The sequence below is a fragment of the Ewingella americana ATCC 33852 genome, assembly GCF_000735345.1.
In the GTDB taxonomy this organism is placed as follows: Bacteria; Pseudomonadota; Gammaproteobacteria; order Enterobacterales; family Enterobacteriaceae; genus Ewingella; species Ewingella americana.
In genome coordinates this window covers 1-57671 of sequence record NZ_JMPJ01000056.1, presented here as the reverse complement: position 1 = coordinate 57671, position 57671 = coordinate 1, and the positions used below count along the sequence as shown (strand labels likewise).

The window sequence follows — 57671 nt, the reverse complement described above, 5'->3', positions numbered from 1 at the left end:
ATTCTTTGAACAGTTTTTGCATGTGCCACAGCGAATAGCCTGAGTATTCAGCCAACTCTTCAAGGTGGATAACGCGCCCAAGATGGCCTTCGATCCATTTGCTGAGTGCGCAGACGATTGTGAGATGAATGTCCTGAGCCATAACCCGTCTTTCTTAATGTTCGATAAGCTATTATACACAACTTCGCCGTGTTGGCGCAGGAGCCTAAAGTAGCAGAGATGAGTTGTTGCCAAAGAAAACCCTTATAAATTCAGGGGTAAGGCAATAAATGACCCGATGACGGAGAGGTTTCACTCCGACCCAACGGGCCATTGATTAGTGCAGTAAAATCCAGTGGATAACCCGCGCGATGATATCGTCTAGCACCACGATGCCAATCAAAATCGCAATAATCAATATGATAAATCGCTTACCTGTTGGCAAAATCACCCCTCGCTGGAAAGTGGCTGGTACCTATCACCAAGGGCCGGTGCCGTGCATATTTAAGGCAATGACGGCGGCACACACTGCGATAAAAACCACTAAAACCATAAAAAGCCGTTTCATCGTTTTACTTCTCAGAGTTTTCACTCTTCCTCTTAGCTTACCCGTACCGGGCGAGACAAGCGGGAAGTTACCCATATTAATCACAGAAATCCAGTCTGCGCGGGTAAAAAAATCATTCTGAGCTAGCGTTACGACGCACTAAGTTGGTTTTTTGACCGCCGTTAATGATAGTTTCCGGCGGCGTTTCTGGCACCAGCGCGTCAGGCGCAATGTTCATATGATTCAGCACTTGTCCCATGATTTGGCCGAAAATCGGCCCCGCCACTGAACCACCAAAGTGTTTACCCGCTTGCGGGTTGTTAACCATCACTACCAGCGCAACCCGTGGGTTACTGGCCGGAGCCACGCCCGCGGTGTAGTTGACGTAGCCACCATCATACTTGCCGCTGGTGCCCAGCTTTTCCGCCGTACCGGTTTTGATGGCCAGACGATAACCCGGCACCGCCGCGCTCAGACCCGAACCGCCGGGCAGGGCGTCACTTTCCATCATATGGATCACGGTTTGCACCACGTCAGCGGCCATCACGCGCTTGCCGATCACCGGCGGCGTCACTTTGGTTATCGACAGCGGACGGTAAATGCCTAATGCGCCGATAGTGGCGTATTCGCGGGCGATTTGCAGCGGCGTCACGCGCAGGCCGTAGCCGAAGGAGAAGGTAGCACGCTCGATGTCAGCCCAACGGTCGCGGTGCAGCGGGAAGTAGCCGCTACTCTCGCCGCCGATACCCAAGTCAGTCGGTTTACCCAAGCCAAACGAGTGGTAGAGGTCAACCAGCACCTGCGCGGGCATCGCCAGCGCCATGTGTGATACCGCGATGTCACTGGATTTCTGTAACACGCCGGTGATGGTCAGCGCAGGCCAGTGGCCGACGTCTTTGATTAAGTGGCCGTTAACGGTGTACGGGTGGGTGTCGAGTACTGAGTCCGGGCGGATCATTTTGCGCGCCAGCGACACCATCACCACCAGAGGTTTCACCGTCGAACCCGGCTCGAAGCTGTCGCTTATCGCCACGTTACGCATGTCTTTTGGCTGAACGCCGGCGTAGTTGTTCGGATTATAAGAAGGGTAGGAGGCCATCCCGAGAATTTCCCCGGTATTCACATCCACCAGCACCGCAGCGCCCGAGTCTGCTTGGTTGAGCATCACCCCCGCGCGCAGGCGTGAATACATCACGTACTGCATAAAGCTGTCGATACTCAGATTGACCGTTGGCGGCTGCTGCGGCGGCACTTCTTTCAAAATACCAATCACGTTGCCGTGGCCGTCCTGACGGTATTCGCGCATGCCCGGCTTGCCTTCAAGCAGGGTATTGAAGCCTTTCTCGATGCCCGTCAGACCTTCGTTATCCGTGCCGACAATCCCCACCAGGTTGGCGGCGGCGTCGCTCATCGGGTAGTAACGGCTGTCATCGTGCTGGCTGGTGATACCACCCAGATGCAGCTGGGCAATGTCATTGGCGATGCCTTGCTCGATTTTACGCCCAAGGTAGACAAAGCGGCGGTTCGGATCGCTGGTAATGGTTTGCTGCAACTGGGACAGCGGCATGTTCAGCGCCTGCGCCAGATATTGCCATTTCGGGCTATTGAGATCGCTGTGCAGCTGAAGAACGCGGAAAGGATCGGCAATAATGTCTTTGGAAGCCACGCTCAGCGCCAGCGGATGGCCGCTGCGGTCAGCAATGGTGCCGCGATCGGCTGGGATCACCGTGGAGCGCAAAGAGCGCTGGTCGGCCTGACGCTCAAGCATCGGGCGGTTGAGCAGTTGCAAATAGCCTACGCGGGCCAGCAAAAATGCCATACAACCCAAGATGCCGACACAAATAAGGGCAAAGCGCTTCGAGTAAAAGTGGGGTTGTGCAGCCGGCTTAGTCGGTTTTTTTGGAGGCATGTTTACTTCGCAAAGTCATGGGCGTGATAGTGCCAAAAATGACAAGCCTGCCGTCGCGAAGGGGGTTATAGACCCAAAAATGGTTAAAAAACCCAGCGGAAAAAACAGTGCTCATCATTCTGATTGATATGATTTTTAGTATCATAGACATATTATAATAAGCCGCTGCTGGGTTATGTTTAATTCAATTGCCCTTTGTAAGTAAATACGAATTGGCGGGCGGATTTCACACCTTATTTGCCTTAACGGCAAACAATCCTCTAAATCATTCAACGGATAGCCATTCATCCGCTTCTTCAAACATCTCCTCGAGCATCTGGTTGAGCTGCGAACGGTCCTGTTTGCTGGCACCCGAGGTGTTCAAGCCGTTGGCTTGCATCGGTTTGACCTTCACCGCTGCATCCGGGAACAGGCGATGGACGCGCTTGGTTAATTCGGCATGGATTTTGTCATTGGCATCAGGAATGCCGGAAACATTACGTTTGTCATACACCAGCTCTACTAACATTTAGTCTCAATCCTTTATAGGTAATTAACTGGCTAAATATACAGTATCATTTAGCCGATTCCAATGCTTTAGGCGGCGGAATAAGTGTCATTTCAGCACCTTGAACGTAAAGTCCTGTAATGGCGGATACATAATCCTTGTGAATGTTTGGCCGGGGGCTAGAATACTGGCGTAATTTCATGAGGGATTGATGGATAAAAAACGGCGTTCAGCACTGATCTTCTTCTGCCTGGCTTGTCTGGTCATACTTACTTGTATGACGCAGCGCATCGCCGGGCTGAACGCGTTGTCTGCTTCCCTGCGTCAGGACGTCGCCTCTCAGGCGGTGTCTGCCAAGTCGACCTCTGACCTGACTGAAATTCCCGCGCCTTGCGAATTGAGCAGCAAATCGCTGCTTTCCGTGCCTCCTGTCATTCTTGATTTCGCACTCTTGGTCTTTAGCTTGCTGCTGGCATTCCTCTCGCCGGGCAACGTGGCCATTCTGCGTACTCGCCTGCCTGAAGTCGTTCCGGTGCCGATATTACGGGTGCATCTGCGGCTCTGCGTCTTCCGGGAATAAAAACACGTCCGCGAATTGATTCGGATGTTGTCTTTTATTTTTGGAGAAAATTTATGCGTTATGCCTTCAGGGCGGCGATTGCCAGCCTGTTGCTGCTGTGGCTACCTGCCATTTATGCGGCGGATTCCGGCTGGATAGAGAGCCCGCAAAACAACCATGCCAAAGTGCGTTTTCAGGCCGAGCCTACCGACGGCGCGGGGGATGAAACCCATCTATTGCTGTCTGTCAGCCTCGAAAAGGGCTGGAAAACTTACTGGCGTTCACCGGGTGAGGGCGGCGTTGCGCCGGTTATCGCTTGGCAAGACCCGTCAACCCAAGCCGACTGGTTTTGGCCGACTCCCGCGCGTTTCGACGTCGCCGGAATAACCACGCAGGGCTATCACGACAATGTGACGTTGCCGATTGTTATCAAAGGCAAAGTGCCTGAAAAATTGGCGGGAACCCTGACGCTGCCGACCTGTAGCAACGTCTGTATTCTCACCGATTACGACTTCAATCTGGATCTGCACGCAAGCGGCGACCAAGGCGATTTCGCCAGCCGTTTTGCCAGCGCTATGGGGCAAATCCCGATTGCGCAGGGGCTGACCGATAAGGTGTCGGCGGGCTACCGTCAGGGCACATTGGTGATTTCTGCCGAGCGCGCTCAGGGCTGGCAGCAGCCGGAGCTGTTTATTGACTCCCTTGAAGGCAGTTCGTTTGGCAAGCCGAGTGTCAAAGTTGACGGCCCGCTGGCGCAGATAACCGTGCCGGTGACCGATGAGTGGGGCGACAAGGCCGGTGACTTGACGGGCAAGCCGGTTAGCGCGGTGCTGGCGGATCGCGGCATCGCTCAGCAGCTCGACCTCAAGATGGAGCCTCTGGCACCCGCTACCCAGAGCAGCATTGCTCTGTGGCAAGTGGCGCTGATGGCGCTGGCGGGTGGTTTTATTCTCAACCTGATGCCGTGCGTGCTGCCGGTGCTGGGCATGAAGCTGGGTTCGATTTTGCAGGTGGAGCAGCGCGACCGTAAAAGCGTTCGCGTGCAGTTCTTGGCTTCTTCAGCGGGCATTATCAGCTCCTTCCTTGCGCTGGCGCTGCTGATGACCGTGCTGCGCTACAGCAACCAGACCCTTGGCTGGGGAATTCAGTTCCAGAACCCGTGGTTTATCGGCTTTATGGTGATTGTCACCGCGCTGTTCACCGCCAACCTGCTGGGCCTGTTCGAAATCAACCTGCCTTCTGCCATGACTACCCGTTTGGCGACGCAAAAGCGCGGCGGCTTAAAAGGTAATTTCGCGGAAGGCGCTTTCGCGACGCTGCTCGCCACGCCGTGCTCGGCACCTTTCTTGGGCACCGCCGTGGCCTTCGCGCTGGCGGCACCGCTGCCGGTGCTGTGGGGATTATTCCTGATGCTGGGCATCGGCATGAGCCTGCCGTGGCTGATGATTGCAACTTGGCCGGGACTGGCGCTGCGCCTGCCGCGTCCGGGGCGCTGGATGCTGCGTCTGCGCGTAGCGCTTGGCCTGCTGATGCTCGCCGCGTCGCTGTGGCTGCTCAGCCTGATGCTCAACCACATCAGTCTGCAAAGCGTATTGATTGTCGCGGCGGTATTCCTGCTGGCGCTGGTGGTTGGTTCGCTGCGCCGCTACGGCAAGCGTAATACCGCGATTGCGGTGTGCGTCAGCCTGCTGGTGGCGGGGCTGGTGATGCTGGCGGCCGCGCTTTCCTATACCAACGGCGCTAAGCCATTGCAGGACGCCGTGAAGTGGCAGCCGCTGACCGAGCAGGCGATTGCTCAGGCGGTGGCGGACAACAAAGTGGTGTTCGTGGACGTCACGGCAGACTGGTGTGTCACCTGCAAAGCTAACAAATTTAACGTCTTACTGCGCGAAGACGTGCAGAAAGCGCTGACCGCCGACAACGTGGTGGCCCTGCGCGGTGACTGGAGCCGTCCTTCCAAACCGATTAATGACTTCCTGCAAAAGCGCGGCAGCGTTGCCGTTCCTTTCAACCAAATTTATGGTCCGGGCCTGCCATCTGGTGAAATTTTATCGCCACTGCTGACTCGCGACGCCGTTTTACAAGGGCTGCAAGACGCCCGTGGAGATAAATAATGAAAACCTTAATGCTGATTTTAATGATGGCGCTTTCCCCTATGGCGCTGGCTCAGACGCAGACTGCGCCACAAAACCCGACGCCAGAGGATATGCTGTTCCGCGACCCGGCCACGCCGCGCTTTGGTGCCAAAGACGCCAAGCTGGTGCTGGTCTCCTTCACCGACTACAACTGCCCTTACTGCAAGCAGTTCGACCCGCTGCTGGAAAGAGTGGTGAAGGAGCACCCGGACGTCGCGGTGGTGCTCAAACTGCTGCCATTCCGTGGTGCCAGTTCCATCAGTTCTGCCCGTGCTGCCATGACCGTGTGGGAGCAGCAGCCGGACAAATTTATGGCACTGCACCAGCGCCTGATGTCGAAAAAAGGCCCGCATGACGAAGAGAGCATCGACGCGGCAATCGCCAAAGTTGGCCTGCCGCCGGTAAAAGTCACGCCAGAAAGCTACACCACCTTGAAAACTAACGTGGAAATTGCCGAAGTGCTGGGCATTCAGGGCACGCCAGCGACCATTATTGGCGACCAGATCATCCCCGGCGCTATCTCTTATCAGGACTTAGAAGAGCTGGTGAATGCCCAGCTGAAGAAGGTGAAAGATGGGAAAAGCTAAGCGTTGGGCTAAAGAGATTCTGGTTGGCGCGGTATTGCTGATGGCAGTGCTGTTTGGCATGGACTTCCTGCGCGCGCCGCAGGCTCCGGTCGATTTCGGCAATCAGACCTTGCAAACCCTCGACGGCCAGACCCTGACGCTCAATGAGAAAAGCCAGCAGCAGCCGCTGCTGGTTTACTTCTGGGCTAGCTGGTGCAGCGTCTGTAAATTCACCACGCCGGACGTCGGCAAGCTGTCGGCCAACGGCGGCAATGTGTTGAGCGTGGCGCTGCGTTCAGGGGATAAAGATAAAATCGAGCGCTATTTGCAGGGCAAGAATATCAGCATGCCGGTGGTGAATGACCCGCGCGGCGATATTTCCGCCTCGTGGGACATTGGCGTCACGCCGACGTTTGTGATTATCGATAAGGGCAGGGTGGTGAGCACCACGACGGGCTGGACGTCATATTGGGGAATGAAGCTGCGCCTATGGCTGGCGCAGCTTTAAAAAGGCTATCTTATTTGCCATTTTGAACCCAGGCAGTGCTCGTTTTTTTGGATATAAATTGGCTCACGTACCTTTGTACGCTGCGGTTTCTCCGTGCTGGCCGTGTCCAAACTGACTGCAACGATAACGCCTTTTAGTGTGAAGTCGTCTGAAACTAATCCGCAATAAACCGCTTCTCATTGGTCAGAACCTGTAACAGCAGGCCGAGTTCAGGTTTCTGATCTTTAATGCGTTTTCCGTGTTCATCATAAGCGGTGAAATCACCATTGCGCTCCAGCTGTAGCGTCTGGGTTGGCGTAGTGATCACCAGCGTGCCGTTGTCACTGGTGGAGATCCAATCATGACGGCGTTTGGCCGCAAACAGGTCTTCGCCTTGCGAATAATCCGCCGGGGCCGTGGTGACGTGCAGCAGGCGCTGCATCAAAGTAGTCATCACATCTTCATGATCTGTCAGCTTATTAATCGACTGCGCTGGGGTGCCCGGCCAGTGAACCACCAGAGGTACGCGCATCTGGTCGCGGTTCATGTTGTTGCCTGAACCCCAAGTGCCGTTCTCGTTAAATTCAATGCCGTGGGAGGCGGTGATCACCACCACGGTTTTGTCCAGCTCGCCGCGTTTTTGCAGGCCTTGCAGGATCTCACTGATGCGCTGATCAACCTCTTTCGCACCTTGCTGGTAGCGCTGCATAAACACATTGCCGGTCGGCACGGCGGCATCACTGCCCTGACGCAGCGCCGTCGAGACGCCATTCAGATTCACGTAAGAGAACCAAGGGCGGCTTCCGCGCGCGGCTAGCCATTGCTGCCACTGCTGGGTAGTCAGAGTATCGCCCTGCGCCGCCGGGGTCGGCAAGGTGAAGTCGGTCAGCAGAGCCTGACGGTACAGCGGGCTATTAAAGCCGTCGGAGGAGAACAGGCCGAATTCATAGTCCTGTTTCGCCAGCGAGGACATCAGCGCCGACGGCTTACGGGCGGCAATAATGCCTTCCATATAGGTTGGAGAAATGCCGTAGAACAGGCCGAACAGGCCGCTATCCACGCGATTACCCGAGCTGTAATGCTGGTTGAAGCTGACGTTTTGCCGCGCGAAATCGGTCAGCGCTGGCATATCTTTGACCGTGGTCGAGGCGTGAATACCGTCTACCACAATCATCAATAAATTATATTTCGGCCCAGTATCGCGGAAGCTGATGTCATTGAGTGGATACTCAACTGACAGCGCCTCTGGGTTACCTTGCTCAATCAGACGCTGCTGATAAGCCTGCGCATCCAGCAAGCCGTGCTTCTCAAGGAACTTACGCGCGGTCATTGGGTAGGAGAGCGGCAGGTTCGAGCGCTGCATGGTGATTGGGCGATAGAAGTTGGCGTCGGCCCAGATATACATCAGGTGTGATGTAAAGAAGCTGACGATAAACAGCGCCACAATTGGCTTGGCGAAATTGCGGCGGTTCAGGCTACGCAGCTTCTGCCATGCCCACGTGCCAAACAGCATTTCGATCAGGAACAGCACCGGCACGGCAATAAACATCAGCTGCCAGTCACGGGCTAATTCACCTTGACCGGGGTTGACAACCAGTTCCCACACCACCGGATTGATGTGCAGGTGGAAGCGGGTAAAGACTTCGGTATCGACCAGTAATAGCGTCAGACCGGCGGTGGCCAGAATAGCGGACAAGAAACGCATCAGCCGCTGCGACATCACCACAAAGGTCAGTGGGAAGATGATCAGCAGGTAGGCGGAAAAGCCAATAAAACTGAAATGCCCAAGCCAACTCACCAACGCATAAATGCGTCCTTCAAGAGAAGAGGGCCAGTCGGAGACAAAGAGGTAGCGGCTGCCGAGTCCAAGACCGAGCAGAATGTTAAATAGGGCGAACCAGTGCCCCCAGCTGATCATCTGGGATACTTTTTCGCGATAGCGCTGACGATTTGTCACCATAAGAGGTTTTGGGCAAATAGTAGATTAATGGGCTTTATCTTCTCTTATTGACGCTTGAAGCGCGCCAGCAAAAGAGCCTGCGATAGCTTTACGCTGGGTTGGCGCAACGCTGGTATTAATTAAGTTGGTCACCATATTACCCAACACCATCAACGAGAGGTCGGTGGGCGCGCGGTGTTTTTCCAGTACGGTGGCCAGTTCCGAAAGGATCTGTTCAACGTGTTCGTCACTGTAACGAGATGATTGTGGCATGGATTAATGTGCTCAAAGCCTGACAAAGTGCAATATCTTAACGTATCGTGGCATCAGTTTCTGCATTTTTATAATGCGTTGAACGTTGGGGTATTGATGAGATGTATTTATTTGTGTTTCCAACTTCAAGGCTTTGCGGTTGCAAGCCCTCTATATTAAGTGTTTGAATACCCGCCTCGGCGAAAAAATCATTCCACCAAGCCGCCCGCTTTTCAGATATTTCTACAGCATTTATATAAAGACACTCATTTTAGGAGAAGCCATGAGTCTGGATATCGAGCAGATTGCTCTACACCAGTTGAACAAGCGTGACGAGCAAACGCTGGACGTTGTGCTGCGCGATACGCTGTTAACCCCGAATGCCGCGGTTGAAGAGATGATGGCCGAACTGCATCGTGTGTACAGCGCGAAAAGCAAAGCTTATGGGTTGTTTAATCAAGATAGCGAGCTGGCAGAGTCTTTGCGTAGCTGCCGTAAAGGCGATGAGGATTTCCTCGGTTTCAGCCGCGCTGCCACCGGCCGTTTGCGCGATGAGTTGGCCAAGTATCCTTTTGCCGAAGGCGGCGTGGTGCTGTTCTGCCACTATCGCTTCTTGGCGGTTGAGTATTTACTGATTGCCGTGCTCAACAGCCGCAGCAGTATGCGTGTAAACGAGCAGCTGGACGTCAGCAGCATTCACTATCTCGACATCAATCACGCCGACATCGTGGCGCGCATCGATTTGACCGAGTGGGAAACCAATCCAGAATCCACCCGTTACCTGACCTTCCTGAAAGGCCGAGTGGGTCGTAAAGTTTCCGACTTCTTTATGGACTTCCTTGCAGCAGCAGAAGGTTTAGACACCAAAGCGCAGAACCGCGGCCTGCTGCAGGCGGTGGATGACTTCTGTGCAGAAGCCCAGTTGGATAAGAACGAGCGCCAAAACGTGCGCCAGCAGGTTTATAGCTACTGCAACGAGCAGCTTCAGGCCGGGGAGGAGATTTCCCTCGACGCGCTGTCCGACGAGCTACCACCTTGGGACGATAAGAAATTCAAAGAGTTTTCCCAAGAGCAGGGTTATCAGCTGGAAGAGACGTTCCCGGCCGATCGCGGCACGCTGCGCCAGTTAACCAAGTTTGCCGGTAGCGGCGGCGGGGTGAGCATCAATTTTGACGCCATGCTGATGGGCGAGCGCATCTTCTGGGACCCGGCCACCGACACGTTGACTATTAAAGGCACACCACCGAATCTGCGCGACCAGCTGCAGCGTCGATCTTCGAGTAAGTAATAAGTAATACGAACGCAGGTATAGCCGAAATAATTGGAGTTGCAGCAAGGCGGCAAGGGAGTCAATCCCGATGAGCTGACGTTGGTCAGTGATTCGGGTTGGCGAGAGCGGCCAACGCAGCGGCAGCTTCAAGTATGAAGGATATAAAAAACGCCGCATTAAGCGGCGTTCTTTATTTGTTCTCGCACGGCGTCCCGATGCGTTACAACTTAGTTAGCGATTAAACGCGAACGAAGTCGATGTGAGCCAGTTTTGGCTTGAACGGGTGACGCTGTACAGCCTGAACTTTAACTTTGGTTTCTTTACCGTCGATAACCAGAGTAATAGCTTCAGAGTAGAACTCCGCTTTAACTTCCATGTTCTTAACAGAATCATGGTCCAGTTTGATAGAAACTGGAGCAGCTGAGCCACCGTAAACGATAGCTGGGAATTTGTTTTCTGTACGCAGGCGGCGGCTCGCACCTTTGCCCTGCTCTGCTTCTGAACGTACTTCTACATTGATAGTGAACATGTATGTTTCTCTATATAAGAATGTTTGCCCCGCCACCTGCGACCGAGTGACGAGTTGAGTATTACAGCTTCCACGCGAGGCGAAAGCGGGCGGCATTATACCGGATTGTCATTAGGACTAAAAGTCCTATCTGGACATTATCCGCGCAGTTCATTGGCCCGCCGATAGCGACCCTGATAATCGAAAACTTTTTCGCGAACCTGCCAGAACTGGCCTTTCATCCGGGCGACCACAAAGTCGGGATGGCGCAGCAGCACCTGTTGTGCCACCACGTCGGCGGCGGTTTGCCACTCAAGAGCAACGCCCGGAGCGCGCTGATGTGGCCGCAGGAAGTTGTGCAAAAACGCCATGCGCTGGGCCGGGGTGTTTAAGCGAAAACGCTCGGAAACGTCGGCACCGTCTTCATCGTAATAGGTGATTTTCAGCCATTCGCCTTTCTCATCGCGGCCATTTTCCAGATTCATGCCGCCGCAGCGCAGCACCAACGCGTCTTTCAGGCGCAGCGCGGCTTTCAGCATGTCATCCGGGTCGACCAAGATCTCTTGGCACTGATGACAGCGGCGGGCCGCAATGTCATTTTCTGCGCCGCAGTGCGGGCAACTTTTGAAGCGAAAACGGTAATCGCACTGCTCGCGTTCGCCTTCGTCATCTTCTAATACGCCCTGACAACGGCGGCCAAAGTGCTCGATTACCGTGCCGTCTTCTGTGGTCTTCCCCCAGAAGATATTGGCGAAACCGCAGGCGGGGCAGAAGACCTGCACCGGTTTGTTGTCGCTGCCCGGCTTATGGCTGCCGACTTCTGGAGTGAAGATGTCGTGCGGGTTTCCGGCGTAATCCAAAATCAGGCAGTCGGTTTTGCCCGGCGAAAGCCGCAGCCCGCGGCCGACAATTTGCTGGTACAGGCTGACGGATTCGGTAGGGCGCAGAATGGCAATCAGGTCCACATGCGGCGCGTCGAAGCCGGTGGTCAGCACCGAAACGTTGACCAGAAAACGCAGTTGCTGCTGCTTGAATTGGTTTATCAGGCGATCGCGCTCCACGGCGGGCGTCTGGGCGCTGATCAACGCGGCTTGCCCGGCGGGCAGCAGGCCGTAGATCTCCCCGGCGTGCTCGACGGTGGAGGCAAAAATCATCGCGCCCTTGCGCTCGGCGGCGAATTCGACGATTTGGCTGATGATATGCGGCGTGATGCGTTTCTGCTGGCGCAGCTCGTCATTGAGATCCGCCTCACTAAACAGGCCGTTACTGTTGGCCTGCAAACGGCTGAAATCATAGCTGACCACCGGCATGTCTAGCCGTTCGGGCGGCACCAGAAAGCCATTCTTAATCATGTAACGCAGCGGCAATTCATAAATGCAGTCGCGGAACAGGCTGTCGGCGTCGCCGCGCACCATGCCTTGATGGTGATACTGGTAAATCCAGCCTTTGCCCAGCCGATAAGGCGTAGCGGTCAGGCCGAGCAGGCGCAAACGCGGATTATTGCTGCGCAGATGATTAATAATTTGCTGATACTGGCTGTTTTCGTCGTCGGAAATTCGGTGGCATTCGTCGATGATCAGCAGGGAAAACTCGCCGCCGAAGGCCGCCAGATTGGGCGCTACCGACTGAACGCTGCCAAACACCACTTTGCCGCTGCTCTGTTTGATATTCAGCCCGGCGGCGAAAATGTCGGCTTCCAGCCCGTAGGAGAGATATTTCGCGTGGTTCTGCGCCACCAGCTCTTTGACGTGCGCCAGCACCAACACGCGACCACGCGCAACCCTCGCCAGCTCGGCGATCACCAGACTTTTACCCGCGCCGGTGGGTAAGACAATCACCGCCGGTTCGTCGTGTTGGCGAAAGTGACGCAGCGTGGCGTCTACGGCATCTTGTTGGTAGGGGCGAAGTGTAAAAGCAGTCACGTTAATCCACACAGGTTAATACTGTAAATAAAGCCAGTTATGGAGTATGCCAACTTTTGCCATTGATGGCGATTATCTCTGCGTGCCGTCTTTTGGTTTCTCATTGATAAGATTCTATGATGATGCGACAAGCACGGCTATACTGACACTTCACACCGGCAGCCCGGCTGCCCCCGCGTAATTCTGGTCACGCTCTGCGATGACTAACGCTTTGCAAAGATACGTACCGAATAACTCTCAACCCTGTCAGCGGCCTTTTGGTAGCGGCGGGGTGTTGTATTTTATCAGTAGAGCGGCCCGCGAGGTCGCCAAGAAAGGTTAGGCAGATTCAATGCGTCTCGATAAATTTTTAGCCCAGCAACTGGGTGTTAGCCGCGCAATCGCACTGCGTGAACTTCGTAACAAACGCGTGACCGTGGACGGCGAAATCGTCAAAACCGGCGCGCTGAAGCTGGATCCTGAGCAGCGCGTCGAGTTCGACGGCAATGTGCTCGAGCAGATCACCGGTCCTCGCTACTTCATGCTCAACAAGCCGCAGGGCTATGTGTGCTCAACCGATGACCCCGATCACCCAACGGTGCTCTACTTCCTCGAAGAGCCGGTGGCCTACAAGCTGCATGCCGCAGGGCGTCTGGATATCGATACCACAGGTCTGGTCTTAATGACCGACGACGGCCAGTGGTCGCACCGCATCACTTCTCCGAAACATCATTGCGAGAAAACCTATCTGGTGACCCTCGAACAGCCGCTGGCCGACGACACCGCCGCGCAGTTCACCGCCGGTGTGCAATTGCACAACGAAGAGTCACTGACCAAGCCAGCCGTGCTGGAGCAGTTGGAAGATTGCGTGGTGCGTCTGACCATCAGCGAAGGCCGTTACCATCAGGTAAAACGCATGTTTGCCGCCGTGGGTAACCGCGTGGTGGAGCTGCACCGCGAACGCATTGGCGACATCGTGTTAGATGAAGATCTGGAGCCGGGCGAATACCGTCCATTAACAGAAGCAGAGATTGCCAGCGTAGACGTTCCTGGCCGATAAACCCGTCATCCTTCGCGCTGCAACGGCGTTGGCTGCCCTAGCTCACCCCGGTTGCCGCCTGGTTGCAACACGAATGATTTAGGGTTTGGCTCTAGTGATTAATGATTTTTATGTCGTGAAAAGGAGCAGGTGAACGTGGAAGAGAAACGGGTATCCCATGTGGGTTTGATCTTCATTTTGGGACTGCTGTCGATGTTGATGCCGTTGGCTATCGACATGTACTTGCCGAGTATGCCGGTGATTGCCAAAGAGTTTGGCGTGCCAGCGGGCAATGTGCAAATGACCCTCAGCGCTTACACGCTGGGCTTTGCCGTTGGGCAGCTCTTCTACGGTCCGATGGCAGACAGCCTTGGCCGTAAGCCGGTTATCTTCTGGGGCGTACTGGTCTTCGCTTTAGCGGCGGCGGCCTGTGCCATGGCGCAGTCGATTGAGCAGCTGGTCCACATGCGTTTCCTGCACGGCCTGTCTGCGGCGGCAGCCAGCGTGGTGATCAACGCCCTGATGCGCGACATGTTCACCAAAGACGAATTCTCCCGAATGATGTCTTTTGTGGTGCTGGTCATGACCGTCGCTCCGCTGCTGGCCCCAATGCTCGGCGGATTGCTGATGGTGGTGTTTAGCTGGCATGCGATTTTTTGGGCGATGGCGATTGCCGCGCTGATCGCCGCCACGCTGGTGGGGGTCTTTATTAAAGAGACGCTGCCGGTTGAGCGTCGGCAGAAATTCCGTCTACGCACCAGCCTTGGCAACTTCGCCACGCTGTTCCGCCATAAGCGCGTGCTGAGCTACATGCTGGCGAGCGGCTTCTCCTTCGCTGGGATGTTCTCCTTCCTCAGCGCCGGGCCTTTTGTCTATATCGAGCTGAACGGCGTTTCTCCGCAGAACTTTGGTTTCTACTTTGCTCTGAACGTGGTGGCGCTGGTTATCTTGACGGTGATTAACGGCCGCTATGTGCGCCGCAAAGGGGCTGAGTGGATGTTCCGTTTCGGGCTGATTGTGCAGTTCGTGATGGGGCTGTGGATGGTGATTGTGTGCATCTTCAACCTGCCATTCTGGATGCTGGTTATCGGCGTGGCAGGCTATGTCGGGGTGATTGCCATGGTGACGTCGAATGCGATGGCGGTCATTATGGATGATTTCCCACACATGGCGGGCACGGCGGCGTCTCTGGCGGGAACCCTGCGTTTCGGCACCGGGGCGTTGATCACCGCGCTGTTGGCGATGGTGCCTGCACACAGCGCTTGGCCGATGACCATCAGTATGGCGTTCTGCGTGGCTATCGCCATGATGCTGTACTTATATGCAAGTCGGCCGCTAAAAGCGGCCGTGGCGAAAGAGTCTTAAGTCACTTCTTCTGGCTCCCTCCCGTTCTAGGGCAGGGAGCCAACGTCCGTTTTTATCCTGCAATCTGCGCATTCACGCTCTGGCTTTTCCGCGAGGCTTTAGCTCGCGCGTAGTCATCCGCCATCGCCTTGGCACGAGCGCCGGGAACCAGCGCCATATCGCACTCTTTCGGCAAGGTCATGGTAACCAGTGCGGCAATCAGCAGGGAGGCAACCAGCGCGTAAATCGCCGTGCTTTGACCATACAGGCCGACCAGCACGCCCACCAGATAAGGGCCGCAGAAGCCGCCGAGGTTACCCAGACCGTTGATCACGCCGCGCGCGCTGCCTGCCACTTCAGGCGTAGTGACTTTGCTCGGGATGGTCCAGAAGGCGCTGGTGGCGGCCTGCAAGAAGAACCCGCTGCCGACCAAGAACCCGTAGGAAACCCAGATATTGCCGCTCGCCATCACCGACGCGGCGAGACAGGCGGCAAAACCACACAGCGGCAACACGATAAACAGGCGGCGTTTGCCGGTTTTATCGGAGAACACCGACATGGTCAAAATACCCAGCATGGTGCAGACGTAAGGGATGATGGCCAGCATGCCCACCGAACTCATGTCGCCGCCGGTCAGGTTTTTCAAGATGGTTGGCAGCCACAGGGTGTAGCCGTATATCCCGCTCTGGTAGAAGAAGTTAATGATGATCAGTTTGCGAATCGAACCGTTGAGGAACACCTCTTTCAGCGGCGCGCGCTGCACCGGAGCCAAGGCGCGCAGGGCTTCACGCTCGCGGTTCAGCTCTGTTACCAAGTAGTCGCGTTCGCGCTCGGACAGCCATTTTGCTTCTTCCGGACGGTCGCTGATGGTGAACCACCAGAACATCATCACTGCCAGCGACAGGCCGCCTTCGATGATAAACAACCAGCGCCAGTCGAGTGCGTCAATAATCAGGCCGGAGAGCGGGGCGGTGATCATGCCGCCGAGCGGGGCGAACATCAGCACATAAGCGTTAGCGCGGCCGCGCTCTTTATCCGGGAACCAGTTGCTGACCATGGTCAGTACCACCGGCAGCATCCCGCCTTCGGAGACACCCAGTGCGAAGCGCAGGAACAGCAGTTGATATTGGTTGGTGACCATGCCGGTCAGCACGGAAATTACCGCCCACGCCACCAGTGACCACGCAATAAATTTGCGGCCGCTGCCGTGAACGGCAATGCTGCCGCCGGGCACCTGTAAGAACAGATAACCAATGAAGAAAATACCTGCCGCAAGACCGGCCATCGAGGCGGTAATACCTAATTCAGCATCCATGCCGCCGGGCATCGCAAAACTAATATTCACCCGGTCCATAAAGGAGATAATACAGGCGATTAATATTGGTGTGATGACGCGTAACCAACGGGCTTTAGGGATTTTATTATCCATCGTTAACACCTCGGTTATACAGGGAATCTCTACCGGTGATTTGCATCACCGGCAAAGGGTCCATCAGTTCTTATATAAAGCGCTTTTAATAACGCCTTTTTTAAGGTCTTGGGGAGTGACGGAAGTACTTGGTTTAATTTTAATCCAAACGTTTATGTAAGTTGCTCAGGACTTTCTCACTCATTGCCTGACGCGTTTCGTGGGTTGCGCTGCCCAAGTGTGGCTGTAATACCACATTGGTCATGGCAATTAATTCCTGCGGTACATTAGGTTCTTCGGCAAATACGTCGAGGCCCGCACCGGCAATTTGCTTATCGGTTAATGCCTGAATTAAATCGCCTTGGTTAATCACGCTGCCGCGGGAAATATTGATCACCAGCGCGCTGTTTGGCAGGGCATTAAATACCGATTTGTCGATAATTCCGGCTGATTTTGGCCCACCAGAAACGGCGATAATTAACACATCGCTTTCGGCTGCCAGCTGCTTAACGTCAGGGTAGAAGGTGTAAGGTAGCTCGGGCTTCTTGTGGTTGCTGGCGTATGCCACGGTCATGTCGAAGCCCAGCGCGCGGCGGGCAATGGCTTGACCAATCTGACCCATGCCGAAAATGCCCACGCGTTTGCCACTGACTTTGCTGGATAATGGGAAACCGCCGTTTTGCCATTTACCCTCACGAACAAATTGGTCGGCCTGACAAATATTGCGCGAGGTGGCGAGTAATAGCGCCAAAGCCATATCGGCGACGTCGTCGGTTAATACCCCTTCGGTAATTTCGACGTGGATATTTTTATCGGCGGTATAGTCTAAATCAATGGCATCGGTGCCGACGCCAAATACCGAAATAACCTTTAAGTCCGGCAGTAATTCCAGCACGCTATTTTTCGCGCCGAAATCTCCACGGGTGACTAAGCCGACAATGCCTTTCCCTTTATTGGCCAGAAATGAGTGCGGATCATCCTGCTCAAAATATTTCTCAACTGAAAACTGTTGTTCCAGTTTTTCAGTCAGACTGTCCATTACCGGAGCCAGAATTAATACCCGCGCTTTATTCAGTGAAGTCATGTCAGTTACCTGCTGCTATTCGGATTATCTTTAAAGTGACACTGCACTTCTCAGTCGATGTCCTAATAAAAGCATTTTCAGGAAACTATTTTGTGACTGAAGTCACGTTGGATCATGTTAAAAAAGGATGTTACTGGTAACGTGATCTGGGTTCCTCCCCGGAGAGGGGAGGAGAAAGGCGTGTTAAATCGTGCCGCCGAGGGAGATGCGGTAATGCAGGTCGACGCGTTCAATGGTCGGCAGGTTTTTGATTTTTTTCAGTAATATCTCAGCAGCCACTTTACCCATTTCAAAACGTGGGGTGATCACACTGGCCAGCACCGGGGTGGTGGCGAGGCCAATATCCAAGCCGTGGAAGCCGGAAATCGCCATCTGCTCGGGGATTTTGATCCCTTGCTTCAGGCACTCTTGTAACACGCCCACCGCGATATCATCGTTGGTACATAACACCGCGTTAACCTCAGGGTAGAGCTGCTGCGCCAGCGCTAACATGCCCGCGCCAATCGACACCGACGACACGCGGTTCGGCGTGATGTGCATTGGCTCCAGCCCGTGTTCTTGCATCGCCAAGCTGTAACCCTGATAGCGCTTTTTATCACGCGCGTCGGACATCGAGCCGAAATAGACCACCTGTTGCTTGCCGCTGGCCAGCAGGGTGTTCGCCATGTCATACCCGGCCTTAAAGTTGTCGAAGCCCACCGCGATGCGGCCATGCGTGTCATCAAGGTCCATCACCTGTGCGATAGGAATGGCGGCGGCATTCAGGTATTTGTCGGCTTTCAGGGTGTGAACCGAGTCAGTCAGAATAAGACCCGCCAGTTGGTAGGTCAGCAGGTTGATAATATGCTCTTCTTCCCGCTCTTTGCTGTACTCGTAGTTGACCACCAGCGTCTGATAGCCCTGTTGCGAGGTGACAGATTCAATACCCGCCAGCAAATCTGAGAAGATCTGATTATTGAAGGAGGGGACCAGAATGCCGATGCGCGGCGTCTTTTGCGGCCGTTCGACATCTTCCAGCGGGTAGCCCACTTCTTCCATGACTTTAGCTATGCGATCGCGCGTCTCGGGCGACACCTTTTCAGGGGTACGCAAAAAACGGCTGACGGTCATTTTGGTCACATCGGCGAGTAACGCGATATCTTGCAAGGTGACGCGCTGGTTTCTCATCCGTGCAGGGTCCTGTAAGAAGAAAGAAGCATGATCATGCAGGAAACATGTTAGCAAAATGATAGCGATCACGCTTGTGGTAACAGAGTTTGTTAACACGGAGCACAGTGATCTGCGTCACAGTTTGCCCGCCGATAAACCGTTTAAGTGTGACATAACGAATTCATCACTTTTACAGCTTATTTTTAGACGGACGCCATCATGACAAACCTGTTCTCCCTCGATAATAAAAGAATTCTGGTCACCGGCTCAACGCGCGGTATTGGCTTCCTGCTGGCGAAAGGGCTGGCGCAGCACGGCGCAGAAATTATCGTCAACGGCACCTCGCAAGACACCACCGAAAAGGCGGCCGAGGCGCTGCGCGGCGAAGGTTTTATTGCTCACGCCGTCTCCTTTGACGTCACCGACAGCAAAGCGGTGAACGCCGCCATTGACCAAATTGAAAGTAAAATCGGTCCGATTGACGTCTTGGTCAACAACGCCGGTATCCAGCGCCGCCACAAATTCACCGAATTCCCAGAGAAAGATTGGGATGACATCGTGGCCGTTAACCAAAAATCCGTCTTCCTGGTGTCGCAGGCCGTGGCTCGCTACATGGTGAAACGCGAACGCGGCAAAATCATCAACATTGGCTCAATGCAGAGTGAGCTGGGTCGCGACACCATCACGCCTTACGCCGCGTCGAAAGGGGCGGTGAAGATGTTAACGCGCGGCATGTGCGTCGAGCTGGCGCGCTACAATATTCAGGTCAACGGCATCGCGCCGGGCTACTTCAAAACGGATATGACGCAGGCGCTGGTGGATAACAAAGAGTTCTCCGACTGGTTGTGCAAACGCACACCGGCCGCGCGCTGGGGCAACCCGGAAGAGCTGATTGGCGGCGCGGTATATCTGTCCTCCAAGGCCTCTGATTTCGTCAATGGTCATCTACTCTTTATTGACGGTGGCATGCTGGCCGCCGTGTAAACGGGCATTGAATTAAAAGGATTGATCATGACCAAAATAGCCTTAGTGACCGGCGGTGGCAGTGGTATTGGGTTGAACGCGGCGAAAGCGCTGACCGAGATTGGCTTTACGGTGATCATCACCGGGCGCAATCCGCAGAAGCTGGAGCAGGCGCTGGTGGAACTGCCTTCCGGGCGGGCGATTGCTCGCCAACTGGATGTCACCAGCCCTGAATCGGTGGAGGCGCTGTTCGCCGATATTCAAGCCACCTTTGGCCGACTGGACCTGCTGTTTAACAACGCGGGCACCAATGCCAAAGACCTGCCCATCGAGCAGTTGCCGGTGCAAGAGTGGCTATCCGTGATCAACACCAACCTGACCGGCGCGTTCTTATGCACCCGCGCCGCCGTGGGGTTGATGAAACAGCAAAACCCGATGGGGGGCAGAATCATCAACAATGGCTCGATTTCGGCCCAGTCGCCGCGACCAAACTCAGCCCCTTATACCGCCAGCAAGCACGCCATCACCGGCTTGACCAAATCGACGGCGCTGGATGGCCGCGCCTTCAACATCACCTGTGGGCAAATCGACATTGGCAATGCTTCGACGGACATGGGCAATTTGGCGCTGGCAGGCAGAATGCAGGCTAACGGTGAGATTGCCGAAGAGCCGGTGATCCCAGTAGACAGAGTGGGCGAGGCCGTAGCCTTTATGGCTGGACTGCCGCTGGATACCAATGTGTTATCCATGACCATTATGGCGTCAGCAATGCCATTGGTCGGGCGCGGTTAATCACTATTAAGATTGTTTGTTTTAATTCTTCATTTAAATAAAGCGCCCGAGAGATTATCGGGCGCTTTCAATTAGATAACAAAAAGCTTATTGCGCAGACTACGCATGACTTTTCTTCTCAAGCAAACAGCGATAAATCAGCCCACCGACAATACCACCCAGAATAGGCACCAGCCAGAATACCCACAGTTGCTGAATAGCCCAGGTTCCCTGGAATAAAGCAACGGCCGTGCTTCGCGCCGGGTTTACCGAAGTATTGGTCACCGGAATACTGATTAAATGAATTAAGGTCAATGCCAGACCAATTGCCAGAGGCGCAAAACCCGCCGCGGCAAATTTGTCTGTCGCGCCATGAATAACAATCAGGAATACGGCTGATAATACAAACTCAATCACAATCGCCGAGGTTAATGAAAAGCCGCCCGGAGAATGCTCGCCATAACCATTAGACGCAAAGCCGCTGGCCGTGGCGTCAAACCCGGCTTTGCCGCTAGCAATCAGATACAGCACTGCCGCGGCGGCAATACCACCCAGTACCTGAGCCACAATATAAGGAACCACTTCTTTCGCCGGGAAACGACCGCCAGCTAATAAGCCGATGGTAATAGCGGGATTAAAATGGCCGCCGGATATATGACCCACGGCATAAGCCATGGTTAAAACCGTTAAACCAAATGCCAGTGCCACACCTGCAAAACCAATACCTAACTCGGGAAAAGCCGCAGCCAAAACCGCACTACCACAGCCACCAAAAACTAAAACGAAGGTTCCTAGGAACTCCGCCGACAATTTATTTAACATAGGATTATCCGCCTTCAAGAATACTTTTTTCTACTTCACCTATAATTACCCGAAACAAAATAGTCACGCAGGGTAACTACTCAATAAGTATAGATTTAAAAAGTTAATATTTTGATCTTTGAAAGGCGGTGAAAATGAAAAAAGTAGGCTCTGAAGCCTACTTTCTGTATTTCCTACACTCTTATGGTCTGGCTCTTACTTGACTATTTTACGCCGTCTTCCCAGCCAGAAAATCAGCACTAATAAGATAACCACGCCAGCCACCATCGCCGGAGCCATATAAGGCTGCAACTTGGCAAGAAGGGTGATTGGCCCACCGGCGCGTAACACCGCGACGTCATGGGCATTCACCTGAATCGCCGCGTTGCCGTAGTGGGTCAGCACATAGTTGGAGATATCCGCGATTTGCTGGTCGTTAAGTTGGCCGACATAAGAGCCTTCGCCAAATTTCGGCATCAGCACGTGGTGATCGCCGACCTTGCGATCAACGCCGTACAGAATCGCCGAAATCAGGTTAGACGCATTGCCCAGCCCGGTCGCGGTATTGTTATACAGCGATGGATAAGCCTGATTTTTACTGCCCGAGCCGTCCGGCTGGTGGCAACTGGCGCAATAGCCGCTGAACAGCGCCGCGCCGCTATCAATGGTGCCGTTGGCGTTGGCCGGATGCGCGCCGCGCAAGCCTTCCTCGACGTTAAAGGCTTTGCCAAAGGTATCGGCAGACTGCTTATCCTCAGGGTCTCGCACTGGCGTGCTGTTCTTGAGGTAGAAGGCAATGGCGTTCAGATCAGAGTCCGGCAGGTATTGCAGGCTGTTTTCGACGGCTTCTGCCATCGGGCCAGCGGCCTGATTCTTACCATTCGCGCGGCCGGTTTTCATGTATTCGACCAACTCGGCCTGCGTCCAGTTACCAATCCCGCTGACCGGATCTGAGCTGATATTCGGCGCATACCAAGGCCCGACCATGCCGCCAGCCAATGGCTTATCCGTCACCGAACCCATCATCAGGTTACGCGGAGTGTGGCAGGTGTCGCAGTGCCCGGCACCGTTGACCAGATAAGCCCCGCGATTCCACTCGGCGCTTTTGCTGGCATCTGGCTTAAACGGCGCGCTGTCGAGGTACATCAGGTTCCAGCCCGCCATGGCAATCCGCATATTGAAGGGGAAGGGCAGCGCCGTTTCGGGCGTCGGGCTGTCTACCGCTTTAACCTGAGTCTGGAAGTAGACATACATGGCTTTGATGTCTTCATCGCTCATGTGGCTATAAGAGGTGTAAGGCATCGCCGGATAGAGGTTTTTGCCGTCCGGACGCACCCCGTGGCGCACCGCGCGAGCAAACTGCTCCTCGGTGTAATTGCCGATACCGAACTGCTTGGATGGCGTGATGTTGGTGGTAAAAATGGTGCCCATCGGCGAGTGGATTGAGTATCCCCCGGCGAAAGGCTGGCCGCCCGGATTGGTGTGACAAGCCTGACAGTCAGCCGCGCTGGCGACCATCTTACCCTGCTGCGCCCATTCGGCCTGAGACAGTTCGGCCTGCGCCGCGCCGTTCAAAGCGATGCCGAACAGCGCGAGGCTGATGCCCTTCAGAAGCGTTATTTTCATGCCGCACCTGCCAGTTTCTTCGCCATATCATCCGCCGCTTTCAGGCCCAGTGCCGCCATGGTCAGGGTACTGTTGACCACGCTGGAAGAGGGGATCGCGCCGCCGCCCGGTAACCACAGGTTGGCGTGGTCGTGGGTGCGGCAGTTGCCGTCAACCACGGAATCTTTCGGGTCGCTGCCCATAATGGTGCCGCCCATGATGTGGTTGTTGGCATTGAGGCTGGTGGTGATGTTGAACTCGTCAGCCATAAACAGCTGACCAATGTGCTCCAACTGCTTGTGCGCCGCTTCCGCGCCTTTACGCACATAATCGCCGACGTCGTAATGAATATCCGGGCACGGCAGGCCGTGGGGATCTTTACGGGTTTTGCTCAGCGTCAGGCGGTTATTCGGGTCTGGCAGTGGCTCAAGGCTGATAGACAGGTCCACGCCATAGATGGCGCGGCGGCGGATCTCTTCGTCCAGCTCTTTACCCACCAGACCCATTTGCAGGGCTTTGGAGGTCGCTGGGATCACCCGGTTGATGTTGTTGAGGATCATCTTGTTGGCGGAGTATTCCTTGCGGAACTCACCGTCGCGCGGACCAACCAGACAGCTGCTCTGCGCCGGGCCGCGACCAATCCACAGTGGCTCTTGGGCGATGAAGGTACAGTGGAAGCCCGAGTGGTCCATCATGTTACGACCCACGTGGTCGGAAGAGTTGGCGATACCGTTCGGGTTCTTCTCGTTAGCCGCCATCAGCAGCAGGCGCGGGGTTTCAATGCCGTTACAGGCCAGTGCGAACACTTTGCCAGTGGCCTTGTGCGACTGCTTTTTGTTGTCCAGCCAGTGAACGGCGGTGACATTGTTGTCTTCGTCGGTGTCGATTTTGTAAACCACCGCCTCGGCCAGCACCACGGCACCTTTATTTTCAGCGCGTTCGACGTGGGCGATGCCGTTATACATGGCACCAATTGGGCAGATTGGCTGGCAGTTGTTGTTGCCACAGCAGGTTGGGCGGCCGTTCCACGGGCGGGTGCTGCGTCCCTGTGGGATTGGCACTGAGCGATAGCCGTGCGGGTTTACCACTTCGGCGAAACGGGTGTCACCATAGCCGTAAGGCACTTGCTCCATCGGGTAAGGCTTACTGCGCTCGGAAGGGGATTGCAGCTCGGGGTCGTTTGGCCCGGCAACGCCAATCTCTTCTTCGGCGCGGCAGTAGTAAGGCTCCAGCTCGTCATAGGAGATTGGCCAGTCGCGGCCAACGCCGTACAGCGTTTTCATTTTGAAATCGTTCGGGACGTGTCTCCAGCAGGATGCCGCCCAGTGCCAGGTGGTGCCGCCGACGGTGCGCAGATAGCCCTGTTTAAAGCTGCTGGCGCTCGGCCCGGTCAGATGAACATAGTTGTTTTCCGGGAAGTAGAGCGGGGCCGGGGCGTTTTCCGACTGCGGGTAAAGCCCCTGATAGTCAGAGCCAGCGCGGTTTTCAAACGGCATGTTGCGCCAGTTTTCTACCGCCTGAGCGCGCTCAATGCGCAAACCAGCTTCCAGTACCAGCACCGAGTAACCCTGACTAACCAACTGATCGGCAATCATGCCGCCAACCACGCCAGAACCGACCACAATGACATCAGCGGACGCATCACCGTTCGCCATAAATTCAGGTTTTTTCATCAGGATTTACTCACTTGGTTTGCATCTGTAGCCGGGCCGAAACGGTCGGCACTCATCGCCTCAGGCATGGCGGCGGCTGGCGGCGCGGCGGTGAACCACAGCGGGCCGTTGCCGCAGTAGGTTGGCACAATCAGGCCATCACTCACCGGGCGGTACATCAGCGCGTCTTTATAAGAGATTAAAATGGAATCGGTACCATGCCCGACCGAACCTGTGTACCACGCGGTGACGATGTTAGTCACCAGATCGCCCAGCCCTTGCTGTTTGGCTAACGCTTGCAGCTCTTTTGCTGTCTGATTGCTGTTAACCAGAGCATGTAGCTTACTGACCTGCAAAGGGAAGTCGGGCTGTCCACGGAACAGCGCGTTGAAAATTTGGGCAGAAGCGCCTTCGCTGAGATTCTTATGCTCAGTGACGGCTTGAGAGACAAGGTAGAACTGACCAAAAATTACCGGGGAGGCTTCTGCCGTGGCTTTTTCCGCCTGAGTCAGGAACGGAAAACCGAGAAGGGTGGTTGCCACCATCGCAGAGGTCAGCCCTTTAATCAGGTCACGGCGACTGAAACCGGTACCATTTTCGGGTGCATTGCTATCAATCATTGACGGATCATTATCCATTTCAACTCTCGCTGGTATTGGAATATGAGCCAAGCCGGCTCAGGAAAGGGAAGTCATTCAAAACAAAAATCAGTAAAAACGGTGCGGATAATAAGCCTAAAACTAAAAAGGGTGAAAACAAATCGTGCGATATTCTTTAACAAAAGATGTTTTTAAATTGTAAAAAAATAGAGTCAAGAAAGTAACGCCGATGAATTAAATTGGTTGAGATATGGGGTGAAAAAGGTTACAAAGAGGTCAAAACGAGATCTGGCTCGCAGAACAACCACGAGCTGGACATAAAATCATCAATTAGCCAACATTTTGTGCTTGTGACGTTACAATAATGTTAATTCTTTTGTTGAATTGGCGAGCGCACTTTGAGTTCAAAGGCTATAACTTGCTATACACGCCGCGTTGGCGTGACTGATGTCTTGAGTGAATCATCTGGGGATCCTCGTGAATAATATCCAACTTTCGGTAGTACATCGTTTGCCGCAAAGTTACCGCTGGTTAACGGGTTTTGACGGCATCAAGGTTGAACCGATTCCGCTACCGGGTAGCGAAGAGGGTAGCAACCTGATTGGACTGAAACTACTGAGCCACGAAGGCGAGGTGGCGTGGCAGGTTATGCACCATCTGACAGAGTGCCTGCAAGAGATTCAAGTGGAAAGCTCGGTGGTTGAGTGCGACGGCCAGCCCTGCCTGTTTGTAAAACGCGACGATGAGAGCGCCACCCTGTGCCGCCTGAAAAACACCGGCGCGGCTATCGCTGAAACCGTCTCCGCGCTTTACCCTTTCTGAGTTTCCGCGTTTTAATCATCCAGATCCGACAGTGACAGCAACTCCTGCGTGTAGGGGTGTGCTGGCGCACGGAAAATCGCCTCGCAGTTCCCTTGCTCCACCACTTCTCCCTCGCGCAGCACGATCAGTTGATGGCACAGCGTGCGCACCACGCGTAGGTCATGGCTGATAAACAGATACGACAGGCCGAGGCGCAGTTGCAGCTCGCTGAGAATAGCCAGAATTTGCGCCTGCACTGATTTGTCCAGCGACGACGTCGGCTCATCAAGGATCAAGATTTCTGGCTCGAGCACCAGCGCGCGGGCAATTGCAATACGCTGGCGCTGCCCGCCGGAGAACTCTCCCGGATAGCGATGGCGCGATTCGGCGTCCAGCCCCACTTCTTCCATCACCTTAATCACCCGCTGTTCGCGCTGGCTGGCGTCGAGCTTGCCGTGGACCAACAGCCCTTCGGCGATAATCTGCTCCACGGTAAAGCGCGGGTTTAGCGCCGAGAAGGGGTCCTGAAACACCACTTGCATCCGGCTTCTAAAAGGCAACATCTGGCGGCGAGTGAACTGGTGCAGCGGCTCGCCGCCGAGCAGGATCTCACCTTGCGAGCTGATGAGGCGCAGCAGGGCCAGCCCGGTGGTGCTCTTGCCCGAGCCGGATTCCCCCACCACGCCAATACTTTCCCCACGGCGCAGGCTAAAACTCAGCTTATTCACCGCCTGCTTGCTGCTGACCGTGCGGCGCAGTAAGCCGCGTTTGCGGGAAAAGGTCACGCTCAGGTCTTTGACTTCCAACAGAACCGGCTGGGCGCTATCCAGCGGCTGCGGGCGGCCCTGCGGCTCGGCTTGCAGCAGGCGCTGGGTATAAGGGTGCTGCGGCTGACTGAAGAGCAGGGCGCGCGGCTGGGTTTCCACCACCTTGCCATGCTGCATCACTGCCACGTTATCCGCCATCTGGCGCACAATGTTCAGGTTATGGGTGATAAACAGCATCCCCATGTTCAGCTCTTGCTTCAGCTCGTTGAGCAGTTTGAGGATTTGCGCCTGCACCGAGACATCCAGCGCGGTGGTTGGCTCATCGGCGATCAGCAGCTTCGGCTGGGTCAGCACCGCCATGGCAATCATCACCCTCTGGCGCTCGCCGCCGGAAAGCTGGTGGGGGAAATCACCCAGACGAGATTTCGCCTGTCGAATTCCCACGCGGTCGAGACAGCTGATTATCTCACCGCGCGCGGCTTCCCGGCCCATTCCCCGGTGTAAAGAGAGCACTTCCGCCAGCTGCTTTTCAATATTGTGCAGCGGGTTGAGAGAAACCATCGGCTCCTGAAAAATCATCGCAATCTGGTTGCCGCGCACCTTGCGCAGAGTGCTCTCAGGAGCATTGAGCAGTGACTGGCCGGCAAACAGAATGTCTCCCTCGGGATAGGTCACGTTGGGCAGTAGACGCAGCACGGAGAGCGCGGTGACGCTCTTGCCCGAGCCGGACTCGCCGACCAGCGCCAGCGTTTCGCCTTGGTCAACTTTGAGCGAAACTTGGCTTATCACCTGACGCGAGGTGTCGCCCAGCTCAAAGGCCGCGCTGAGGTTTTGAATATCTAATAAAGCAGAGTGGCTCATATCAGCGGCCCTTGGTGGAGACTGGCTGCGGCTTTGACGATGGGTCAAAAGCATCGCGCACCGCTTCGCCGATGAAAATCAGCAGTGAAAGCAGCAGGGCCAGCGCGACAAAGGAGCTGATGCCGAGCCACGGGGCCTGCAAATTGTTCTTCCCGGCCAGCAGCAGGTTGCCCAGCGACGGCGAACCTGGCGGCAGGCCAAAGCCGAGGAAATCCAGCGAGGTGAGGGTGGTTATCGAGCCGCAGAGGATAAAGGGCATGTAAGTCAGCGTCGCCACCATGGCGTTCGGCAGCATGTGGCGCAGCATAATCATCCGGTCACTGACCCCCATCGCCTGCGCGGCGCGGATATAGTCGAAGTTGCGGGTGCGCAAAAACTCGGCGCGCACCACGCCGACCAGAATCATCCAGCCGGAAAGCACGCTAATCAGCAGCAGCCACCAGAAGTTCGGCTGCACCACGCTCGACAGCATGATGATTAAAAACAGGGTTGGCATGCCCGACCAGACTTCAATCAGCCGCTGGCCCAGCAGGTCAATGCGCCCGCCGTAGTAGCCCTGAGTCGCGCCCACTAACACGCCAATCAGCGAAGATAACACCGTCAGCGAGATGCCGAAAAACAGTGAAATGCGCAGGCCGTATAGCAGCTGCGCCAATACGTCGTGGCCGTCGCCGTCGGTGCCCAGCCAGTTGTCGGCCGAAGGTGGCGAAGGGAAAGACTGGTCGGTGGCGAAATTAATGGAGTTAAAGCTGTGGCGAATAGGCGCCCAGATTGCCCAGCCGTGTTTCTCGATTTGCCCAACCACAAAGGGGTCTTGGTAGTCGGTCGGGGTTTGCAGCTCGCCGCCAAAAGTGGTTTCGCTGTAATCAAACAGAAACGGCACTGTCAGCTGGCCCTGATAGCTCGCCAGCAGGGGTTTATCATTGGCAAGAATGTTAGAAAGCAGCGAAAGGATAAACAGGGTGAGGAAAATCCACAGCGACCAGTAGCCGCGTTTATTAGCGCGAAAACGCGCCCATCTCGCCTGATTCAGAGGGCTTAGCGTCATTATTGGCGGGCCTCAAAGTCGATGCGGGGGTCAACCAGCGTGTAAGTGATATCACTAATAATGTTCAGCAACAGACCGATGAGCGTGAAGATGTACAGCGTGCCGAACATCACCGGGAAGTCGCGCGAGACAATGGCGTCATAGCCCAGCAGGCCCAGCCCTTGCAACGAGAACATCACTTCAATTAGCAGTGAGCCGGTAAAGAACATGCTGATAAAGGTGGCCGGGAACCCGGCGATCACCAGCAGCATGGCGTTGCGGAACACGTGGCGGTAAAGGATCTTCTTCTCACTCAGGCCTTTGGCCCGCGCCGTCACCACGTACTGCTTGCGGATCTCATCCATAAAGGAGTTTTTGGTCAGCATGGTGAGGGTGGCAAAGCCGCCAATCACCGTCGCCAGCACCGGCAGGGTGATGTGCCACAAATAGTCGGTCACTTTGCCATACCACGGAAGCTGGTCGAAATTGGGCGAGGTGAGGCCGCGCAGCGGGAACCAGTCGAGGTAGCTGCCTCCGGTAAACAGCACGATCAGCAGAATGGCAAACAGGAATGAAGGCACGGCGTAGCCAATGATGATCAGCGAACTGCTCCAGTTATCAAAAGCCGTGCCGTTTTTTACTGCTTTGCGAATACCCAGCGGGATCGACACCAGATAGATGATCAGCGTGCTCCACAGGCCAAGGCTGACCGACACCGGCAGGCTGTCCCTGACCAACTGCATGACGCTGGAACCACGGAACAGACTGTCGCCGAAGTCAAAGCGCACGTAGCTCCACAGCATGTCGAAATAGCGTTCATGCAGCGGTTTGTCGAAGCCAAAACGGTGGGTGATTTCTGCAATGACTTCCGGGTCCAGACCGCGCGCGCCGCGATACTGGCTGTCACCCACTTGCCCCACGCCGGGAGAGGCTTTACCAAGGTCGCTGCCGCCACTGCTGCCGGGAATGCCGCTGCTTTTGCCCATTTGAATGGCGGCGATGGCTTGGTCAACCGGGCCGCCGGGGGCGATTTGCACAATAAAAAAGTTAATGGTGATGATTGCCCACAGGGTGGGAATGATCAGCAACAGGCGGCGCAGGATGTAGGACGTCACAGGGCCTCCTTAGCGCCGCTCGGCCGGTAAACGGTTTGCGCGGTTAATGTCATACCACCAGGTGTCCAGCTCCAGCCCATTCATCGGCTGAATGGATGGCATGGAGAATTTATCCCAGTAGGCGTAGCGCTGGTGGTTGTTGTACCACATCGGGATCATATACATGTTCCACGTCAGCACTCTGTCCAGCGCGTGGCCCAGCGCCAGCAGGGCGTCTGGCTTGCCTTGGTTGGCGGCTATCTCGTCTGTCAGCTTATCCACCGCCGGGTCTTTGACGCCGGGCCGGTTATAGCTGGAATCAATGTATTTGCTGTTCCAGATAATTTGCAGGTCAGGGCTAGGGTAGGGCATGGCGCTGTAGACGCTCGGCACCATGTCGAAGTCCCGCTGGCGGAAACGGCGAACGAACTGCGAGTTGTCCACTTCGCGCAGCGTCATCTTAATGCCCAATCGCGCCAAATTATGTTGGAAAGGCAGGGCGTACTGAGTGTTCGCGCCGCCCGGCAGCAGCAATTCAAAGGTAAAAGGCTTGCCAGTTTTGGCATTCACCAACTGCTGGTTTCTGACTTCCCAGCCCGCCTGTTTTAGCAGTTCGGTGGCTTTCAGCAGGTTGGCGCGGTCATTGCCGCTGCCGTCTGAAACCGGGGGTTGGTAAAGCTTGCTGAAGACTTCATCCGGAACCTGCCCCTTCAGCGGAGCCAGCCACGCCAGCTCGGCAGAGTTAGGGTAGTTACTGGCGCTGTACTCGGTATTTTGGAAATAGCTGTTGGCCCGCTGCCATGAGCCGAAATAAAGCGCCTTATTCATCCATTCGAAATCAAAGGCCAGCGTCAGCGCCTCGCGCACCCGACGATCGCTAAACAACGGGCGCTGGATATTAAACGCCAGCCATCGAGTGTCCTGCGCGGCCTGATTCTGGTCATCCTGCTTGACGATGTACTCTTTGCTGAAGTTGGTGCCTTTATACTGCGTCGCCCAGTTCTTCGGCGAGGCTTCCATGCGGAAGTCAAAAGCCCCGGATTTAAAGGCTTCCAGCGCAATGCTGTCGTCGAGATAGTAGTCGTAGCGGATAGTGTCGAAATTATAGCGGCCACGGTTAACCGGCAAATTGGCCGCCCAGTAGTCCGGCACGCGGGAGTAGGTGACGTACTGCCCGAGCTTGTAATCACTGATGCGATAAGGGCCGCTGCTCAGCGGCGGGGTGGAAAGCGGCTCGTTAAACTTATGCTTTTCCCAGAATTTTTGCGGCAGGATAGGCAAACCGAGCAGGCCGAGCATCATGTCTTTGTCCGGGCGCGGCAGGACAATGCGCACCGTCAGGCGTGAGATGGCTTTCACCTCCGCGCCTTTGTACACCACGCGGAACTGCGGCACGCCTTCGGTCATAAATTTGCTAAAGGTGAAAGCCACGTCGTTGGCGGTGATCGCGCTGCCGTCGTGGAAGCGGGCGCGCGGGTTGATATCGACTTCCACCCAGCGGAAGTTGCTGTCATAGCGCGCGGAGTCGGCAACCAGCGGATAGTAGCTGCCGATTTCATCGCTTGAGGTGGTAAACAGGCTGTCGTAGAGGGTGTCGCTGCGCACCGCCGGGTTGCCGCGTGAGGCGTAGCGGTTGAAGTTGTCATAGGTGCCAATCGCCGCCAGACGGATAGTGCCGCCTTTAGGGGCCGCCGGATTGACGTAATCGAAGTTGCTGAAGTTGGAGAAGTACTTAGGTTCACCCAGCACCGAGAAGGCGTAGCTGTCCTGAATGACTTCGGCCTGAGCGCACAGGCTCAGCGCGGAAAATAAAGCTGCTGTAATGAGTCGCGAAAACATCCTACACGTCGCTCCTACTAAAAGGGGGGCGCTCCCGGCACCTTGGGTGCGCGAGATGTCTGGCGCTAAATTTGCCGCTGGCAAACTGGTTGAAAATACTACCAATAGCGTCTTTTTGTCTTATTCCTGCTGTTTTACCACAGTATTAAACAGAGTCTAAGACAAAAAGCAGCATTGAGGGAAATCCTCAACCTTAAGAACCCTTTATTTCTCAGGCGTTAGCAAACCGCCGTTGACCTGACGCGTGTAATTGATGATTTCATCCACCGGCAGCGGTTTGCTGTAAAGAAAGCCCTGTAGCAGGCTGACGCCGTGTTTACGCAGATATTTGGCCTGTTGGACCGTTTCTACCCCTTCGGCGATGGTTTTCAGGTTTAACTCTTCGGTCAGCTTCAGCACGGTGTCCAGCACCGGGGCGATCAGCGTGTTTTGGTCGATAGACATCACAAAGCCGCGATCGATTTTCAGGTAATCCAGCGTGAACTTCTCGAGATAGATCAATGCGCTGTGGCCGGTGCCGAAGTCATCAATGGCGATTTCAATCCCTTGCTGACGCAACCAGTTAAATTCCCGCATGGCGCTTTCGTTATCCACCATGCCGCGCTCGGTGATTTCAAATACCACCTGAAAATAGTCTTTCGGCATGGCGAACAGGAAGTCCATCACGTCATCGCGGAAGCTGCTTTTCTTCATGTGGTGCGGCGAGATATTAATGCTGAACTTGGCCTTTGGCGGCAGGACCTGCATCAGGCGATGGGCATCTGCGGCCGCCAGCTGCATCACGCGGCGGGTCAACACTTCGATTAACCCCTGCGACTCGGCAAAGTTAATAAAGATGTCAGGCGGAATGCGCCCCTCGACCGGATGCTGCCAGCGCATCAGGGCTTCGATCCCCGCCACTTTCAAGCTTTGGGTTTCCATCACCGGCTGATATTCCACAAAGAACTGATTGTGCTTTAGGCCAAGCAGCACTTCGCGCTCCGGGCTATGGCGGTTGACCAATGTGAAGTAGATAAGCGCGCCGACCATCAGGCTCAGCAGCAGGCTAGCAAGCAGGGTAAAGCGAATGTTTTCACCCGTCAGCTGCGGCGCGTACAGGCGCAGGGTGAAAGGGTAGTCGTCTATTTTGATTTCCGAATAGTGGCTCTGAGGTAAATCCTTCACCGCCAGTAGCGAGCTGCCCATAGAGGTTAGCGCCCGGTCGCCGACAATCAGCGCAAAGCCGTGGTAGCCCTCGTCGGTTTGGGCAAACAGCATATAAGGAGAAAGCGTCAGTTCAATGGTGGCCAAAATGCCGCTGTCGCTCACTTCAGGATTGCGATACCAGACGGCAATCACTGGCCGATTTGGGATGAAACTGGTGCCTTGCTCAAGCTGAATATCCAGCGGCTTATGCCAGTCGAGGCCGGAGAAAAAATCTTGCACCGACAGAGACATTTCGCCCGTCGCCGACGAGCAATAGACCCGGCCCTCGCGCACCAAGAGGAAATCTCGGACGCCAAGGGTTAGGGCCGCGTCGCGACTCAGCTGATCGGTTGCCATCTCGCAGTTTTTCTCTGGCAACTGGCTGAGGCGTTTCATGGTTGCGGTGAGGTTTTGCAGATACGCTTTGCTGTACTCTACGGTGCGATCACTGACTTGCTGTTGTTGCTGTTTATTCTTTATCGCAATGGTGTAGAGCGTTGCGGCAGTGAAAATGAAAAAGAGCAGGGTGGCGGCAATCAGGCTTCGAATAAGATAGGTACGTCTGGGTAAAACACTATGGGTGAGAGCCGAATTCAACCCCATTTTTTCAACCTTCACTCAGTATGTTGCGGAATTTTAAGTATAACGTAGAGAAATGATTATCTGTCATTAAATAAATTTCAAATATTTTTATAACGAAGCCTAAGAAAATAAACAAAAAAAAACGCCATCCTGAGATGACGTTTTTTTTAGTTCGCTTGGCTTGGGACAACAAGAGTTTATTTATGCGTTAGCTATGTTCACCGCTAACTAAAACTCGTCTTGCTTCACGGAAACGTTTATTCCAGTAAGTTTCGTTCAAGTTTGAAATCATCACACCGTTGCTGGTGGAAGCGTGAACAAACTGATCGTTACCTAAATAAATGCCTACATGGCGACCCGTAGAGCCTGCACGGAACAGAACCAGATCACCGGCACGTAATTTCGTGCGCTGGATTTTCTTGCCCTTTTCCTCTTGTTCATATGTTGAACGAGGTAAGTCCATGCCGAATTGTTCGCGGAATGTTACCTGAACGAAGGCTGAGCAATCGATACCACGCTTGCTGTCACCACCTAACCGATAACGAACGCCTTTCCAGTCAGCGTACTGATCCATGATTTTGGATTTTACGTTGACGCTGCGAACCATTGCTTCGAATTCATCCTGAGAGGCTTGCAGTAGAAGACCGTCTTTGTCATTTACTGCACGCATATCAGTTTGCGCGTTTTCTGTATTCGAAGAATGTGTGCCACTACACGCGGAGAGAAGAATTGCCGCGCCAATTGCGGGTATCAGCCGCAGAACATATCTCATAAACGGTTGAGACTTGACCATTGTTGTTGTTATCCCTTGAAGTCCTTAACGATTTAATCGTTATAAATTGCCAAACGAAGCGAGACTACCTGCCGCAAACAGGAGCAGCAAACGCCTGACGAGGGAAATGTGCGTTACGACACACTTTTTCTTGGATCAAGCCATTTATGCCACATTTCTGTGCAAGCGTTTTGGAGAGTACCGTAATGAATAAGGGATTGCGAGAGGTTTTACGGGATTTTTTATATGAAATTGTGATGTAAAGTGATGTTAGCGTTAATGTAAAAAGAGATGAGCGTTATTTGTACGGCTTTGGCTCAAAACCACAGCACAAGCGGGCTGTGTAATAAAAATTCAATAAAGCTATGCAAGATAATGTCTAAACAGAAAGTTCGGCAGTCTGAAATACGACTGCCGAACCATAATATTTATCAATAGATGTTAAAAAATAGTGTTTGCCTTAAAAACGCTTATTTAGAACGTAACTTAGGCAACATTCTATCCAACCAACCGATCAATTTGTCACTCGCTGGCGTCATTAACCACCAGCTTGCTCCAACCAACACCACGGAGAGGGAACCCACGGCGATATCGGTGAACCAGTGCGCGCCAATCATCAGGCGCGGCAGGGAGAAGATCACCGTGATCAGCAGCGCCACGCCAAAGGCCGCTTTACCCAAGTAGCGCAGCATGAAGCAGGTGAACACCAGCAGCATCATGCCGTGGTCGCCGGGGAAGCTGTCGCCCGAGGAGTCTTTGGTTGGAATGCCGGTCAATTCGCTCACGCGGTTCACGCCAGGGAAACTCAGCGACGGGCTTTTATGGCTGACAGGCAGCAGATGGCCCAGTTGGTTGAGCACCACGGCGGTCAGCAGCATCACGAAGCCAATCAAAATCATCTGGCGGCGCCCGGCGGTATCCCTCTTTATATAGTAAGAAAGGTACAACAGGCCCATGGCCAGCAGCGAAATACCGTCGAAAGCCCGGTTGTTGGTGACTGCCACCACGTGCAGGAAGGTCTGGTTAGTCGCCAAGTGCTGGTTGAAATAGAAGAAGATCGACGAGTCGATAGGGAACCAGAAGCCGTGGTTCGCGGGCAGGTAATAAGATAAAAACAAAGCAATACCCAATACATTCAGTATCAGGATTGAGGGGATATTGCGACGCCACATAAGTAGGGACCCGTTAATTAGCGAATGTTAAGTAATATTGTGGGCGATACGGTAAGCCGCCTAACTTAAACGAACCTTCAACAAAGAAGATTGTAGTTCATTCCACTGCGTTTCATCGCGAGTAATTAGCTCAATCCTGCTGTCTAAAGGCGCCATCGGCCGCGTCTCAATGCGCAAGTCTTCACCTTGGCGATTAACCACTAAAGTTCCCTCCTTTATACGCATCACTCCTTTCACTCTGTCGACCGGCGCGAGGCGCACCCAGTCGAGCAAACCTGCTGTGTCGAAAACCGTCTCTTGGTCGAAAATCCAGCCGCAGCTTGAATAGCCGTCAGCCTGATTTAACGCCCGCCGCCAGCGCTGGTGACCCGGCAGGCTGAGCGCTGCCAACCCTTTTTGCGCAGGGTGGGAGTGGTGGTGCGCGCCGTCTGGCAACTGAGCTTCATTTAAGCGCGGCTTATCCAGCAGGCTGACATCAATCTCTCCCTGCGCGGCAATCACCACTTCACGCCCGGCGGCCCACTGGCTTTGCCATGCGCTGAGAAGCTGACTATCTTGCTCGCTATAAACGTCGGATTTGTTAGCGACGATGATGTCCGCCGCCGCCAGCTGATCGCGGAAGTTCTCGTTTTCCACCGTGCGTTGATCGCTGAGGTTGCGGGCATCAAGCAGGCAGATTGACGCATTAAGAGTCAGCCAGCTTTTGTACACGTCAGAACCCAGCAACGACAAAATCTGTTTTGGATGGCCCAGCCCGGTAGGTTCGATCAGCAATCTGTCCGGTTTGGCCTGTTGAAGCAACATGTTCAGACCTACTTGCATCGGCAGTCCGTTGACGCAGCACATGCAGCCGCCGGGGATCTCTTTCAGCACCGCGCCGCTGTCCGCTAGCAGGCCACCATCAATGCCTATTTCACCAAATTCGTTAACCAATACCGCCCACTTTTCACCCTCAGGTTTCTGAGCCAGCAAATGGCGAATAGTAGTGGTCTTTCCGCTACCCAAAAAGCCTGTGATCAGATTGGTTTTGGTCATCAACAATCCCTTCTAAAAGGTGACGGATTAACTCCATGAAAGTTAAAGACTTTATGGCTAATTGGTTTCATGGGGCATGATTTGGAGTAATAAGATGCCGCCAGCTATCAAGAAAATCCAGTATTGCGCCGATGAAACATAGGTTTAGAGCACGTTGTGCATAAGAAAATCTTGTAGGCAAAACCCTACTCATTCATCGGATAAGTCTGTATTTTTATATTGGTTAAATTAATGTTTCACACAAGTAAACTAACTGTAATTGAGGCACCCATGAACAAAATCATTGCGATCTTGTTTTTTGGATGTTGTACCTCAGGGATGACGCAGGCGGCAGTAACCTCTTCAGGTGGCACCATTCATTTTTATGGCGCAATTGTTGAAGATGGATGCATTTTCAATACCTCTTCAAATAAGTTGACCAGTCAATGCTATAGGAGTGGTAAAACCCTCCAACAGACCCGCACTATTGATACTAAAAACCTTCCAAATTTTTCACTGCCGCAGTCAATTGGGCAGGTTTCTACACGCAATGTGAATAATAATCCCCATCTGGCAATTATGACCGTTAGCTACAATTAAGGGTCATGACGGAGGCAAGCGACCTGCTTGCCTCTTTTCCGGCCTGACCTATCCCCCTATTGGTCAGCCCAATTTTGACCTCGGCAGCACTTCCCACCCTTGATCCTCGTGGCACCAATAACCCGGTGATATACTTTTTCCCAATCTATGACGCGAAACGAATGATGCTGGTTTAATCTGCCAGACCAATTTCCCTTGGAGTAAATCAATGCGGCTTTATCAAGACATCGGCGGCAAACTGCGCAGCGCGATTGCGGCAGGGGAGTTTATGGCGGGCGACAGGCTGCCTCCGGAAAGAGAAATTGCCGAAAGTTTTGCAGTCAGCAGGAGCGTGGTGCGCGAAGCGTTGATCATGCTTGAGCTGGAAGGCGTGGTCGAAGTGCGTAAAGGTTCGGGCGTCTATGTGCTGACCCAGCAGCCGGAGCCGTCAGGCAAGTGGAGTGCTTTTCAGGGTGATAGCGGATTTGGGCCTTTTGAGCTGCTTCAGGCGCGGCAATTGGTAGAAAGTGAAGTTGCCGCCTTTGCCGCCACACAGGCCACCAAGGCTGACATCTTGAAAATGCGTGATGCTATTGAGATGGAACGGCAATTCATTGAGCAGGGCGTGGTGGATGAAAGCGCCGACGAGCTATTTCACAACCTGCTGGCACAATCTTCGCAAAACAGCGTGTTAGCCAATATGGTGGCGGAGCTGTGGCAGGTGCGCCATCGCAGCCCTATGTGGCAGGGCATTCAGCAGCACGTTGGGAAAAACGACCATCACCAGTGGCTACAAGATCACCAGACCATTCTTCAGGCGGTGCTGCGGCGTGATGCTAAAGCGGCAAAACAAGCCATGTGGCAGCATCTGGAAAATGTCAAAACGCTGCTGTTGGCGGTGTCGGACGCTGAAGACCCGGCTTTTGATGGTTATCTGTTTGAATCCACGCCTTCTTTACTCAATGATTAACGGCTGCCCTAGAGCAGCCGTGTCAGCATTAACAATCCATCTTAACCCACGTAATTGGCGACACTCTGCTTAGCGCCGTGCTGTTGCAAGCTGGCATAAGCTTGCTGAATTGCCTCAACCGCCTGAGCGTTTTTCGCCAGCGCATCGCCAAATACGCTATGCAGCGCCAGCAGGGCGTTGACCCGCGCTTCGCCGTCTTCACTGTTACTGACGATTTGCGCCAGCTTCTCCGCCATTGGGTCTTTGATTTCAATTACCGCACCGGCGTCATCAACCCCGCCGACATAACGCATCCAACCCGCAACGCCCAAGGCCAGCAGGCTGAAGTCGCCGCCGTTTTGCAGATGCCAACGCACTGAGTCGAGCATGCGCTGCGGCAGCTTCATGGTGCCATCCATCGCAATCTGCCATGTCCGGTGCTTCAGTGAAGGGTTGATGTAACGGGCAATCAGGCTGTCAGCGTAATCTTGCAGATTAATGCCTTTCACGCTGAGGGTCGGCGCTTGCTCTTTCAGCATCAAATTGTGTGCCGCGCGCTTATAGTTTGGGTCTTCCATGCATTCATTGATGTATTGATAACCCGCCAGATAGCCAAGGTAGGCGAGGAATGAGTGGCTGCCGTTCAGCATGCGTAGTTTCATCTGCTCGAAGGGCAACACGTCGCTGACCAGCTGTGCGCCAACCTCTTCCCACGCGGGGCGACCGGCGACAAAGTTATCTTCAACTACCCACTGGATGAATGGCTCACAGGCGATACCGCAAGGGTCAGCCACGCCGCCTAGCGCCTCGGTGATTTCGTCGAGGGCGTTTTCCGTGGCGGCAGGGACAATGCGGTCCACCATGGTGCTTGGGAAGGTGACGTGGCTTTCAATCCACGCGGCTAGCTCGGCGGAGCGCGCCTGAGCCAGACCCAGCACGGCATTTTTTACCACGTGACCATTTTCCGGGATGTTGTCACAAGAGAGCACGCTAAAGCCCGGCAAACCGCGCTGGTGGCGCAGGCGCAGGGCTTCGACCAAAATACCCGGCGCGGTTGATGGCGTCTGCTCGCCCGTCAGGTCTTGCTGGATCTGCGGGTTGTCGAGGTCCAGCTTGCCGCTGCCCGGCTCAATGCAATAGCCCTTTTCAGTGATAGTCAGTGAGACAATCGCCACCTGAGGCTCGGCCAGTTTTTCCACCACCGCATTGATGCCTTCGATCCGGCCATGCAGGGTTTCGCACACGGCACCAATCACAATGGCCTGATCGCCTTCTGCGCCTTTTTCCAGCACGGTAAAGAGGTTGTCCTGCTGGCGCAGCGCTTTAATCAGATTGTCGCGACCAAACAGGCTAACTTCGCAAATCCCCCAGTCGCCACCTTGCTTATTCAGCACGCGGTCAGTCATTAGCGCCTGATGGGCGCGATGGAAAGCGCCAAAGCCAATATGCACAATGCGGCTTTTAAGCTGGCCGCGGTCATAGTTAGGTAGCTGGACTTGGGCGGGAAGTTGTTCCGTGGCGATCGTTTTCATGCATCACTCCAATGATAAGAATTAGATTAATTGGTCAGGCCAAAATAGGTCTTTTTCTTTAATGGCCTGCCAGGAGCGGTGATGCAGATGACAATTGGGCCATAAATCAGGACTTCGAGTGTAAAGTCATACGACAGAAATGAAAATTGGTTAGTCCAGATTCAGATGGGATCTGTGAAGTAGATCGAAAGAGCAGTGAGCGTGGAATGTAACTCAAGCTTTTCAGGCATAAAAAAAGAGCGCCGGAGCGCTCTTGATGTGCAGTCATTATTCGCCGCTGATTAATCAGCGCGGCCCATGTAACGACGTTCAGCGATATGAATGCGGATTTTGTCGCCTTGGCTCAGGTACTCAGGCACCTGAATGCTTAAACCGGTGCTCATGACCGCCGGTTTGTTGCGTGCGCTGGCCGACGCGCCTTTGATGCCCGGCGCAGTTTCGATGATTTCCAGATCCACGGTTTGTGGCAATTCCAGCGCCAGCAGTTGGCTGTCCAGCGTCAGAACCTGCATACCCTGCAAACCTTCTTCAGGAATAAACAGCAGTTCGTCTTCAATCTGCGCTTTGTTGAAGGTGTAAGGCGTGAAATCTTCATCATCCATAAAGATATATTCGTCGCCATCGACGTAAGAGAAGTTCACTTTACGGCGGGTCAGGGTGACGGTATCCAGAATGTCGTCGCCTTTAAAACGCTCTTCAACCTTGCCGCCGGTGCGCACGTCGGAGAAGCGCATTTTGTACAGGGTGCTGGCACCGCGCGCGCTTGGGCTTTGAACATCGATGTCTTTTACCAGCAGCAATTTACCGTCGTAGTTAACAACGAAGCCGCGTTTAATTTCATTAGCACGTGCCATATAAATAACCTGTCATGAGGGGAGTAGAAAATATTTGGCGACACGTTACTCGCGCCGCCGATTTCAGGCAAGCAGATTACTCGTTATCCCGCACTTTGCCGCCGTTTCAGCCGTATTTCCCGCATCATTAAGCGTAGCCAGAAAGTGGTCGGGGGAGAAAGATTTCGCTGGAGACTGATAGTAGCGACTGTTATTGTCGCGCCTCACTTAACGAGCCAAACGGAGGCGCTAATGGATTGCCGTACCAATTGTGGCGCTTGCTGTATTGCGCCCTCGATTTCCAGCCCTATTCCGGGGATGCCGAATGGCAAACCGGCCAACACGCGCTGCATCCATCTGGCGGACAATTTCCTGTGCGGCATTTTCACTTCGCCGCTGCGCCCCAAAGTCTGTGCCAGTCTGCAAGCCAGCCGCGAAATGTGTCATACCCATCGCGACGACGCCTTGATCTACCTCACGCGTTTGGAAGCAGAAACCGCGCCGTGATTGACGGCAATTAATCCAAGGTGATTATCGCTTCGGCCGGTTCTTCGTCGACATTCTTCACTCGCCAGATACAGAACACCGAGCCGACCACCATCGCGAAAGCGGCATAAAACACGGCGTGATAGCTCCAGAACTGGGCAATAACGCCAGCCAGTGACCCGGCCAAAATCCAGCCCGCACGGGTTGAATTGGTGAACAGCGTGGTGGCCGCGCCCGCCTGACCCGGCATCAAATCCTGGAAGTAGAGCATGCCAATCCCGGCCAAAATCCCGATGAAAATGGCGTTCAGCAGCTGTGAAACAATCAGCGCAATAGGGCTTGTGCTGAACAGCACGCTGGCGTAAAACACCACGCCAGCAATCACCGCGCAGCGCATCAGGAACTGTTTACCCAACTGGCGCGCCAGATATCCGGCGATCAACATGGTTGGAATTTCCAAACAGGCCGCGGTTCCCATCAAAATCCCCGCCAATTTTTCTGGCAGATGCAGTTCATTCACCACGTACAGCGGCATGTTAATCAGGTAAATACTGTTGGCAGCCCACATCAAAGTACAGGCGATAAACAACAGCAGGGTGTCGCGACGGTTGCGGCGCGGTGCTTCAATGGTGGCGGTAGTTTTGACCCGTGCTTTCGGCATGGACGGCAAGAACATCCAGACCATCAGGCCGCAAATAAGGAAGGCTAGCATCGCCGCGCTGTACATAAAGGTGAAGCCGAAGCCCATGGCGAGCGCGAATGCCAGCGGCGGGCCGACCACCCACGCCAGTGAAACCTGTGCGCGCAAAATCGAGCTAAACATCATGGCTTCGCGGCCGGTCTTCTCGGCGTGTTCGCGCGCCAGCGCAAATAATTGCGGGTTGGCGGTGGAGCCAAAGCTCGACAACAGCACGCCGACCAGCAGCAACATAAAGTAGCTGCGGTTGAAGGCAAAGAGCACGCAACCCAGCGCGCCCAAAATGCAGCAATAGAGGATCAGTGTTTTGCGATCCCCGCGTTTATCTGACCAACTGGCCAAAAGCTGACTGACGAAAATGCCAATCACCGCGCTGCCGGTAAAGAAGATCCCCACCATGAAGGGGCTGACATGCACTTCTGAGGTCAGAAACAGGCTGAGCGTCGGGGTTTGCAGTGCGCCCGCAATCCCGGTTAAGAAAGCCACGATCAGAAAGGCGGTTGACGTGATGTCAGGCAGGCGGCGAGCAGTGGCAGTTGATGTCGACATTTTTAGGCTTAAACCAGCTTAGGAGAGGAATAAATTCGCGCGAATGTTACGCCTGTTTAAAAAAAACAAAAACCGGTTTTAATCAGTAAAAAGGTAAACAGCAGTGTATTTGCCATACTGAATAATAAAACCGCACTTTGTGGTAAAAAACGCCGCGCCTTGGGACCGGTTTTCGCCTTTCTCTTTGGCCGTTACCTTGGCCGTTAAGTTCTGCTTACAGCCACTTCGGGATCACTTCAGCACAGCTTCAGCTTTTAGCTTTTCGTGGGACGAAAATGGGCCTCTGACGGGCAAAATGTGCGTGGCATCAAAAAAATGTTACGCCAATTCAGGGAATGCTTGCTTTAAAAATCGCCCAGAATGAGACTGCCTGAAACGTTTCAGCGTTGTCCGATTACCTGTTTCATCTGGCAGCGCTCCTTTTTTCTCAATGAAGCTGAAACGATTCAAATTCAGCAGGAGAGGAGAATTATGTTCCAGTTGTCACAGCAAGATATTCATCTCGGCGCGGCGGCCAGCGATAAGCAAGAGGCGATCCGCCAAGTTGCCGCTGCGCTGACCCAAGCCGGGCGCGTCAGCGAAGGCTACGTCGATGGCATGTTGCAGCGCGAGCTGCAGACCTCTACCTATCTGGGTAACGGCATTGCTATCCCGCATGGCACCACCGACACCCGCGATTTGGTGCTCAACACCGGCGTTCAGGTTTACCAGTTCCCGCAGGGGATTGCTTGGGGAGAAGGGCAGACCGCCTACGTGGTGATCGGCATCGCGGCCCGCTCTGACGAGCACCTCAGCCTGTTGCGCCAGCTGACTCACGTATTGAGTGATGACAGCGTGGCTGAACGCATGGCGAAAACTGACTCAGCTGAAGAGCTGCGTAGCCTGCTGATGGGCGAGAAAAACGCGGCTGAATTCCTCTTCGACACCCAACTTATCGCGCTCGACGTCGCCGCCGACAACCTGATGACCCTTCAGGCATTGAATGCCGGGCGTTTGCAGCAGATTGGCGCGGCGGACACCGCGTTCGTCAGCGACGTTATCAGCCGTAAGCCGCTCAACCTCGGCCAAGGCATCTGGCTGAGTGACAGCACCGAGGGCAACCTGAAAAGCGCCGCCACCTTTAGTCGCGCCGCCAAGGCTTTCGAGCACGACGGCGAAACCGTTGCCGCGCTGCTGACCATCGCCGTGGCCGACGACCAGCCGTTAAACGTGCTCAACTACCTCAGCGACCTGTTGATCAGCCAAAAAGCTGAACGCTTGCTGACGGCGGATGCCGTAGGCGTGCTGGCCTTGCTGACCAGCGAAGTGGAAGAGCAAACCAGCCTGCTGACGGCAGAGTTTGTGATCCGCAACGAACACGGCTTACATGCTCGTCCGGGTACCGCGCTGGTTAACGTTATCAAACAGTTCAACAGTGAAATCACTGTGACCAATCTCGATGGCAGCGGTAAACCTGCCAACGGCCGTAGCCTGATGAAAGTCGTGGCGCTGGGCGTGAAAAAAGGACATCACCTGCGCTTCACCGCCAATGGCGAAGACGCAGAACTGGCACTGAAAACCATCGGCGACGCTATCGCCGCGGGTCTTGGGGAGGGAGCATGAGTCGCAGAGTTGCCACAATTACCTTAAATCCGGCTTACGATTTAGTCGGCTACTGCCCTGAAATTGAACGGGGCGAAGTGAATCTGGTGCAAACCGCCGGGCTGCACGCCGCCGGTAAAGGCATCAATGTTGCCAAGGTTCTGAAAGACTTAGGCATTGATGTCACCGTCGGCGGTTTCCTCGGCAAAGACAATCAGGACGGCTTTCAGCACCTGTTCAGCGACCTTGGCATTGCCAACCGTTTTCAGGTGGTTTCCGGCCGTACCCGTATCAACGTCAAACTGACCGAGAAAGATGGCGAAGTCAGCGACTTCAACTTCTCCGGTTTTAACGTCACGCCGCAGGACTGGGAGCGTTTCGTCACTGATTCTCTCTCTTGGCTCGGCCAGTTCGACATGGTCGCCGTGTGTGGCAGCCTGCCGACCGGCGTTGACCCAGAAGCCTTTACCGACTGGATGACGCGCCTGCGCAGCCAGTGCCCGTGCATCATCTTTGATAGCAGCCGTGAAGCGCTGGTTGCCGGTTTGAAAGCTGCACCTTGGCTGGTGAAACCAAACCGCCGCGAATTAGAAATTTGGGCCGGACGCAAGTTGCCTGAATTGAGCGACGTCGTAGAAGCCGCACACGCCTTGCGCGACCAAGGGATCGCCCACGTGGTTATCTCGCTGGGGGCCGAAGGGGCGCTGTGGGTTAACGCGTCTGGCGCATGGATTGCCAAACCGCCAGCTTGTGAAGTGGTCAGCACCGTGGGTGCCGGCGACTCCATGGTGGGCGGCCTGATTTACGGCCTGCTGATGCGTGAATCAAGCGAACATACCTTACGACTGGCCACCGCCGTGGCTGCTTTGGCCGTCAGCCAGAGTAACGTCGGCGTCACCGATCGCCCGCAGTTGGCCGCAATGATGGCCCGCGTCGACCTGAAACCTTTTAATTGACCGCAGGAGGCAGAATGAAAACGCTGCTGATGATAGACAGTTCGCTGGGACAGGCTCGCAGCCAACTGGCGAAAAAAATGCTCGCTGCTGCTGCGGCGAAAACCGGCCACGCTCTGGTAGAAAGCGTTGCTGACGCCGAACTGGTGGTGGTGGCGGGTGATAACGCACCATCCGATGCCCAGCTTGCTGGCAAAAATGTGTTTGTTGGCGATGTCGCGCTGGCTATTCGCGAGCCGGAAATCTTCCTGCAACGCGCCTCGGCGGAAGCTAAAGCTTATGTTGCACCGGCCGTAGCTCCGGCTCAAGCGGCGGCAGGCAACGGCCCGAAACGCATTGTGGCCATTACGGCTTGCCCAACCGGCGTAGCTCACACCTTTATGGCGGCTGAAGCCATTGAAACCGAAGCCAAAAAACGCGGCTGGTGGGTGAAAGTCGAAACCCGCGGTTCCGTTGGCGCGGGTAATGCCATCACGCCAGAAGAAGTGGCTGAAGCCGATTTGGTTATCGTGGCGGCGGACATTGAAGTGGATCTGGAGAAGTTTGCCGGTAAGCCGATGTATCGCACTTCCACCGGCTTGGCCTTGAAAAAGACTAAGCAGGAGCTGGATAAAGCTTTGGTGGAAGCGGAAGTCTTCGAGCCGAAAAAGCAGGGTTCTCAGGCAGCTGCCGGTAAGAAGAAAGAGACGGGCAACGGCCCATATCGCCACCTGTTGACTGGCGTGTCTTACATGCTGCCAATGGTGGTGGCGGGCGGCCTGTGTATCGCGCTCTCCTTCGCCTTCGGGATTAAAGCTTTTGAAGTGAAAGGCACGCTGGCTGCGGCCTTGATGCAAATTGGCGGCGCATCTGCCTTTGCGCTGATGGTGCCGGTACTGGCTGGCTTTATTGCTTTCTCCATCGCTGACCGTCCGGGCCTGACGCCGGGTCTGATTGGCGGCATGTTGGCGGTGAGCACCGGCGCTGGCTTCCTCGGCGGTATTATCGCCGGTTTCCTTGCGGGTTATGTCGCCAGATTTATTGGTAGCAAACTGCGTCTGCCGCAAAGTATGGAAGCGCTGAAACCTATCCTGATCATCCCTTTGTTGGCGAGCTTGGTTACTGGCTTAGTGATGATTTACGTGGTGGGTACGCCGGTTTCTAAAATTCTGGTTGGCCTGACTAACTGGCTGCAATCCATGGGGACGGCGAACGCGGTTCTTCTCGGTGCAATCCTTGGTGCGATGATGTGTACCGACATGGGTGGCCCGGTGAACAAAGCGTCTTATGCCTTCGGCGTGACGCTGCTCAGTTCCTCGGTTTATGCTCCGATGGCGGCGATTATGGCGGCAGGCATGGTGCCACCGCTGGCAATGGGTCTGGCGACCATTCTGGCGCGTAAGAAATTTGAGCAGGGTGAGCGCGAAGGCGGCAAAGCGGCGATGGTGCTGGGGCTGTGCTTCATCACTGAAGGTGCGATCCCGTTTGCAGCGCGTGACCCAATGCGCGTCCTGCCTTGCTGTATCGCGGGTGGTGCTTTAACTGGTGCGCTTTCAATGGCATTCGGCGCTAAATTGATGGCACCGCACGGTGGTCTGTTCGTGCTGCTTATCCCAGGCGCAATCACGCCAATCCTCGGCTATCTGGTGGCGATTATCGCCGGTACGCTGCTGGCGGGTGTCTCTTACGCCTTGCTGCGCCGCTCCGATGCTGCGCAGGCCGCGAAAGTGGTTGCTCAGTAAGAAAGAATGACGAGTAAAAGAAAAGGGCGCCTCGGCGCCCTTTTTTAATGCAGATTTTGCAGATTAGCTCTGAGCTTTTTGCTCCGACTTCAGCCACGCAATTTCATCTTTCCAGATATCTGGATTGACGGTTTCCAGAATCATCGGGATGCCGTCGAAGCGCGGGTCGCGCATCATCCAGCTAAACACGGTTTTACCGATATTTCCTTCGCCAAGGCTGTGGTGGCGGTCAACGCGGCTGTTGAATTCGCTCTTGGCGTCATTCAGATGCATGCCGCGCAGATATTTAAAGCCAACCACGTCTTCGAAGTGTTTGAAGGTTGTGATGCACTCTTCTTCGGTACGCAAATCGTAGCCTGCGGCAAAAGCGTGGCAGGTATCGATACAGACGCCGACGCGGCTTTTGTCTTCCACGCCATCAATGATTTTCGCCAAATGCTCAAAGCGGAAACCTAAGTTGCTGCCCTGACCAGCGGTGTTTTCGATCACCGCAGTTACGCCCTCGGTTTTGCTCAGCGCAATGTTCAGCGACTCAGAAATCTTCTCCAGACACTTATCTTCGTCGATTTGCATCAGGTGGCTGCCCGGATGGAAATTCAGCAGCGACAGGCCGAGCTGCTCGCAGCGCTGCATCTCATCAAGGAAGGCTTCACGGGATTTTTCTAGGGCTTCGTCCACCGGGTGGCCGAGGTTAATCAGGTAGCTGTCGTGGGGCAGGATTTGATTGCTGCTGTAGCCATATTTTTCGCAAGCGACCTTAAACTTCTCAATCACATCCTCTGGCAGAGGTGCGGCTTTCCACTGGCGCTGATTCTTGGTAAACAGCGCGAACGCCGTGGCTTCCAGCTCGTGTGCGCGGATGACCGCCTGATCGACGCCACCCGCGGCACTGACATGTGCACCAATAAACTTCATGTTCACTCCTCTGCGATTCATGCTTGTTATGCTCGGATCATAGCGCCTTGGCGGTTTGCATGCAGCAGAGAAGTGTTAAAACTCTTCGAGATTGGGTTATCAGCCGAAGAAATGCTGCACCAAACCGTTGATCCCCGCGCCGCCAACAATCAGCCAGACGAACAGCAGGGCGGCCAGCAGAATCGGTTTCAGGCCTGCCTGACGCAGGGCGCTGACGTGAGTGGTCAGTCCCAGCGCCGCCATCGCCATGGCCAACAGCACGGTGTCGAGGGTGATCAGCGGCGCAATCCAGCTGTGCGGCAGAATATCCAGCGAGTTAAAGGCGGCGACCACAATAAAGAGCAGGGCAAACCATGGAATAGTGATGTTGCTCATGCGGCCAGTGTTAGGCGCGGTCTTCACGTTGCCACGGCTTTTCCAGCCTGAAAGCAGCAGCAGGAAGGGGGCGAGCATCATCACGCGGATCATTTTGGCGATCACCGCCGCGTTTTCGGCATCCGGGCTGACACCCTGACCTGCCGCCACGACTTGCGCCACTTCATGCACGCTCGAGCCGGTATAAATCCCAAACTGCGCCGCGCTGAAATCAACCCAGTGGTGTTGCAGATTGAGCTGCCACAGCCACGGATAGATAAAGATGGCGGCGGTGCCGAAGATAACCACCGTGGCGACGGCTACCGTGACTTTTTCACTTTTGGCGTTGAGCACCGGCTCGGTGGCCATCACCGCCGCCGCCCCGCAGATACTGCTACCTGCACCAATCAGCATTGAGGTTTCGCTATCCAGCCCGAAGACCTTTTTGCCCAGCCAGCAGGCGAGGGCGAAGGTGGAGCAGAGCATCAGGGCGTCAATCAGAATGCCGGTCGCGCCGACGTCTGCGATTTGCGCGAAGGTCAGGCGCAGGCCGTAAAGAATGATGCCAAGGCGCAGCAGGCGCTGCTTGGCGAGGTTCACGCCGTCGTGGCAAATCGGGCGAATGGACGGATAGAGCGTGTTGCCGATAACCATACCAATCAAAATCGCCAGCGTCAGGGCGCTCAGCCCCAAATGGTTCAGCTGCGGGAAGTTGCTCAACCACACGGAAACCAGAGTCACTGCGCCGGTGAGAACTAAACCGGGTAAAACGCGTCCAAACCACAAGGGCTGCGGAAAGAGGCGATGAGTCTGTTTTTCGTTGAATGGGTGGGTTGCATGATTCATGGTGTTGGCCTTCTCAGTGATTCCTGAGATAAGACTAACTGCGGCTTATATAAAAAAGAAATTGATTATAACTTTATAACCTATCGCTAAAAGCGGTATAGAATGCGGCAACTGTTGCTCAGCATGATTGACAGGTGCATTGCGGCTATACTTAAACGAAACCAAAGGAATGAGGCCGGATTTTAATGGTTCATTCTGCGATTCGCACTTTTGAAACTAAGAAAACCTCTGATGAGCAACACAAAACGCGGGCGAAGTGGCTCGCGTGACGGATAACCATTTATGCACATTACATTGCGACAACTTGAAGTATTTGCCGAAGTGTTGAAAAGCGGATCGACGACGCAGGCATCAATTGTTCTGTCGCTATCGCAATCTGCGGTTAGTGCAGCACTGGCGGATATCGAAGGGCAGCTCGGCGTCCAGTTGTTTGACCGTGTGGGGAAACGACTGGTGATTAACGAGCATGGGCGTCTGCTTTATCCTAAAGCCTTGGCTTTGCTGGAGCAGGCGGCAGAAATAGAGCGATTGTTCAGTAAAGACAATGGTTCGCTGCGCATCGGTGCCAGTAGCACCATCGGCAACTATATGCTGCCGGGGATGATTGCCAACTACCGGCTGGATTTTCCCGCGACGCCGCTGGAATTGAATGTCGGCAATACCAATGACGTGATTAACGCGGTGGCGGAATTTCGCGTTGACCTCGGCCTGATTGAAGGGCCATGCACCATGCCAGAGCTGCTGACCCAGCCTTGGCTGGATGACCAACTGGTGGTGTTCTGCGCCCCTGCCAATCCGCTGGCGGGGAAAAACGTCACCATGGAGATGCTGGCTCAGGAGCCTTGGATCCTGCGCGAGCGCGGCTCCGGCACGCGGGAGGTGCTCGACCACCTGCTGCTGCCGCAAATGCCAGACTTCAATCTGGTGATGGAGCTGGGTAACTCCGAGGCAATCAAACACGCGGTTCGCCATGGAATCGGTATCAGTTGTTTATCTCGCCGGGTGGTCGCGGAGCAATTGACCAGTGGTACTTTGGTGGAAATTCACCTGCCAATTCCGCCCTTGGTGCGCAAGCTGTACCTGATTCATCACCGCCAGAAACATATCTCCAACGCCTTATCGCGTTTCCTCGATTACTGTAAAGACCCTTTATAAAGAGTGAGATACTTCGAGTTGCAGGGGGAATAACCCTGCAACTTGACGTATTACCCCCAAGGTTTTGCTAATGATCCATAAGCTATTATGAAGGTGTCTTATAACAGGTCGTTCCTGCTATTCAGACAGTCACGTTTTGCTACAATCCGCGCGTAAAATTTCAAATAACAGCTTAAACAGGGCAAAAATGGCTCAACCATCGACTAAAAATTCGCAGCCAGCACCGTCTGGACTGCGTCGCGAGCTAAAAGCCCGCCACTTAACTATGATCGCCATTGGCGGTTCAATCGGTACTGGTTTATTTGTTGCTTCTGGGGCGACGGTTTCACAGGCAGGGCCGGGCGGAGCGCTGCTCTCCTACGCGTTAATCGGCATCATGGTCTACTTCCTGATGACCAGCCTTGGCGAACTGGCGGCCTTTATGCCGGTTTCCGGCTCCTTCTCAACCTACGGTTCGAAATATGTCGAAGAGGGCTTTGGTTTCGCCCTTGGCTGGAACTACTGGTACAACTGGGCGGTGACCATCGCCGTTGACCTCGTGGCTTCTCAACTGGTGATGAACTACTGGTTCCCCGACACGCCGGGCTGGATTTGGAGCGCCTTGTTCCTCGGCCTGATCTTCTTGCTGAACTACATCTCCGTGCGCGGTTTTGGTGAAGCAGAATACTGGTTCTCGCTGATCAAAGTGGTCACGGTGATCATCTTCATCATCGTCGGCGTGCTGATGATCACCGGCATTATGCGCGGTGGCGAAAGCGCGGGTTGGCACAACTGGGCGATTGGCGACGCGCCGTTTGCCGGGGGCTTTGCTTCGATGATTGGCGTGGCGATGATAGTCGGCTTCTCCTTCCAAGGGACCGAGCTGATTGGCGTTGCTGCCGGAGAGTCTGAAAATCCGGGCAAAAACATCCCACGCGCCGTGCGTCAGGTGTTCTGGCGTATCCTGCTGTTCTATATTCTGGCGATTCTGGTGATCAGCCTGATCATCCCTTACACCGACCCGAACCTGCTGCGCAATGAAGTCGGCGATATTAGCGTCAGCCCGTTCACGCTGGTGTTCCGCAATGCTGGCCTGCTGTCAGCGGCTGCGGTAATGAATGCCGTGATCCTGACTGCCGTACTGTCGGCGGGTAACTCGGGCATGTACGCCTCAACGCGCATGCTGTTTACCTTGGCCTCGGAAGGCAAAGCGCCGCGTATTTTTGCCAAGCTGTCCAAAGGCGGCGTACCGCGCAACGCGCTCTATGCCACTACGGTGGTGGCGGCTCTGTGCTTCTTAAGCTCCATGTTTGGTAACCAAACGGTTTACCTGTGGCTGCTGAACACCTCGGGCATGACCGGCTTCATCGCGTGGTTGGGGATTGCTATCAGTCACTATCGCTTCCGTCGCGGCTATGTGTCGCAGGGGCGTGACCTGAAGGACTTGCCTTATCTGTCCGGCTTCTTCCCGTTCGGCCCGATTTTCGCCTTCGTGCTGTGCCTGATTATTACTTTGGGCCAGAACTATCAGGCGTTCCTGAAAGACACCATTGACTGGTACGGCGTGGCGGCGACTTATATCGGCCTGCCGCTGTTCCTGATCATCTGGTTCGGTTACAAGTGGACTCGCGGAACCAAAGTCGTCAAGTACAGCGAAATGGAATTCCCTGAGCACCAAGATAAATAATCGATAAAACAGCAATATATGAACAAGGCAGGGCTTAGGCTCTGCCTTTTTTTATCGAGAAGCCTTTAGTAGTACAGGTTAACGCTTTGTTACCTGCGATTGATTTTTTCCGGCCAGAACATCCTGTAGTCTTAATAGCTTCTGCATATCGCATTGATAATTATTATCGTTTCCATTATTGTTATGCCCTCTTCAGGGAAACGTAAAGGAATTGCAAGAAGATGATTATGCAGGATAAATGTCGTTTTACAGGAGTGAAGGGCGCTGTGGTAAGCCTGATTTTAGGGCTTTGCAGCACACAGGCATTAGCGGTTACCGTAACAGATATTGCGGGTCGAACCGTGACCGTGCCGGATAACGTACAGCGCATTGTTTTGGGCGAAGGCCGTCTGTTTTACGCGGTCTCTTTGTTGGAAGGGCAGAAGCCCTTTGACCGCATCGTCGGCTGGCAGGGGGATTTCCGTAAACTGGATCCTCAAACCTATGCGGTGTATCGCGAGAAGTTTCCGCAAATTGATAAAATACCGCTGATTGGCACCACGACGGCTGACAGTATCAGCCCGGAGAAGGTGCTGACGCTGCGTCCTGATATCGCCATCTTTGGCCTTGCTGGACACGGCCCCGGCCGCAGCAGCGAGTTAGTTGGCCAGCTTGAGAAAGCGGGCGTGCCGGTGGTGTTTATTGATTTCCGCACCTCGCCGCTGAAAAATACTCTGCCAAGTATGGAATTACTGGGTAAAGTGCTCAACCGAGAGAAGCAGGCGCAGGATTACATCCAGTTTTATCGCAACAATATCAAGCGTGTAACGGATGTCACCAGCAAGGTGAGTGAAGAAAATAAGCCGAAAGTGTTTATTGAACTGCGAGCCTCGACCACCGATGAATGCTGCCGCTCCGCCGGAAATGGCAATATGGGCGACTTTATCGATTTAGCCGGTGGCGTTAACATTTCCAAACCGTTGCTGCCCGGCCCGCTGGGGCAGGTCAATCTGGAAAAAGTGATCGCTTCCCAGCCTGACATCTATATTGCCAGCGGTGGCCGTGCGCCGGCGAAAGACGGAGACACCTCGGTGCCAACCAGTCTAGTTCTGGGCGCGCAGGTGACGCCACAGCAGGCGCAGGCGAGCTTCACGCCGCTGCTGCAACGCAAGGGGATTTCCACCTTGAAGGCGGTTGAAGAGGGCCATAGCTTCGGGATTTGGCACAATTATTACAACTCACCGTACAACATGTTGGCGGTGCAGGCGTTTGCTAAGTGGTTCTATCCGCAGAAGTTTGCTGATTTAGACCCTGAGCAGACCATGAAACAGATGTACCAACAGTTTTTGGCGGTAGAGCCTTCTGGCACCTACTGGACTGAAGCCAAAAAACAGGAAAGCGGGCAGTAAGCTGCTGCACGTTTGAGATTTATAAATCACTGAGATGTCTAGAAACATGAGCGCAACTACCGATCCCTTGCTGAATACCAGCCCGCAGGCTGATGGCAGCGTGATGGGACGCTATCAAAATATTGTCCGTCGCCGTCTATTAATCATGTTGGTGCTGGTGCTGGCGATTGTCGCCTCGCTGCTTATCGACTTCGTTATGGGGCCATCGGGGTTGTCGCTCGGTACACTTTGGCAGACGCTGTTTGATTCGGCGTCTGCTGATGCCGGTACTCGCGTTATTGTTTGGGATATCCGCCTGCCTTATGCCTTGATGGCTATCGCGGTGGGCATGTCGCTCGGCCTCGCCGGGGCAGAGATGCAGACTATCCTTAATAACCCGCTGGCGTCGCCATTTACCCTCGGCGTCTCCTCGGCGGCGGCCTTCGGTGCCGCGCTGGCGATTGTGCTGGGTATTGGTATTCCGGGAGTGCCGGATCAGTGGTTTATCTCGGCTAACGCCTTCATCTTCGCCTTACTCGCCGCATTAATGCTCGACGGCATCACGCGCTGGACGCGAGTTGCCAGCTCCGGCGTGGTGCTGTTCGGTATCGCACTGGTCTTTACTTTCAACGCCTTAGTCTCATTGATGCAGTTCATTGCCACCGAAGATACGCTGCAAGGTCTGGTGTTCTGGACCATGGGCAGTCTGGCGCGCGCCTCGTGGGTCAAGCTCGGAGTGATGCTGCTGGCCTTCTTTGTACTGCTGCCTTGGTCGATGATGAGCGCGTGGAAGCTGACCGCGCTGCGTCTCGGCGAAGACCGCGCTATCAGCTTTGGTATCGACGTGCGCCGTCTGCGCCTCGGTACGCTGCTCCGTATTAGTATTCTTTCCGCGCTGGCGGTGGCTTTCGTCGGCCCAATCGGCTTTATCGGTCTGGTTGCGCCACACATCGCCCGCCTGATGTTCGGTGAGGATCATCGCTTCTACCTGCCAGCCAGTGCGCTGATTGGTGCTCTGGTGCTGTCGATGGCTTCCGTTGCCTCGAAAAATCTGGTACCGGGCGTCATTATTCCGGTAGGTATTGTGACTTCTCTGGTTGGCGTGCCGTTCTTCCTGAGTATTATTCTGCGTCATCGGGGGAACGTCTGATGTCTGACACCACTTTAGAATTTGCTGCAAAAACTGACTTGAATTCAGCCACCCAAGGGCTGCAAATCCGTGGTTTTAAAGCGGGCTACCCGAAACGTCTGGTGATCAGTGACCTGAACGTGCCCATGCTGCCACGGGGAAAAATCACCGTGCTGCTGGGGCCAAACGGCAGTGGCAAATCCACGCTATTGCGCTCGCTGGCTGGGTTGAATCGCGCCGAAGGGCAGTTGATCCTCGACGGACACGACCTGATGCCAATGCCTTTCGCCCGTCGCGCCGAGCAGGTGGTCTATCTGCCTCAGTCGCTGCCTGCGGGTGTGCATCTGCACGTGCTGGAGTCGATCATTGTGGCTCAACGCGCCTCGGGCAGTAATAGCAAACAGGCGGAAACCACCGAGCAGGTAATGACACTGTTGCAGCAACTGGGCATTGAACATCTGGCCCTGAGCTACCTCGACCAGCTCTCAGGTGGCCAGAAACAGCTGGTGGGTCTGGCGCAGTCGCTGATTCGCCAACCGTCGCTGCTGCTGCTCGATGAGCCTTTGTCAGCACTGGACTTGAACTACCAATTCCACGTGATGGACTTAGTGCGCAAAGAGACGCAAAAACGCAACATCGTCACCGTCGTGGTGGTGCATGACATTAACATCGCGCTGCGCCACGGCGATCGCGTATTGATGCTGAAAGACGGCAATCTGATTGCCGATGGCGAGCCTGAAGAGGTGATCACGCCAGACAGTCTGGCGCGCGTCTATGGCGTGCGCGGGCGCATCGAGCGCTGCTCGCAGGGAACGCCGCAAATCTTGATTGATGGGTTAGTCAGCGCTCCCTCCATCTAAATATGCTCGTCTTGTTTCGAGCTGCAGGTGTGTTGGCTGCATTCATTCGCCCGAATCACTTACTTGAGTAAGCTCATCGGGACTCTTTCGCTTGCCGCCTTCCCGCAACTCGAAACATTTAGGGCATATGTGCAGTTTTTTTATAAATAATCAGGCCGCCAAAGTAGTGGCCTGATGTTTCAACCTTCAATTTGTGAGCCTAACCAAATAACAATCCTCTATCCCGGGCGGCACACCCGCGCCTGTCATCCGGCGATATTGGCTTTTTAACAAGTTCGCTTGTTATTTTATCTCATGGAGAGAATGCAACATGGTCAAGGTTACATGGACACCGGCAATGAAGGCCGGATTATTCGCACAGCTGTTCACCGCCGCGTTTCCGGTGTTTGCCGAAGACGCCAAAGAGGCAAAGGATAACGAGGATCAGATAGTCGTTACCGCCTCTTCGGTGCAACAAAACCTCAAAGATGCTCCCGCCAGTATCAGCGTCATCACCCACGATGAGTTGAATAAAAAGCCGGTACAAAACCTGAAAGATGTCTTGAAAGACGTGCCGGGCGTGCAGCTCACCAGCGAAGGCGACAACCGTCAGGGCGTCAGTATTCGCGGCTTGAGCAGCAGCTACACGCTGATTTTGGTCGACGGCAAACGCGTTAACTCACGCAACGCCGTATTCCGCCATAACGATTTTGATCTCAGCTGGATCCCCGCCGAGTCTATCGAACGCATCGAAGTGGTGCGCGGACCGATGTCTTCACTTTACGGCTCCGACGCGCTGGGCGGAGTAGTCAACATCATCACCCGTAAAGTCGGCAAAGCCTGGCACGGCACCTTAAGCGCAGACACCACCGTGCAGGAGCACCGCGATCGCGGCGATAGCTACAACGGCAACTTCTTCACCAGCGGCCCGATAATCGACGACCTGCTTGGAGTGAAAGTCTACGGCGCGTTGGGAAAACGTGAGAAAGACCAGAAGGATTCCGCCAGTGGTTCAGGTGATTTGCCGCGTATTGAGGGTTACACCATGCGCAATGCCAATGCTGAATTCACGCTGACGCCGAAAGACAATCAGGACCTGACCTTTGGTTACGGTTTCAACCGTCAGGATCGCGATTCCGACACGCTGGATAAAAACCGTATGGAGCGCGAGAACTACTCGCTGGGACATAATGGCCGCTGGGGCTGGGCTAATACCGAATTGCGTTTCTACGGCGAAAATATCGAGAATAAAAACAGCGACACCATTACTTCGAAAAACAACTCGCTGGACGGCAAAGTTGTCGTGCCACTGGGCGAAATCAATCAGCTATTCACCCTCGGCGGCGAGTACCGCAACGACAAGCTGGAAGATAACGTTAATCTCTCCGGCAGCGGCAGTACTCAGGCCAACCAGTACGCAATATTTATTGAAGATGAATGGCGGATGTTTGAGAATCTGGCCTTCACCGGCGGCGTGCGCATGGACGACCACGAAAACTACGGCGTGAACTGGTCACCGCGTGCTTATCTGGTCTATAACGCCACCGACACCGTCACAGTGAAAGGCGGCTGGGCCACGGCGTTCAAAGCTCCGTCACTGCTGCAACTCAGCTCCGACTGGACCAGCGCTTCTTGTCGCGGCGCCTGTGAAATCATCGGTAACCCGGACCTCAAGCCTGAAACCAGCGAAAGCGTCGAGCTTGGCCTGTACTACGCGGGCGAAGAGGGCATCTTGGAAGATGTCACCGCCAGCGCCACGGTGTTCCAAAACGACGTTGACGACATGATTGGCATCAACCGCACACGCGACCGCGCGCAGGCCCCAAGCTACAGTAACTTTGTCGGTTTTGATAAATCAGGCAACCCGATTTTCAAATATTACAACGTTAACAAAGCACGTATCCGCGGCCTGGAAACGGAGTTGAAGCTGCCGCTAAGCGAAGCCTTTGGCCTGAAGCTTAACTACACCTACAACGACGGGCGCGACTTGAGCAATGGCGGCAACAAGCCACTCAACACGCTGCCGTTCCATACCGCCAACGCCACCCTCGACTGGGATCCGCAGGAGGACTGGAACCTCTATCTGACTGCCAACATGAAAGGCCAGACCCGCACCGTGAGCGACAACGGCGCGACGCCGGGCGGTTATACCATGTGGGATACCGGTGGCTCATACAAAGTGAACAAAGCCGTGAAGATCCGCGCCGGGGTGCTGAACCTGCTGGATAAAGACTTGAATCGCGATGCTTACAGTTATAACGAGGATGGACGTCGCTACTTTGTGGCGGTTGATTATAAGTTTTGATGGGCGGCTGCCCAGACCTGCAGTGAAGTTTTAACTTCAACATCAAAACCGTGGGCGTCGGCCCACACCGACCAGGGGGCGGCTTATCGCCACCGCCCCCTGGACCCCCGGACTCTTTCACTGCGCGCTCCGCTGGTTGGGCGGACGTGTTTCAGAAACTTCGGTGTTCACCGCAAAATGCCGCCGCTTAGGCGGTGCCCTCAGTTCGGGTTCGGACCCACTCGCATACCCCCGCTCGTCGTTTCTCACCTCTCCCTCGGCGTCATTTTTGACTGCGGTCTATTGGCTTTTCCGTCGTGCCGTTTCAGTCAGCCCGTGCTTAGGTTGATTTTCTTCTCTTCTATATTTCAAAGTAGAAAGCTGGCAATGGGTTGCTTATAATGCCGCCCCTTTTTGCTTGGTGGTTGCTCATTGAGGTACTCATGAAACTGTCTGATCTTGGTCATCGAATATGTATTTTGGGTCCTTCTAATAGTGGTAAATCAACGCTTGCTGACGCCATCGGCAAGAAGTTGGATTTGAAGATTGTTCATCTCGACCGGTTGTATCATCTTCCCAACACTCATTGGCAACCTCGGCCAACGGAGGAATTCGTTGCGCTTCACGATGAAGAGATCCTTGGCGAAAGATGGGTTATCGACGGTAATTACTCGAAGTTGCAGCCACAGCGCCTCGCCAGAGCAACAGGTATTATTGTGCTAGATGTCTCCACGGCATTAAGCGTCGTGCGCTACCTCAAACGGACATTGTTCGAAAAGCATCGCTACGGCGCGCTGGAAGGGGGCAAAGACAGCCTGAACTGGGACATGTTCCATCACATCATTTTCGTCACACCGAAAAATCGTAAACGTTATACGAAGCAGTTTGCACAATGGACGCTGCCGAAAATCAGGCTTGCCTCGGCAAGAGAAATCGCAAAACAGATGCGCGAGTGGGAGTTACTGTAATTTTTTCATCAGTTTGAAGGTCAGAACAGCACTTCCCTGAAACGGCACGGTCGAAATGCCTCAAAACCGCAGTCAAAAATGACGCTGAGCGAATGGTTCGAGACCTATGGCTCGAAGCCTGAAGCGAAGGAACCGCCTAAGCGGCGACATTTTGCGGTGGAGAACGGAAGCCCCTGAAACACGGCCATTCAGCCAGCGAC

50 protein-coding genes (1 of these 50 running past the window's edge) are annotated in these 57671 nt (G+C 54.5%); 23 read left to right on the top strand and 27 right to left on the bottom strand.

Annotation, left to right across the window (positions count from 1 at the left end; all coding sequences use genetic code 11):
* From GEAM_RS11780 to GEAM_RS11770, 3 genes are all read right to left on the bottom strand, one after another.
* Nucleotides 1-142: the start of a helix-turn-helix domain-containing protein gene (locus GEAM_RS11780; RefSeq protein ID WP_034791678.1), read on the bottom strand. 245 nt of this gene lie to the left of the window's left edge; only the first 142 of its 387 coding nucleotides appear in the window; it begins with the start codon at nucleotides 140-142; its stop codon lies off the left edge, out of view.
* Nucleotides 143-659: 517 nt separating this feature from the next.
* Complete coding sequence (locus GEAM_RS11775) at nucleotides 660-2435, bottom strand: penicillin-binding transpeptidase domain-containing protein (protein ID WP_034791676.1); 1776 nt, start codon at nucleotides 2433-2435, stop codon at nucleotides 660-662.
* A gap of 265 nt (nucleotides 2436-2700) precedes the next feature.
* Complete coding sequence (locus GEAM_RS11770) at nucleotides 2701-2943, bottom strand: DinI family protein (protein WP_034791675.1); 243 nt, start codon at nucleotides 2941-2943, stop codon at nucleotides 2701-2703.
* Nucleotides 2944-3133: 190 nt separating this feature from the next.
* Between GEAM_RS11770 and GEAM_RS11765 the strand changes: the two genes are divergently transcribed.
* From GEAM_RS11765 to GEAM_RS11750, 4 genes are read left to right on the top strand one after another with little or no spacing between them, the layout of a single operon-like run.
* Entirely contained in the window at nucleotides 3134-3502 is a 369-nt protein-coding gene (locus tag GEAM_RS11765; RefSeq protein ID WP_034791674.1) for a hypothetical protein, read from the top strand.
* A 53-nt stretch (nucleotides 3503-3555) separates the two neighbouring features.
* Entirely contained in the window at nucleotides 3556-5595 is a 2040-nt protein-coding gene (locus GEAM_RS11760; protein WP_034791673.1) for a protein-disulfide reductase DsbD family protein, read from the top strand.
* Nucleotides 5595-6203, top strand: a complete 609-nt coding sequence (locus GEAM_RS11755; RefSeq protein ID WP_034791672.1) for a DsbA family protein — start codon at nucleotides 5595-5597, stop codon at nucleotides 6201-6203. The genes GEAM_RS11760 and GEAM_RS11755 overlap by 1 nt, the downstream gene beginning before the upstream one ends.
* Nucleotides 6190-6690 carry a protein disulfide oxidoreductase gene (locus tag GEAM_RS11750; protein ID WP_034791671.1) on the top strand — a complete coding sequence of 167 codons (501 nt, stop codon included), beginning with the start codon at nucleotides 6190-6192 and terminating at the stop codon, nucleotides 6688-6690. Before GEAM_RS11755 ends, GEAM_RS11750 begins: the two co-directional genes overlap by 14 nt.
* Nucleotides 6691-6844: 154 nt before the next feature.
* Here the strand turns inward: GEAM_RS11750 and yejM are convergent, their stop codons facing one another.
* Together yejM and GEAM_RS11740 are read right to left on the bottom strand one after the other, a co-directional pair.
* Nucleotides 6845-8629 (bottom strand): LPS biosynthesis-modulating metalloenzyme YejM, encoded by a 1785-nt coding sequence (gene yejM, locus GEAM_RS11745; protein ID WP_034791670.1) that lies wholly within the window; start codon nucleotides 8627-8629, stop codon nucleotides 6845-6847.
* Between the two features lie 24 nt (nucleotides 8630-8653).
* Nucleotides 8654-8881 (bottom strand): YejL family protein, encoded by a 228-nt coding sequence (locus tag GEAM_RS11740; RefSeq protein ID WP_034791669.1) that lies wholly within the window; start codon nucleotides 8879-8881, stop codon nucleotides 8654-8656.
* Nucleotides 8882-9143: 262 nt separating this feature from the next.
* Between GEAM_RS11740 and yejK the strand changes: the two genes are divergently transcribed.
* Nucleotides 9144-10148: a nucleoid-associated protein YejK gene (gene yejK, locus GEAM_RS11735; protein ID WP_034791667.1), complete on the top strand. Its 1005-nt coding sequence runs from the start codon at nucleotides 9144-9146 to the stop codon at nucleotides 10146-10148.
* A 220-nt stretch (nucleotides 10149-10368) separates the two neighbouring features.
* Here the strand turns inward: yejK and rplY are convergent, their stop codons facing one another.
* Both rplY and radD read right to left on the bottom strand, forming a co-directional pair.
* The gene (rplY, locus tag GEAM_RS11730) at nucleotides 10369-10659 is read right to left on the bottom strand and encodes a 50S ribosomal protein L25 (protein WP_034791666.1); all 291 of its coding nucleotides are present in this window, start codon (nucleotides 10657-10659) and stop codon (nucleotides 10369-10371) included.
* Between the two features lie 137 nt (nucleotides 10660-10796).
* Nucleotides 10797-12560 carry a DNA repair helicase RadD gene (gene radD / locus GEAM_RS11725; RefSeq protein WP_034791664.1) on the bottom strand — a complete coding sequence of 588 codons (1764 nt, stop codon included), beginning with the start codon at nucleotides 12558-12560 and terminating at the stop codon, nucleotides 10797-10799.
* A 331-nt stretch (nucleotides 12561-12891) separates the two neighbouring features.
* Between radD and rsuA the strand changes: the two genes are divergently transcribed.
* Together rsuA and GEAM_RS11715 are read left to right on the top strand one after the other, a co-directional pair.
* Nucleotides 12892-13599, top strand: a complete 708-nt coding sequence (gene rsuA / locus GEAM_RS11720; RefSeq protein ID WP_034791662.1) for a 16S rRNA pseudouridine(516) synthase RsuA — start codon at nucleotides 12892-12894, stop codon at nucleotides 13597-13599.
* 135 nt (nucleotides 13600-13734) lie between these two features.
* Nucleotides 13735-14943: a Bcr/CflA family multidrug efflux MFS transporter gene (locus GEAM_RS11715; protein ID WP_034791660.1), complete on the top strand. Its 1209-nt coding sequence runs from the start codon at nucleotides 13735-13737 to the stop codon at nucleotides 14941-14943.
* 52 nt (nucleotides 14944-14995) lie between these two features.
* Here GEAM_RS11715 and GEAM_RS11710 read toward each other — a convergent pair whose 3' ends face one another.
* From GEAM_RS11710 to GEAM_RS11700, 3 genes are all read right to left on the bottom strand, one after another.
* Nucleotides 14996-16351 carry an MFS transporter gene (locus tag GEAM_RS11710; RefSeq protein ID WP_034791658.1) on the bottom strand — a complete coding sequence of 452 codons (1356 nt, stop codon included), beginning with the start codon at nucleotides 16349-16351 and terminating at the stop codon, nucleotides 14996-14998.
* Nucleotides 16352-16490: 139 nt separating this feature from the next.
* Nucleotides 16491-17414: a 2-hydroxyacid dehydrogenase gene (locus tag GEAM_RS11705; protein ID WP_034791656.1), complete on the bottom strand. Its 924-nt coding sequence runs from the start codon at nucleotides 17412-17414 to the stop codon at nucleotides 16491-16493.
* A gap of 183 nt (nucleotides 17415-17597) precedes the next feature.
* A complete protein-coding gene (locus GEAM_RS11700; RefSeq protein WP_034791653.1) occupies nucleotides 17598-18581 on the bottom strand; it encodes a LacI family DNA-binding transcriptional regulator in 984 nt (327 codons plus the stop codon).
* Nucleotides 18582-18782: 201 nt separating this feature from the next.
* Here GEAM_RS11700 and idnO point away from each other — a divergent pair, with 201 nt between their 5' ends.
* Both idnO and GEAM_RS11690 read left to right on the top strand, forming a co-directional pair.
* Nucleotides 18783-19547 (top strand): gluconate 5-dehydrogenase, encoded by a 765-nt coding sequence (gene idnO / locus GEAM_RS11695; protein WP_034791652.1) that lies wholly within the window; start codon nucleotides 18783-18785, stop codon nucleotides 19545-19547.
* 27 nt (nucleotides 19548-19574) lie between these two features.
* Nucleotides 19575-20318 carry an SDR family oxidoreductase gene (locus GEAM_RS11690; protein WP_034791651.1) on the top strand — a complete coding sequence of 248 codons (744 nt, stop codon included), beginning with the start codon at nucleotides 19575-19577 and terminating at the stop codon, nucleotides 20316-20318.
* 99 nt (nucleotides 20319-20417) lie between these two features.
* On the opposite strand, the gene aqpZ is transcribed toward GEAM_RS11690, so the two are convergent.
* From aqpZ to GEAM_RS11670, 4 genes are all read right to left on the bottom strand, one after another.
* A complete protein-coding gene (gene aqpZ / locus GEAM_RS11685) occupies nucleotides 20418-21119 on the bottom strand; it encodes an aquaporin Z (RefSeq protein ID WP_034791649.1) in 702 nt (233 codons plus the stop codon).
* A 195-nt stretch (nucleotides 21120-21314) separates the two neighbouring features.
* Nucleotides 21315-22724 (bottom strand): cytochrome c, encoded by a 1410-nt coding sequence (locus GEAM_RS11680; RefSeq protein ID WP_034791648.1) that lies wholly within the window; start codon nucleotides 22722-22724, stop codon nucleotides 21315-21317.
* A complete protein-coding gene (locus GEAM_RS11675) occupies nucleotides 22721-24376 on the bottom strand; it encodes a GMC family oxidoreductase (RefSeq protein WP_034791646.1) in 1656 nt (551 codons plus the stop codon). Before GEAM_RS11675 ends, GEAM_RS11680 begins: the two co-directional genes overlap by 4 nt.
* Nucleotides 24376-24993 (bottom strand): sorbitol dehydrogenase family protein, encoded by a 618-nt coding sequence (locus tag GEAM_RS11670; RefSeq protein ID WP_034791644.1) that lies wholly within the window; start codon nucleotides 24991-24993, stop codon nucleotides 24376-24378. Before GEAM_RS11670 ends, GEAM_RS11675 begins: the two co-directional genes overlap by 1 nt.
* A 438-nt stretch (nucleotides 24994-25431) precedes the next feature.
* Between GEAM_RS11670 and GEAM_RS11665 the strand changes: the two genes are divergently transcribed.
* On the top strand, nucleotides 25432-25776 hold the full coding sequence (locus tag GEAM_RS11665; RefSeq protein WP_034791642.1) for a YejG family protein: 345 nt from the start codon (nucleotides 25432-25434) through the stop codon (nucleotides 25774-25776).
* A gap of 11 nt (nucleotides 25777-25787) precedes the next feature.
* Here GEAM_RS11665 and yejF read toward each other — a convergent pair whose 3' ends face one another.
* The 8 genes from yejF to GEAM_RS11625 all read right to left on the bottom strand — a co-directional run bounded on the left by yejF (nucleotide 25788) and on the right by GEAM_RS11625 (nucleotide 36089).
* Complete coding sequence (yejF, locus tag GEAM_RS11660; RefSeq protein ID WP_034791640.1) at nucleotides 25788-27383, bottom strand: microcin C ABC transporter ATP-binding protein YejF; 1596 nt, start codon at nucleotides 27381-27383, stop codon at nucleotides 25788-25790.
* A gap of 1 nt (nucleotide 27384) precedes the next feature.
* On the bottom strand, nucleotides 27385-28431 hold the full coding sequence (locus tag GEAM_RS11655; protein ID WP_034791639.1) for an ABC transporter permease: 1047 nt from the start codon (nucleotides 28429-28431) through the stop codon (nucleotides 27385-27387).
* Nucleotides 28431-29525, bottom strand: coding sequence for a microcin C ABC transporter permease YejB (locus GEAM_RS11650; RefSeq protein WP_034791638.1), 1095 nt, complete (start codon nucleotides 29523-29525; stop codon nucleotides 28431-28433). The genes GEAM_RS11655 and GEAM_RS11650 overlap by 1 nt, the downstream gene beginning before the upstream one ends.
* A gap of 9 nt (nucleotides 29526-29534) precedes the next feature.
* Nucleotides 29535-31343 carry an extracellular solute-binding protein gene (locus tag GEAM_RS11645; protein ID WP_034791637.1) on the bottom strand — a complete coding sequence of 603 codons (1809 nt, stop codon included), beginning with the start codon at nucleotides 31341-31343 and terminating at the stop codon, nucleotides 29535-29537.
* A 204-nt stretch (nucleotides 31344-31547) separates the two neighbouring features.
* Complete coding sequence (locus GEAM_RS11640; protein ID WP_051899490.1) at nucleotides 31548-33131, bottom strand: cyclic di-GMP phosphodiesterase; 1584 nt, start codon at nucleotides 33129-33131, stop codon at nucleotides 31548-31550.
* A 187-nt stretch (nucleotides 33132-33318) separates the two neighbouring features.
* On the bottom strand, nucleotides 33319-33903 hold the full coding sequence (mepS, locus tag GEAM_RS11635) for a bifunctional murein DD-endopeptidase/murein LD-carboxypeptidase (RefSeq protein ID WP_034791636.1): 585 nt from the start codon (nucleotides 33901-33903) through the stop codon (nucleotides 33319-33321).
* Between the two features lie 449 nt (nucleotides 33904-34352).
* Nucleotides 34353-35054: a phosphatase PAP2 family protein gene (locus GEAM_RS11630; protein WP_034791635.1), complete on the bottom strand. Its 702-nt coding sequence runs from the start codon at nucleotides 35052-35054 to the stop codon at nucleotides 34353-34355.
* Between the two features lie 60 nt (nucleotides 35055-35114).
* Nucleotides 35115-36089, bottom strand: coding sequence for a CobW family GTP-binding protein (locus GEAM_RS11625; protein WP_034791634.1), 975 nt, complete (start codon nucleotides 36087-36089; stop codon nucleotides 35115-35117).
* Between the two features lie 270 nt (nucleotides 36090-36359).
* On the opposite strand from GEAM_RS11625, the gene GEAM_RS23125 reads away from it, so the two are divergent.
* Nucleotides 36360-36668: a hypothetical protein gene (locus tag GEAM_RS23125; protein ID WP_072009894.1), complete on the top strand. Its 309-nt coding sequence runs from the start codon at nucleotides 36360-36362 to the stop codon at nucleotides 36666-36668.
* Between the two features lie 208 nt (nucleotides 36669-36876).
* Nucleotides 36877-37617, top strand: coding sequence for an FCD domain-containing protein (locus GEAM_RS11620; protein ID WP_034791633.1), 741 nt, complete (start codon nucleotides 36877-36879; stop codon nucleotides 37615-37617).
* A 41-nt stretch (nucleotides 37618-37658) separates the two neighbouring features.
* Here the strand turns inward: GEAM_RS11620 and GEAM_RS11615 are convergent, their stop codons facing one another.
* Nucleotides 37659-39128, bottom strand: a complete 1470-nt coding sequence (locus tag GEAM_RS11615) for a mannitol dehydrogenase family protein (protein ID WP_034791631.1) — start codon at nucleotides 39126-39128, stop codon at nucleotides 37659-37661.
* A 281-nt stretch (nucleotides 39129-39409) separates the two neighbouring features.
* The gene (gene yeiP / locus GEAM_RS11610) at nucleotides 39410-39982 is read right to left on the bottom strand and encodes an elongation factor P-like protein YeiP (protein ID WP_034791630.1); all 573 of its coding nucleotides are present in this window, start codon (nucleotides 39980-39982) and stop codon (nucleotides 39410-39412) included.
* 231 nt (nucleotides 39983-40213) lie between these two features.
* Between yeiP and GEAM_RS11605 the strand changes: the two genes are divergently transcribed.
* A complete protein-coding gene (locus GEAM_RS11605; protein ID WP_034791629.1) occupies nucleotides 40214-40468 on the top strand; it encodes a YkgJ family cysteine cluster protein in 255 nt (84 codons plus the stop codon).
* Between the two features lie 10 nt (nucleotides 40469-40478).
* On the opposite strand, the gene GEAM_RS11600 is transcribed toward GEAM_RS11605, so the two are convergent.
* Nucleotides 40479-41693 (bottom strand): sugar efflux transporter, encoded by a 1215-nt coding sequence (locus GEAM_RS11600; RefSeq protein WP_034791628.1) that lies wholly within the window; start codon nucleotides 41691-41693, stop codon nucleotides 40479-40481.
* A gap of 471 nt (nucleotides 41694-42164) precedes the next feature.
* Between GEAM_RS11600 and fruB the strand changes: the two genes are divergently transcribed.
* The 3 genes from fruB to fruA are packed head-to-tail and all read left to right on the top strand — an operon-like array spanning nucleotide 42165 to nucleotide 45948.
* Complete coding sequence (gene fruB / locus GEAM_RS11595) at nucleotides 42165-43295, top strand: fused PTS fructose transporter subunit IIA/HPr protein (protein ID WP_034791627.1); 1131 nt, start codon at nucleotides 42165-42167, stop codon at nucleotides 43293-43295.
* Nucleotides 43292-44230: a 1-phosphofructokinase gene (gene fruK / locus GEAM_RS11590; RefSeq protein WP_034791626.1), complete on the top strand. Its 939-nt coding sequence runs from the start codon at nucleotides 43292-43294 to the stop codon at nucleotides 44228-44230. The genes fruB and fruK overlap by 4 nt, the downstream gene beginning before the upstream one ends.
* Before the next feature lie 14 nt (nucleotides 44231-44244).
* Nucleotides 44245-45948 carry a PTS fructose transporter subunit IIBC gene (gene fruA, locus GEAM_RS11585; RefSeq protein ID WP_034791625.1) on the top strand — a complete coding sequence of 568 codons (1704 nt, stop codon included), beginning with the start codon at nucleotides 44245-44247 and terminating at the stop codon, nucleotides 45946-45948.
* A gap of 63 nt (nucleotides 45949-46011) precedes the next feature.
* Here the strand turns inward: fruA and nfo are convergent, their stop codons facing one another.
* Nucleotides 46012-46863: a deoxyribonuclease IV gene (nfo, locus tag GEAM_RS11580; RefSeq protein WP_034791624.1), complete on the bottom strand. Its 852-nt coding sequence runs from the start codon at nucleotides 46861-46863 to the stop codon at nucleotides 46012-46014.
* A 99-nt stretch (nucleotides 46864-46962) separates the two neighbouring features.
* Nucleotides 46963-48063: a YeiH family protein gene (locus GEAM_RS11575; RefSeq protein WP_034791623.1), complete on the bottom strand. Its 1101-nt coding sequence runs from the start codon at nucleotides 48061-48063 to the stop codon at nucleotides 46963-46965.
* Nucleotides 48064-48345: 282 nt separating this feature from the next.
* Between GEAM_RS11575 and yieE the strand changes: the two genes are divergently transcribed.
* The 7 genes from yieE (at nucleotide 48346) to GEAM_RS11540 (ending at nucleotide 57471) form a co-directional block, all read left to right on the top strand.
* Nucleotides 48346-49218: a DNA-binding transcriptional regulator YeiE gene (gene yieE, locus GEAM_RS11570; protein ID WP_034791621.1), complete on the top strand. Its 873-nt coding sequence runs from the start codon at nucleotides 48346-48348 to the stop codon at nucleotides 49216-49218.
* A 187-nt stretch (nucleotides 49219-49405) separates the two neighbouring features.
* The gene (locus GEAM_RS11565; RefSeq protein ID WP_034791620.1) at nucleotides 49406-50884 is read left to right on the top strand and encodes an amino acid permease; all 1479 of its coding nucleotides are present in this window, start codon (nucleotides 49406-49408) and stop codon (nucleotides 50882-50884) included.
* A 221-nt stretch (nucleotides 50885-51105) separates the two neighbouring features.
* On the top strand, nucleotides 51106-52272 hold the full coding sequence (locus GEAM_RS11560) for an ABC transporter substrate-binding protein (protein WP_128124466.1): 1167 nt from the start codon (nucleotides 51106-51108) through the stop codon (nucleotides 52270-52272).
* Between the two features lie 46 nt (nucleotides 52273-52318).
* Nucleotides 52319-53401 carry a FecCD family ABC transporter permease gene (locus GEAM_RS11555; RefSeq protein WP_034791619.1) on the top strand — a complete coding sequence of 361 codons (1083 nt, stop codon included), beginning with the start codon at nucleotides 52319-52321 and terminating at the stop codon, nucleotides 53399-53401.
* Nucleotides 53401-54240 carry an ABC transporter ATP-binding protein gene (locus tag GEAM_RS11550; RefSeq protein WP_051899489.1) on the top strand — a complete coding sequence of 280 codons (840 nt, stop codon included), beginning with the start codon at nucleotides 53401-53403 and terminating at the stop codon, nucleotides 54238-54240. Before GEAM_RS11555 ends, GEAM_RS11550 begins: the two co-directional genes overlap by 1 nt.
* Nucleotides 54241-54550: 310 nt before the next feature.
* Entirely contained in the window at nucleotides 54551-56524 is a 1974-nt protein-coding gene (cirA, locus tag GEAM_RS11545; protein WP_034791618.1) for a catecholate siderophore receptor CirA, read from the top strand.
* Nucleotides 56525-56946: 422 nt separating this feature from the next.
* Nucleotides 56947-57471: a P-loop NTPase family protein gene (locus tag GEAM_RS11540; protein ID WP_034791708.1), complete on the top strand. Its 525-nt coding sequence runs from the start codon at nucleotides 56947-56949 to the stop codon at nucleotides 57469-57471.
* Nucleotides 57472-57671: the final 200 nt, after the last annotated feature.

Coding starts and splice junctions, on each gene's coding strand:
- nfo (WP_034791624.1), bottom strand. CDS start 46,863: ATGAAGTTTATTGGTGCACATGTCAGTGCCGCGGGTGGCGTCGATCAG.
- rsuA (WP_034791662.1), top strand. CDS start 12,892: ATGCGTCTCGATAAATTTTTAGCCCAGCAACTGGGTGTTAGCCGCGCA.
- GEAM_RS11655 (WP_034791639.1), bottom strand. CDS start 28,431: ATGACGCTAAGCCCTCTGAATCAGGCGAGATGGGCGCGTTTTCGCGCT.
- GEAM_RS11750 (WP_034791671.1), top strand. CDS start 6,190: ATGGGAAAAGCTAAGCGTTGGGCTAAAGAGATTCTGGTTGGCGCGGTA.
- GEAM_RS11550 (WP_051899489.1), top strand. CDS start 53,401: ATGTCTGACACCACTTTAGAATTTGCTGCAAAAACTGACTTGAATTCA.
- yeiP (WP_034791630.1), bottom strand. CDS start 39,982: ATGGCACGTGCTAATGAAATTAAACGCGGCTTCGTTGTTAACTACGAC.
- GEAM_RS11620 (WP_034791633.1), top strand. CDS start 36,877: ATGCGGCTTTATCAAGACATCGGCGGCAAACTGCGCAGCGCGATTGCG.
- GEAM_RS11740 (WP_034791669.1), bottom strand. CDS start 8,881: ATGCCACAATCATCTCGTTACAGTGACGAACACGTTGAACAGATCCTT.
- GEAM_RS11760 (WP_034791673.1), top strand. CDS start 3,556: ATGCGTTATGCCTTCAGGGCGGCGATTGCCAGCCTGTTGCTGCTGTGG.
- GEAM_RS11710 (WP_034791658.1), bottom strand. CDS start 16,351: ATGGATAATAAAATCCCTAAAGCCCGTTGGTTACGCGTCATCACACCA.
- cirA (WP_034791618.1), top strand. CDS start 54,551: ATGGTCAAGGTTACATGGACACCGGCAATGAAGGCCGGATTATTCGCA.
- GEAM_RS11670 (WP_034791644.1), bottom strand. CDS start 24,993: ATGGATAATGATCCGTCAATGATTGATAGCAATGCACCCGAAAATGGT.
- GEAM_RS11680 (WP_034791648.1), bottom strand. CDS start 22,724: ATGAAAATAACGCTTCTGAAGGGCATCAGCCTCGCGCTGTTCGGCATC.
- yejK (WP_034791667.1), top strand. CDS start 9,144: ATGAGTCTGGATATCGAGCAGATTGCTCTACACCAGTTGAACAAGCGT.
- GEAM_RS11615 (WP_034791631.1), bottom strand. CDS start 39,128: ATGAAAACGATCGCCACGGAACAACTTCCCGCCCAAGTCCAGCTACCT.
- GEAM_RS11690 (WP_034791651.1), top strand. CDS start 19,575: ATGACCAAAATAGCCTTAGTGACCGGCGGTGGCAGTGGTATTGGGTTG.
- GEAM_RS11755 (WP_034791672.1), top strand. CDS start 5,595: ATGAAAACCTTAATGCTGATTTTAATGATGGCGCTTTCCCCTATGGCG.
- GEAM_RS11565 (WP_034791620.1), top strand. CDS start 49,406: ATGGCTCAACCATCGACTAAAAATTCGCAGCCAGCACCGTCTGGACTG.
- GEAM_RS11775 (WP_034791676.1), bottom strand. CDS start 2,435: ATGCCTCCAAAAAAACCGACTAAGCCGGCTGCACAACCCCACTTTTAC.
- GEAM_RS11640 (WP_051899490.1), bottom strand. CDS start 33,131: ATGGGGTTGAATTCGGCTCTCACCCATAGTGTTTTACCCAGACGTACC.
- yejM (WP_034791670.1), bottom strand. CDS start 8,629: ATGGTGACAAATCGTCAGCGCTATCGCGAAAAAGTATCCCAGATGATC.
- fruK (WP_034791626.1), top strand. CDS start 43,292: ATGAGTCGCAGAGTTGCCACAATTACCTTAAATCCGGCTTACGATTTA.
- GEAM_RS11675 (WP_034791646.1), bottom strand. CDS start 24,376: ATGAAAAAACCTGAATTTATGGCGAACGGTGATGCGTCCGCTGATGTC.
- GEAM_RS11705 (WP_034791656.1), bottom strand. CDS start 17,414: ATGACTTCACTGAATAAAGCGCGGGTATTAATTCTGGCTCCGGTAATG.
- GEAM_RS11645 (WP_034791637.1), bottom strand. CDS start 31,343: ATGTTTTCGCGACTCATTACAGCAGCTTTATTTTCCGCGCTGAGCCTG.
- GEAM_RS11575 (WP_034791623.1), bottom strand. CDS start 48,063: ATGAATCATGCAACCCACCCATTCAACGAAAAACAGACTCATCGCCTC.
- GEAM_RS11540 (WP_034791708.1), top strand. CDS start 56,947: ATGAAACTGTCTGATCTTGGTCATCGAATATGTATTTTGGGTCCTTCT.
- GEAM_RS11555 (WP_034791619.1), top strand. CDS start 52,319: ATGAGCGCAACTACCGATCCCTTGCTGAATACCAGCCCGCAGGCTGAT.
- mepS (WP_034791636.1), bottom strand. CDS start 33,903: ATGGTCAAGTCTCAACCGTTTATGAGATATGTTCTGCGGCTGATACCC.
- GEAM_RS11625 (WP_034791634.1), bottom strand. CDS start 36,089: ATGACCAAAACCAATCTGATCACAGGCTTTTTGGGTAGCGGAAAGACC.
- yejF (WP_034791640.1), bottom strand. CDS start 27,383: ATGAGCCACTCTGCTTTATTAGATATTCAAAACCTCAGCGCGGCCTTT.
- aqpZ (WP_034791649.1), bottom strand. CDS start 21,119: ATGTTAAATAAATTGTCGGCGGAGTTCCTAGGAACCTTCGTTTTAGTT.
- GEAM_RS11630 (WP_034791635.1), bottom strand. CDS start 35,054: ATGTGGCGTCGCAATATCCCCTCAATCCTGATACTGAATGTATTGGGT.
- GEAM_RS11765 (WP_034791674.1), top strand. CDS start 3,134: ATGGATAAAAAACGGCGTTCAGCACTGATCTTCTTCTGCCTGGCTTGT.
- GEAM_RS11605 (WP_034791629.1), top strand. CDS start 40,214: ATGGATTGCCGTACCAATTGTGGCGCTTGCTGTATTGCGCCCTCGATT.
- GEAM_RS11600 (WP_034791628.1), bottom strand. CDS start 41,693: ATGTCGACATCAACTGCCACTGCTCGCCGCCTGCCTGACATCACGTCA.
- GEAM_RS23125 (WP_072009894.1), top strand. CDS start 36,360: ATGAACAAAATCATTGCGATCTTGTTTTTTGGATGTTGTACCTCAGGG.
- fruB (WP_034791627.1), top strand. CDS start 42,165: ATGTTCCAGTTGTCACAGCAAGATATTCATCTCGGCGCGGCGGCCAGC.
- GEAM_RS11560 (WP_128124466.1), top strand. CDS start 51,106: ATGATTATGCAGGATAAATGTCGTTTTACAGGAGTGAAGGGCGCTGTG.
- fruA (WP_034791625.1), top strand. CDS start 44,245: ATGAAAACGCTGCTGATGATAGACAGTTCGCTGGGACAGGCTCGCAGC.
- rplY (WP_034791666.1), bottom strand. CDS start 10,659: ATGTTCACTATCAATGTAGAAGTACGTTCAGAAGCAGAGCAGGGCAAA.
- GEAM_RS11700 (WP_034791653.1), bottom strand. CDS start 18,581: ATGAGAAACCAGCGCGTCACCTTGCAAGATATCGCGTTACTCGCCGAT.
- yieE (WP_034791621.1), top strand. CDS start 48,346: ATGCACATTACATTGCGACAACTTGAAGTATTTGCCGAAGTGTTGAAA.
- GEAM_RS11770 (WP_034791675.1), bottom strand. CDS start 2,943: ATGTTAGTAGAGCTGGTGTATGACAAACGTAATGTTTCCGGCATTCCT.
- idnO (WP_034791652.1), top strand. CDS start 18,783: ATGACAAACCTGTTCTCCCTCGATAATAAAAGAATTCTGGTCACCGGC.